The 55,991-nt window shown below is 71.5% G+C and carries 59 protein-coding genes, 2 pseudogenes and 1 riboswitch (1 of these 62 running past the window's edge); of the genes and pseudogenes, 25 read left to right on the top strand and 36 right to left on the bottom strand.

Features of this window, described 5'->3' with window-relative positions; translation table 11 throughout:
- The 3 genes in view from VFZ92_RS38405 to pyrR are tightly spaced (each overlapping or abutting the next) and all read right to left on the bottom strand, a layout consistent with a single transcriptional unit that may run on beyond the window.
- On the bottom strand, nt 1–1,081 hold the 5' portion of the coding sequence (locus VFZ92_RS38405; RefSeq protein WP_330882305.1) for a dihydroorotase. 203 nt of this gene lie to the left of the window's left edge; only the first 1,081 of its 1,284 coding nucleotides appear in the window; the start codon lies at nt 1,079–1,081; its stop codon lies beyond the left edge, outside the window.
- Complete coding sequence (locus tag VFZ92_RS38400) at nt 1,078–2,010, bottom strand: aspartate carbamoyltransferase catalytic subunit (RefSeq protein WP_330882303.1); 933 nt, start codon at nt 2,008–2,010, stop codon at nt 1,078–1,080. Before VFZ92_RS38400 ends, VFZ92_RS38405 begins: the two co-directional genes overlap by 4 nt.
- On the bottom strand, nt 2,007–2,579 hold the full coding sequence (gene pyrR / locus VFZ92_RS38395; RefSeq protein WP_330882301.1) for a bifunctional pyr operon transcriptional regulator/uracil phosphoribosyltransferase PyrR: 573 nt from the start codon (nt 2,577–2,579) through the stop codon (nt 2,007–2,009). Before pyrR ends, VFZ92_RS38400 begins: the two co-directional genes overlap by 4 nt.
- A gap of 258 nt (nt 2,580–2,837) precedes the next feature.
- On the opposite strand from pyrR, the gene VFZ92_RS38390 reads away from it, so the two are divergent.
- On the top strand, nt 2,838–3,326 hold the full coding sequence (locus VFZ92_RS38390; protein WP_015103676.1) for a transcriptional regulator: 489 nt from the start codon (nt 2,838–2,840) through the stop codon (nt 3,324–3,326).
- A gap of 56 nt (nt 3,327–3,382) precedes the next feature.
- Here VFZ92_RS38390 and nusB read toward each other — a convergent pair whose 3' ends face one another.
- The 3 genes from nusB to VFZ92_RS38375 are packed head-to-tail and all read right to left on the bottom strand — an operon-like array spanning nt 3,383 to nt 5,501.
- The gene (gene nusB, locus VFZ92_RS38385; RefSeq protein WP_330882286.1) at nt 3,383–3,802 is read right to left on the bottom strand and encodes a transcription antitermination factor NusB; all 420 of its coding nucleotides are present in this window, start codon (nt 3,800–3,802) and stop codon (nt 3,383–3,385) included.
- A gap of 1 nt (nt 3,803) precedes the next feature.
- Entirely contained in the window at nt 3,804–4,367 is a 564-nt protein-coding gene (gene efp, locus VFZ92_RS38380; protein ID WP_330882284.1) for an elongation factor P, read from the bottom strand.
- 51 nt (nt 4,368–4,418) lie between these two features.
- Complete coding sequence (locus VFZ92_RS38375; protein WP_330882282.1) at nt 4,419–5,501, bottom strand: Xaa-Pro peptidase family protein; 1,083 nt, start codon at nt 5,499–5,501, stop codon at nt 4,419–4,421.
- A gap of 90 nt (nt 5,502–5,591) precedes the next feature.
- On the opposite strand from VFZ92_RS38375, the gene VFZ92_RS38370 reads away from it, so the two are divergent.
- A complete protein-coding gene (locus VFZ92_RS38370) occupies nt 5,592–5,996 on the top strand; it encodes a B-4DMT family transporter (protein WP_330882280.1) in 405 nt (134 codons plus the stop codon).
- Here the strand turns inward: VFZ92_RS38370 and VFZ92_RS38365 are convergent.
- The 9 genes from VFZ92_RS38365 to VFZ92_RS38325 all read right to left on the bottom strand — a co-directional run bounded on the left by VFZ92_RS38365 (nt 5,993) and on the right by VFZ92_RS38325 (nt 14,065).
- Nucleotides 5,993–7,513, bottom strand: a complete 1,521-nt coding sequence (locus tag VFZ92_RS38365; protein WP_330882278.1) for a beta-xylosidase — start codon at nt 7,511–7,513, stop codon at nt 5,993–5,995. The genes VFZ92_RS38370 and VFZ92_RS38365 overlap by 4 nt on opposite strands.
- Before the next feature lie 79 nt (nt 7,514–7,592).
- Nucleotides 7,593–8,162, bottom strand: coding sequence for a VOC family protein (locus VFZ92_RS38360; protein WP_330882276.1), 570 nt, complete (start codon nt 8,160–8,162; stop codon nt 7,593–7,595).
- Nucleotides 8,163–8,416: 254 nt separating this feature from the next.
- A complete protein-coding gene (gene aroQ, locus VFZ92_RS38355; RefSeq protein WP_330882274.1) occupies nt 8,417–8,845 on the bottom strand; it encodes a type II 3-dehydroquinate dehydratase in 429 nt (142 codons plus the stop codon).
- Nucleotides 8,842–9,948: a 3-dehydroquinate synthase gene (gene aroB / locus VFZ92_RS38350; RefSeq protein ID WP_330882272.1), complete on the bottom strand. Its 1,107-nt coding sequence runs from the start codon at nt 9,946–9,948 to the stop codon at nt 8,842–8,844. The genes aroQ and aroB overlap by 4 nt, the downstream gene beginning before the upstream one ends.
- A 630-nt stretch (nt 9,949–10,578) precedes the next feature.
- Nucleotides 10,579–11,082, bottom strand: a complete 504-nt coding sequence (locus VFZ92_RS38345) for a shikimate kinase (protein WP_330882270.1) — start codon at nt 11,080–11,082, stop codon at nt 10,579–10,581.
- Nucleotides 11,079–12,278: a chorismate synthase gene (aroC, locus tag VFZ92_RS38340; protein WP_330882267.1), complete on the bottom strand. Its 1,200-nt coding sequence runs from the start codon at nt 12,276–12,278 to the stop codon at nt 11,079–11,081. Before aroC ends, VFZ92_RS38345 begins: the two co-directional genes overlap by 4 nt.
- Nucleotides 12,279–12,291: 13 nt before the next feature.
- A complete protein-coding gene (locus VFZ92_RS38335) occupies nt 12,292–12,861 on the bottom strand; it encodes a prepilin peptidase (protein ID WP_330882265.1) in 570 nt (189 codons plus the stop codon).
- Nucleotides 12,862–13,376: 515 nt separating this feature from the next.
- Nucleotides 13,377–13,832, bottom strand: coding sequence for a PTS glucose transporter subunit IIA (locus tag VFZ92_RS38330; protein ID WP_330882263.1), 456 nt, complete (start codon nt 13,830–13,832; stop codon nt 13,377–13,379).
- Complete coding sequence (locus tag VFZ92_RS38325; protein ID WP_330882261.1) at nt 13,829–14,065, bottom strand: PTS glucose/sucrose transporter subunit IIB; 237 nt, start codon at nt 14,063–14,065, stop codon at nt 13,829–13,831. Before VFZ92_RS38325 ends, VFZ92_RS38330 begins: the two co-directional genes overlap by 4 nt.
- A gap of 154 nt (nt 14,066–14,219) precedes the next feature.
- On the opposite strand from VFZ92_RS38325, the gene VFZ92_RS38320 reads away from it, so the two are divergent.
- The 4 genes from VFZ92_RS38320 to VFZ92_RS38305 all read left to right on the top strand — a co-directional run bounded on the left by VFZ92_RS38320 (nt 14,220) and on the right by VFZ92_RS38305 (nt 18,024).
- Entirely contained in the window at nt 14,220–14,999 is a 780-nt protein-coding gene (locus VFZ92_RS38320) for a GntR family transcriptional regulator (RefSeq protein WP_330882259.1), read from the top strand.
- On the top strand, nt 14,996–16,279 hold the full coding sequence (locus VFZ92_RS38315; protein WP_330882257.1) for a PTS transporter subunit EIIC: 1,284 nt from the start codon (nt 14,996–14,998) through the stop codon (nt 16,277–16,279). Before VFZ92_RS38320 ends, VFZ92_RS38315 begins: the two co-directional genes overlap by 4 nt.
- 33 nt (nt 16,280–16,312) lie before the next feature.
- The gene (locus tag VFZ92_RS38310) at nt 16,313–16,582 is read left to right on the top strand and encodes an HPr family phosphocarrier protein (RefSeq protein ID WP_259626918.1); all 270 of its coding nucleotides are present in this window, start codon (nt 16,313–16,315) and stop codon (nt 16,580–16,582) included.
- A gap of 152 nt (nt 16,583–16,734) precedes the next feature.
- On the top strand, nt 16,735–18,024 hold the full coding sequence (locus tag VFZ92_RS38305) for a hypothetical protein (protein ID WP_330882253.1): 1,290 nt from the start codon (nt 16,735–16,737) through the stop codon (nt 18,022–18,024).
- A gap of 20 nt (nt 18,025–18,044) precedes the next feature.
- Here VFZ92_RS38305 and VFZ92_RS38300 read toward each other — a convergent pair whose 3' ends face one another.
- From VFZ92_RS38300 to VFZ92_RS38275, 6 genes are all read right to left on the bottom strand, one after another.
- Nucleotides 18,045–18,884 carry a shikimate dehydrogenase gene (locus VFZ92_RS38300; RefSeq protein ID WP_330882251.1) on the bottom strand — a complete coding sequence of 280 codons (840 nt, stop codon included), beginning with the start codon at nt 18,882–18,884 and terminating at the stop codon, nt 18,045–18,047.
- 4 nt (nt 18,885–18,888) lie between these two features.
- Complete coding sequence (mltG, locus tag VFZ92_RS38295; protein ID WP_330882248.1) at nt 18,889–20,121, bottom strand: endolytic transglycosylase MltG; 1,233 nt, start codon at nt 20,119–20,121, stop codon at nt 18,889–18,891.
- Nucleotides 20,118–20,633: a Holliday junction resolvase RuvX gene (gene ruvX / locus VFZ92_RS38290; protein ID WP_330882246.1), complete on the bottom strand. Its 516-nt coding sequence runs from the start codon at nt 20,631–20,633 to the stop codon at nt 20,118–20,120. The genes mltG and ruvX overlap by 4 nt, the downstream gene beginning before the upstream one ends.
- The gene (gene alaS / locus VFZ92_RS38285; protein ID WP_330882244.1) at nt 20,630–23,302 is read right to left on the bottom strand and encodes an alanine--tRNA ligase; all 2,673 of its coding nucleotides are present in this window, start codon (nt 23,300–23,302) and stop codon (nt 20,630–20,632) included. Before alaS ends, ruvX begins: the two co-directional genes overlap by 4 nt.
- Before the next feature lie 61 nt (nt 23,303–23,363).
- A complete protein-coding gene (locus VFZ92_RS38280; RefSeq protein ID WP_330882242.1) occupies nt 23,364–23,663 on the bottom strand; it encodes a hypothetical protein in 300 nt (99 codons plus the stop codon).
- Nucleotides 23,660–24,064, bottom strand: a complete 405-nt coding sequence (locus VFZ92_RS38275; protein WP_330882240.1) for a DUF948 domain-containing protein — start codon at nt 24,062–24,064, stop codon at nt 23,660–23,662. The genes VFZ92_RS38280 and VFZ92_RS38275 overlap by 4 nt, the downstream gene beginning before the upstream one ends.
- A 150-nt stretch (nt 24,065–24,214) precedes the next feature.
- Between VFZ92_RS38275 and VFZ92_RS38270 the strand changes: the two genes are divergently transcribed.
- Both VFZ92_RS38270 and VFZ92_RS38265 read left to right on the top strand, forming a co-directional pair.
- On the top strand, nt 24,215–24,826 hold the full coding sequence (locus tag VFZ92_RS38270; protein WP_330882238.1) for a GNAT family N-acetyltransferase: 612 nt from the start codon (nt 24,215–24,217) through the stop codon (nt 24,824–24,826).
- Between the two features lie 96 nt (nt 24,827–24,922).
- On the top strand, nt 24,923–25,135 hold the full coding sequence (locus VFZ92_RS38265) for an arginase family protein (protein WP_330882236.1): 213 nt from the start codon (nt 24,923–24,925) through the stop codon (nt 25,133–25,135).
- Here the strand turns inward: VFZ92_RS38265 and VFZ92_RS38260 are convergent.
- From VFZ92_RS38260 to VFZ92_RS38250, 3 genes are read right to left on the bottom strand one after another with little or no spacing between them, the layout of a single operon-like run.
- Complete coding sequence (locus tag VFZ92_RS38260) at nt 25,089–25,661, bottom strand: GNAT family N-acetyltransferase (protein WP_330882234.1); 573 nt, start codon at nt 25,659–25,661, stop codon at nt 25,089–25,091. The genes VFZ92_RS38265 and VFZ92_RS38260 overlap by 47 nt on opposite strands.
- Nucleotides 25,658–26,392: an SAM-dependent methyltransferase gene (locus tag VFZ92_RS38255; RefSeq protein WP_330882232.1), complete on the bottom strand. Its 735-nt coding sequence runs from the start codon at nt 26,390–26,392 to the stop codon at nt 25,658–25,660. The genes VFZ92_RS38260 and VFZ92_RS38255 overlap by 4 nt, the downstream gene beginning before the upstream one ends.
- A 42-nt stretch (nt 26,393–26,434) precedes the next feature.
- Complete coding sequence (locus tag VFZ92_RS38250; protein ID WP_330882315.1) at nt 26,435–27,760, bottom strand: replication-associated recombination protein A; 1,326 nt, start codon at nt 27,758–27,760, stop codon at nt 26,435–26,437.
- Nucleotides 27,761–27,944: 184 nt separating this feature from the next.
- On the opposite strand from VFZ92_RS38250, the gene VFZ92_RS38245 reads away from it, so the two are divergent.
- The 6 genes and pseudogenes from VFZ92_RS38245 (at nt 27,945) to VFZ92_RS38220 (ending at nt 32,054) form a co-directional block, all read left to right on the top strand.
- Entirely contained in the window at nt 27,945–28,853 is a 909-nt protein-coding gene (locus tag VFZ92_RS38245) for a hypothetical protein (RefSeq protein WP_330882230.1), read from the top strand.
- 59 nt (nt 28,854–28,912) lie between these two features.
- Nucleotides 28,913–29,536: a uridine kinase gene (locus VFZ92_RS38240; RefSeq protein ID WP_330882225.1), complete on the top strand. Its 624-nt coding sequence runs from the start codon at nt 28,913–28,915 to the stop codon at nt 29,534–29,536.
- Nucleotides 29,537–29,641: 105 nt separating this feature from the next.
- A complete protein-coding gene (locus tag VFZ92_RS38235; RefSeq protein ID WP_330882223.1) occupies nt 29,642–30,331 on the top strand; it encodes an energy-coupling factor ABC transporter permease in 690 nt (229 codons plus the stop codon).
- The gene (locus tag VFZ92_RS38230; RefSeq protein WP_330882221.1) at nt 30,328–30,615 is read left to right on the top strand and encodes a PDGLE domain-containing protein; all 288 of its coding nucleotides are present in this window, start codon (nt 30,328–30,330) and stop codon (nt 30,613–30,615) included. The genes VFZ92_RS38235 and VFZ92_RS38230 overlap by 4 nt, the downstream gene beginning before the upstream one ends.
- A pseudogene (cbiQ, locus tag VFZ92_RS38225) lies at nt 30,615–31,256 on the top strand (cobalt ECF transporter T component CbiQ); the annotation flags it as partial. The gene VFZ92_RS38230 and the pseudogene cbiQ, both read left to right, overlap by 1 nt.
- Before the next feature lie 21 nt (nt 31,257–31,277).
- The gene (locus VFZ92_RS38220) at nt 31,278–32,054 is read left to right on the top strand and encodes an energy-coupling factor ABC transporter ATP-binding protein (RefSeq protein ID WP_330882313.1); all 777 of its coding nucleotides are present in this window, start codon (nt 31,278–31,280) and stop codon (nt 32,052–32,054) included.
- Here VFZ92_RS38220 and VFZ92_RS38215 read toward each other — a convergent pair.
- From VFZ92_RS38215 to VFZ92_RS38200, 4 genes are read right to left on the bottom strand one after another with little or no spacing between them, the layout of a single operon-like run.
- Nucleotides 32,051–32,371 carry a multidrug efflux SMR transporter gene (locus tag VFZ92_RS38215; RefSeq protein ID WP_330882219.1) on the bottom strand — a complete coding sequence of 107 codons (321 nt, stop codon included), beginning with the start codon at nt 32,369–32,371 and terminating at the stop codon, nt 32,051–32,053. The two genes, VFZ92_RS38220 and VFZ92_RS38215, sit on opposite strands and share 4 nt — an antisense overlap.
- Nucleotides 32,368–32,718 carry a DMT family transporter gene (locus VFZ92_RS38210; RefSeq protein ID WP_330882217.1) on the bottom strand — a complete coding sequence of 117 codons (351 nt, stop codon included), beginning with the start codon at nt 32,716–32,718 and terminating at the stop codon, nt 32,368–32,370. Before VFZ92_RS38210 ends, VFZ92_RS38215 begins: the two co-directional genes overlap by 4 nt.
- The gene (locus tag VFZ92_RS38205) at nt 32,715–33,245 is read right to left on the bottom strand and encodes a TetR/AcrR family transcriptional regulator (protein WP_330882215.1); all 531 of its coding nucleotides are present in this window, start codon (nt 33,243–33,245) and stop codon (nt 32,715–32,717) included. Before VFZ92_RS38205 ends, VFZ92_RS38210 begins: the two co-directional genes overlap by 4 nt.
- 10 nt (nt 33,246–33,255) lie before the next feature.
- Nucleotides 33,256–34,992 carry an NACHT domain-containing protein gene (locus VFZ92_RS38200; RefSeq protein WP_330882214.1) on the bottom strand — a complete coding sequence of 579 codons (1,737 nt, stop codon included), beginning with the start codon at nt 34,990–34,992 and terminating at the stop codon, nt 33,256–33,258.
- A gap of 76 nt (nt 34,993–35,068) precedes the next feature.
- Between VFZ92_RS38200 and VFZ92_RS38195 the strand changes: the two genes are divergently transcribed.
- The 6 genes from VFZ92_RS38195 to VFZ92_RS38170 all read left to right on the top strand — a co-directional run bounded on the left by VFZ92_RS38195 (nt 35,069) and on the right by VFZ92_RS38170 (nt 42,837).
- Nucleotides 35,069–37,573, top strand: coding sequence for a DEAD/DEAH box helicase (locus VFZ92_RS38195; protein WP_330882212.1), 2,505 nt, complete (start codon nt 35,069–35,071; stop codon nt 37,571–37,573).
- Between the two features lie 614 nt (nt 37,574–38,187).
- Nucleotides 38,188–38,493, top strand: a complete 306-nt coding sequence (locus tag VFZ92_RS38190; protein ID WP_330882210.1) for a hypothetical protein — start codon at nt 38,188–38,190, stop codon at nt 38,491–38,493.
- A 153-nt stretch (nt 38,494–38,646) separates the two neighbouring features.
- Complete coding sequence (locus VFZ92_RS38185; protein WP_330882207.1) at nt 38,647–39,534, top strand: LytTR family DNA-binding domain-containing protein; 888 nt, start codon at nt 38,647–38,649, stop codon at nt 39,532–39,534.
- Between the two features lie 32 nt (nt 39,535–39,566).
- Nucleotides 39,567–39,914: a hypothetical protein gene (locus tag VFZ92_RS38180; protein WP_330882205.1), complete on the top strand. Its 348-nt coding sequence runs from the start codon at nt 39,567–39,569 to the stop codon at nt 39,912–39,914.
- Complete coding sequence (locus VFZ92_RS38175; protein WP_330882203.1) at nt 39,911–41,668, top strand: cation acetate symporter; 1,758 nt, start codon at nt 39,911–39,913, stop codon at nt 41,666–41,668. Before VFZ92_RS38180 ends, VFZ92_RS38175 begins: the two co-directional genes overlap by 4 nt.
- Nucleotides 41,665–42,837, top strand: a complete 1,173-nt coding sequence (locus VFZ92_RS38170; RefSeq protein WP_330882201.1) for a histidine kinase — start codon at nt 41,665–41,667, stop codon at nt 42,835–42,837. Before VFZ92_RS38175 ends, VFZ92_RS38170 begins: the two co-directional genes overlap by 4 nt.
- 29 nt (nt 42,838–42,866) lie before the next feature.
- On the opposite strand, the gene VFZ92_RS38165 is transcribed toward VFZ92_RS38170, so the two are convergent.
- Nucleotides 42,867–43,139, bottom strand: coding sequence for a hypothetical protein (locus tag VFZ92_RS38165; RefSeq protein WP_330882199.1), 273 nt, complete (start codon nt 43,137–43,139; stop codon nt 42,867–42,869).
- 100 nt (nt 43,140–43,239) lie between these two features.
- Nucleotides 43,240–43,596 (bottom strand): annotated as a pseudogene (locus VFZ92_RS38160) (transposase); the annotation flags it as partial.
- A gap of 668 nt (nt 43,597–44,264) precedes the next feature.
- On the opposite strand from VFZ92_RS38160, the gene VFZ92_RS38155 reads away from it, so the two are divergent.
- From VFZ92_RS38155 to VFZ92_RS38145, 3 genes are read left to right on the top strand one after another with little or no spacing between them, the layout of a single operon-like run.
- A complete protein-coding gene (locus VFZ92_RS38155) occupies nt 44,265–45,110 on the top strand; it encodes a metallophosphoesterase (protein WP_330882197.1) in 846 nt (281 codons plus the stop codon).
- On the top strand, nt 45,107–45,763 hold the full coding sequence (locus tag VFZ92_RS38150; protein WP_330882195.1) for a 4'-phosphopantetheinyl transferase family protein: 657 nt from the start codon (nt 45,107–45,109) through the stop codon (nt 45,761–45,763). The genes VFZ92_RS38155 and VFZ92_RS38150 overlap by 4 nt, the downstream gene beginning before the upstream one ends.
- A gap of 49 nt (nt 45,764–45,812) precedes the next feature.
- Complete coding sequence (locus tag VFZ92_RS38145) at nt 45,813–47,291, top strand: glutamate--cysteine ligase (protein ID WP_330882193.1); 1,479 nt, start codon at nt 45,813–45,815, stop codon at nt 47,289–47,291.
- A gap of 76 nt (nt 47,292–47,367) precedes the next feature.
- Here the strand turns inward: VFZ92_RS38145 and VFZ92_RS38140 are convergent, their stop codons facing one another.
- From VFZ92_RS38140 to VFZ92_RS38115, 6 genes are all read right to left on the bottom strand, one after another.
- On the bottom strand, nt 47,368–48,828 hold the full coding sequence (locus VFZ92_RS38140) for a cellulase family glycosylhydrolase (RefSeq protein WP_330882191.1): 1,461 nt from the start codon (nt 48,826–48,828) through the stop codon (nt 47,368–47,370).
- A gap of 125 nt (nt 48,829–48,953) precedes the next feature.
- Complete coding sequence (locus tag VFZ92_RS38135) at nt 48,954–49,331, bottom strand: hypothetical protein (protein WP_330882189.1); 378 nt, start codon at nt 49,329–49,331, stop codon at nt 48,954–48,956.
- A gap of 54 nt (nt 49,332–49,385) precedes the next feature.
- Nucleotides 49,386–50,033: a DUF4230 domain-containing protein gene (locus tag VFZ92_RS38130; protein ID WP_330882187.1), complete on the bottom strand. Its 648-nt coding sequence runs from the start codon at nt 50,031–50,033 to the stop codon at nt 49,386–49,388.
- A gap of 53 nt (nt 50,034–50,086) precedes the next feature.
- Nucleotides 50,087–50,494 (bottom strand): hypothetical protein, encoded by a 408-nt coding sequence (locus VFZ92_RS38125; RefSeq protein ID WP_330882185.1) that lies wholly within the window; start codon nt 50,492–50,494, stop codon nt 50,087–50,089.
- Entirely contained in the window at nt 50,443–51,177 is a 735-nt protein-coding gene (locus VFZ92_RS38120) for a DUF998 domain-containing protein (protein ID WP_330882183.1), read from the bottom strand. Before VFZ92_RS38120 ends, VFZ92_RS38125 begins: the two co-directional genes overlap by 52 nt.
- A gap of 61 nt (nt 51,178–51,238) precedes the next feature.
- Entirely contained in the window at nt 51,239–51,385 is a 147-nt protein-coding gene (locus VFZ92_RS38115; RefSeq protein WP_330882181.1) for a hypothetical protein, read from the bottom strand.
- 122 nt (nt 51,386–51,507) lie between these two features.
- A riboswitch (cobalamin riboswitch) is annotated at nt 51,508–51,721 on the top strand.
- 240 nt (nt 51,722–51,961) lie between these two features.
- Here VFZ92_RS38115 and VFZ92_RS38110 point away from each other — a divergent pair.
- On the top strand, nt 51,962–54,778 hold the full coding sequence (locus VFZ92_RS38110) for a ribonucleoside-diphosphate reductase subunit alpha (RefSeq protein WP_330882180.1): 2,817 nt from the start codon (nt 51,962–51,964) through the stop codon (nt 54,776–54,778).
- Nucleotides 54,775–55,839 carry a ribonucleotide-diphosphate reductase subunit beta gene (locus VFZ92_RS38105; protein WP_330882179.1) on the top strand — a complete coding sequence of 355 codons (1,065 nt, stop codon included), beginning with the start codon at nt 54,775–54,777 and terminating at the stop codon, nt 55,837–55,839. The genes VFZ92_RS38110 and VFZ92_RS38105 overlap by 4 nt, the downstream gene beginning before the upstream one ends.
- Nucleotides 55,840–55,991: the final 152 nt, after the last annotated feature.

Genomic DNA, 55,991 nt, shown 5'->3' with positions numbered 1-55,991 from the left:
CGGCGATCTCGGCGGGCCGTTCGCTCATCACCCGCGCCACGCCGCGCCAGTCCAGCAGGCCGGTCTTGACCATGGTCTCGACGACCACGGACAGGGCGGTCTGGAGACCCAGCATGCCGGGGCGGGCCGCGGACCACTCGCAGTCCTTGTCCTGCACGGCGTGCGGGGCGTGGTCGGTCGCGACGCAGTCGATGACGCCCTCGGCGAGGGCCCGGCGCAGCGCCTGGACGTCGGTGCCCGTCCGCAGCGGCGGGTTGACCTTGTTGACCGGGTCGTAGGTGCTCAGCCGGTCGTCGGTGAGCAGCAGGTGGTGGGGGGTGACCTCGGCCGACACGGTCGTGCCCCGCGCCTTGGCCCACCTCAGCACGTCCGCCGTGCCCGTCGTGGACACGTGGCAGACGTGCAGCCTGGCCCCCGCGTGCAGCGCCAGCAGGCAGTCACGCGCGACGATCGACTCCTCGGCGGCGGCGGGCCAGCCCTGGAGGCCGAGCCGAGCGGCCTGCTCACCCTCGTGCGCCTGGGCGCCGACGGTCAGCCGCGGCTCCTCGGCGTGCTGGGCGACGACCACGTCGAGCGCCTTGGAGTACTCCAGGGCGCGGCGCATGACCAGCGGGTCGTGCACGCAGTGGCCGTCGTCGGAGAAGAGCCGGACGTTCGCCGCGGACTTCGCCATCGTGCCCAGCTCGGCGAGCTTCTCGCCCTTGAGCCCGACGGTGACGGCGCCGACCGGGTGCACGTCGACCAGCCCGACCTCGCGGCCGCGGCGCCACACGTGCTCCACGATCACCGCGTTGTCGGCCACCGGGTCGGTGTTGGCCATGGCGAACACCGCCGTGTAGCCGCCGAGCGCGGCGGCGCGGGAACCGGTCTCGATCGTCTCGGTGTCCTCGCGGCCCGGTTCGCGCAGGTGGGTGTGCAGGTCGACGAAGCCGGGCAGCAGCACCGCGCCCGCGCCGTCGACGGTCTCCACGTCGTCCGCGCTGACCGAGCCGATCTCGGCGATGACGCCGTCGCGGACCAGCACGTCGACCGGGTCACCCTCGCCGTAGGGGCGAACTCCCCTGATCACCAAGGGACTCACGACGTTTCCTCCTCGTGGGCGAGCAAGTGGTAGAGGACCGCCATGCGCAGGTGGACGCCGTTGCGCACCTGGTCGGTGATGGCCGCGCGCGGGGAGTCCGCGACCGCCGAGGCGATCTCCATCCCGCGGAGCATCGGACCGGGGTGCAGCACGACGGCGTGCTCCGGCATGAGGCGCAGGCGGTTCTCGTTGAGCCCGTAGGCGATCGAGTACTCGCGGGCCGACGGGAAGAACCCGCCGTGCATCCGCTCGGCCTGCACGCGCAGCAGCATGACCGCGTCCAGGCTCGGCAGTTCCGCGTCGAGTTCGTGCGAGACGGTGACGGGCCAGTTGGCCACGCCGACCGGCAGCAGCGTCGGCGGGGCGACCAGCACCACGTCGGCGCCCAGCGCGGCGAGCAGGTGCACGTTCGACCGGACGACCCGGCTGTGCAGGACGTCGCCGACGATGGCGATCCGGCGGCCCTCGACGGAGCCGAGCCGTTCGCGCAGCGTCGCCGCGTCCAGCAGCGCCTGGGTGGGGTGCTCGTGCATCCCGTCGCCCGCGTTGACGACGGACGTGCCCGCCTCGGCCAGCCAGCCCGCGAGCCGGTGCGCCGCACCGGAGGCGGGGTGCCGGACGATCACGCAGTCGGCGCCCGCGGCGGCCAGCGTGAGCGCGGTGTCGCGAAGGGACTCGCCCTTGCTCACGCTCGACCCGCCCGCGGACACGTTGATCACGTCCGCGCTCATCCACTTGCCCGCGATCTCGAAGGAGACCCTGGTGCGCGTGGAGTTCTCGTAGAACAGGGTGATGACCGTGCGGCCGCGCAGCGTCGGGAGCTTGCGGACCTCCCGGCCGAGCAGGGCCCGCTTGAGGTTGTCCGCCGTGTCGAGGATCGACGTGGCGGTCGCGCGGTCGAGGCCTTCGGTGGAGAGGAGGTGCTTCACTTCAGCACCACTCCGTCGCGCCCGTCGAACTCGTCCAGCAGCACCGCCACGTCCTCGCTGCGCGACGTTGGCACATTCTTGCCAACGTAGTCGGCTCGGATCGGCAGTTCCCGGTGCCCGCGGTCGACGAGCACGGCGAGCTGCACGGCGCGGGGGCGGCCGTGGTCGCGCAGGGCGTCGAGCGCGGCGCGGATCGTGCGACCGGAGAACAGGACGTCGTCGACGAGCACCACGAGGCGGTCGTCGATCCCGCCCTCGGGCAGCGACGTGGTCTCCAGCGGCCTGGTGGGGCCTCTCCGCAGGTCATCGCGGTAGAGGGTGACGTCCAGGGTGCCCGTGGGCACCTCGACACCGCTGAACTCCGCGATCTTGAGGGCCAGTCGGCGAGCGAGTGGTGCTCCCCGACTCGGTATGCCCATCAGGACTACTGCGGGTGCGCTCGGTGCATCAAGAGCGGTCTTCTCGATGATCTGATGGGCCATTCGGGCGACAGTGCGTGCGACGTCACCGGCCGAGAGAAGCTCGCGCTCCCCGGCCGGATCCGTCGCACCACGTTGACGTGGCGCCACGGTTGGACCTCCTTCCCCGCCTCACAGGACGGGTCCTTAAAGGACGTCGGACACCCGGCTTCGACCGGGCTGACCTGCACGGTATCACTCACGAGGCGCCCACCTGACGGGTGGTGTCGAGGCTCTCGCACGCACGGACTGACGAGATCAGCTTGACCTGGCGACCACGGAGAGCAATCATTACTCTGCGTATTGAGTCTGACCTCCCCGGCCCAGTCCCCTACCGGCTGACGGGGCGAATGAACGGAGAACCGCCACATGGGCGACTACGCCAAGGCGTTGGGGGCCAAGCTCCGCGCGATCCGGCAGCAGCAGGGCTTGTCCCTGCACGGCGTCGAGCAGAAGTCCGGCGGTCGCTGGAAGGCCGTGGTCGTCGGCTCGTACGAGCGGGGCGACCGAGCCGTGACCGTGCAGAAGCTGGCCGAGCTGGCCGACTTCTACGGGGTGCCGGTGGCCGAACTGCTGCCGGAGGGTCGGGTGCCGTCGGGTGCCGAACCCGCCACGAAGATCGTCATCAACCTCGAACGGCTGCAACAGCTACCGGCCGAGAAGGTGGGGCCGCTCGCGCGGTACGCCGCCACCATCCAGAGCCAGCGCGGCGACTACAACGGCAAGGTGCTCTCCATCCGCACCGAGGACCTGCGTTCGCTCGCGATCATCTACGACATGACCCCCGGTGAGCTCACCGAGCAGCTCATCGACTGGGGCGTGCTTCCCCCCGAGGCCCGTCCGGCCAAGGAGGACTGAGACGACTAAGGCCACCCCGGTTCGACCCGAGGTGGCCTTAGTCCGTCCAGCACGTGCTAGAGGACCGCGCGCAACTGGTCCGCGATGACGGCGATCCGGCCGAGCACGCCGTTGATGAACCGCGGCGAGTCGTCGGTGGACAGCCCCTTCGCCAGCTCGATCGCCTCGTCGATCGCGACCGCGTCCGGCACGTCCGTCGCCCACAGCAGCTCGTAGAGGCCGATGCGCAGGACCGCGCGGTCGACCGCGGGCATCCGCTGGAGCGTCCAGCCCTCGGCGTGCTCCGAGATCAGGTCGTCGATCCGCGCCTGGTGCGCCTTCACGCCCTCGACGAGGGTCACCGTGTAGTCGTTCACCGGCGGCACGTCGGCCGACCCGACCCGGCCCGCGACCAGCGTCACCGGGTCCTCGCCACGCAGGTCCGCCTCGAAGAGGATGTCGACCGCGCGTTTGCGGGCCTTGCTGCGCGCTCCCACGTCAGCTGCTCACACGGCCGAGGTAGCGACCGTCGCGGGTGTCGACCTTGACCTTCTCGCCGGTGGTGACGAACAGCGGCACCTGGATCTCGGCGCCGGTCTCCAGCTTCGCGGGCTTCGTGCCACCCGTCGAGCGGTCGCCCTGGAGGCCGGGGTCGGTGTGCTCGATCAGCAGCTCGACCGAGGTCGGGAGCTCCACGAAGAGCGGCACGCCCTCGTGGGTGGCGACCATGGCCTCCTGGTTCTCCAGCATGTAGCCCGCGGCGTCGGAGACGGTCTCGCCGGGCACGGTGATCTGGTCGAACGTGTCGCTGTCCATGAAGACGAAGTCGTTGCCGTCCTTGTACAGGTACGTCATCGTCCGCTTGTCCACGGTGGCCGTCTCGACCTTGGTGCCCGCGTTGAAGGTCTTGTCCACGACCTTGCCGGACAGGACGTGCTTCAACGTGGTGCGCACGAAGGCGCCACCCTTGCCCGGCTTGACGTGCTGGAACGCGGTGACGGTCCAGAGCTGGCCGTCGAGGTTCAGCACCAGGCCGTTCTTCAGGTCGTTGGTCGTGGCCACGGTGGTGGTCTCTCCTGTTGTCTCAAGGGGCGGGCCCGGCGGAGCGGGCGCTTAGACGACCACGAGTTCCTTCGTGGTCAGGGTGAGGAGCTCCGGCGCGCTCTCGCGCACCACGAGCGTGTCCTCGATGCGGACACCGCCCTTCCCCGACAGGTAGACGCCGGGCTCGACGGTGACCGCCATACCGGCGGAAAGTGTACCTTCACCGGACTTGGACAGCGCCGGAGCCTCGTGGATGCGCAGTCCTACCCCGTGGCCGAGCCCGTGCGGGAACCGCGGCCCGTACCCCGCGTCCACGATCACCTGCCGCGACGCCGCGTCCACCGCCCGCACGTCGGCGTCCGGCAGCAGAGCGGCCCGCCCGGCCGCCTGCGACCGCAGGACCAGGTCGTACAGGTCGCGCTGCCAGTCGGCGGCCTTGCCCAGCACGAGGGTGCGGGTCATGTCGGAGTGGTAGCCGTCGACCAGCGCCCCGAAGTCCAGCTTCACGAGGTCGCCCGCCTTGAGCACCGCGTCGGTCGGCTCGTGGTGCGGGATCGCCGAATGGGGCCCGGCCGCCACGATCGAGTCGAACGACGGCCCCGCGGCCCCGTGGTCGAGCATCCGGCCCTCCAGCTCGCGCGCGACCTCCTTCTCGGTCCGCCCGGCCCGCAGCCCGCCGTGCTCGACCAGGTCGGCCAGCGCCCGGTCGGCCGCCGCGCAGGCCATCCGCAACGCCTCGACCTCGGCGTCGTCCTTGACCAGCCGCAGCCGCTCGACCAGACCGGACGCCCCGACCAGGCCCTCCACCACCTGCTCCAGCGCGGCGAGCCCGTCCACCGTCACGTGCTGGCCCTCGAACCCGACCCTGCCGTGCCCGTCCTTCGCCGCCCGCGCCGCCAGCGCGAGGTCGCACGGCCGGTCGATCACCCGTTCGAGGTCGGGAACCTGCGCCTCGGCCTGCGCCAGGTAGCGGCCGTCGGTGCAGAACACCGTGCTCCGCTGCGGGTCGGCGGCCACGAGCAGCGCCGCGTTCGACCCGGTGAACCCCGTGAGGTAGCGGACGTTCACCAGGTCGGTGACGAGCAGGGCGTCGAGGTCCTGCTCCACGAGCATGGCGCGCAGTGCGGCGCGACGCGGGGCGTGCGGCGGCATACCAGCAGAGTAGGGGTATCGGGCGGGTTCCACAGGGGTGTGTTCACCGGTCTTCCCTCGGTCCCGCGTCCCGGCACTACCCTGTTCGCCATGGGCGCGTGGCTGGTCAGGGGATTCTGGATGGGCTTGCTGCACGGCGCCGTCCAAGCGGGCGTGGTGGCGGTCGCCGTGCGCAGCCCCGAAGCCGGTTCGGCGGTGCGGCTGATCGCCTTCGGGCTCGTCGTGGTGATCGCGGTGCTGTGGGGCGCGTTGGACGCGTGGCGGCGGTTCGAGGGGCGCGGGATGTGCTGGTTCTTCGCGTCACTGGTGGCGGGGCCGCTGGCCGGGGTGGCGGGTGTGGTCGGCAGCGGGTTGCTGGTGGACCAGACCGGCGTCGAGGCGCTGTGGCCCGCACTGACCGGCGGGGCCGCGTTCACCGCGCTGGTGGTGCTGGCGTCGGCCGCGATCGGGATGGGGTTGGGGAACGCGGCGCCGCAGCCCAAGGGCTCGCACTAGCGCCGGAACCTGGTCAGGTCTCCCGCGGGGGTGAACCTGCGCCACTCGGCCTCGGTGGTCTGCTGGACGGTCGAGGAGTTGAGGGCGGCCAGCTCGGCGGAGCCGATGAGCCACAGCTCGTCGTCCTCCACGACCACGCCGGTCCGGCCGTCGGGTGAGCGCACGGCCTTCGCGCCCGCCGGGATGCTGGCGGCAACCGGGAGCTGGTCGACGATCGCCGGGCGGTGGGCGAGGACGGTCCTGGCGAGCCGGTCGGTGACCGAGCGGCGTTCCAGGCGGACGACCTTGCCGCCGACGACCAGGTCCGTCGTGCGCTCGGGCGACGGGACGGCGATGCCGTCGAGCACGACGGCCGCTTCCTTGGTGGCGCAGCCGGGCACGCCCGCGAGGTCCATGCCGAAGTGGGTCAGGTCGGTCGGGGCGCCCGCCGCGCCGTCGACGGTGGCGCGGACGACGTCGATCGGCACGCGCCCGCACGGGTCGTCGGACGCGATCGGGGCGTGGCCCTCGGACGTGCGGACGAGGCCGGGGCCCTCGCGCCACGGGCCGGGGACGGTGATCCGCGCGTAGGGCTGGACGGTGAAGTCGGCGTTCCAGAACGTGATGCTGGTGCCGGTCTCGGTCTCGTGGGCGATGGCGAACGCGTCCAGCGCCTCCACCCACATCCAGTCCGCGCTGAACGCGTCGACCACCGAGCGGGCGCGCGGCGAGTTGGTGCCGGAGACGGCGGAGAAGCCTCGCACGCCCAGCGCCTGCACCCCGGCCAGGAACAGCGGGTCCTTCGACCGGAGCACGAACTGGCCCGCGCCGTTCCACCCCGCCGCCGAGCCGGTGGTGTCGGTGAACATCAGGTAGAACCAGCCGTTCACGTGCAGCGCGGCGGGCTGGCCCGCGCCGTAGGTGTTGTCGCGGGTGGTGTCGTAGGCCGGGCCGATGATCGGCTGACCGCCGTTGGCGCGCTGCCAGGAGATGCCGTCGGTGCTGGTGGCGACGCCGATCGCGTTGCCGTGCGCGTGGTCGCCGGACGCGCCGGTGTAGTAGAGGTAGTAGGTCTGGCCGACGTGGATGACCGACGGGTCGCAGGTGTGCACGCCGTCGAAGCCGGTGACGCTGCCGCTGAGCACCGGCTGGGCCACGCTGCCGTCGCGCCCGGCGAACGGTCCGGTCAGCGACGCGCTCTCGGCGTAGAGCAGGTCGTCGCCCGCGGGGACCGCGACGCCGAGCTGGCTGCACCACCACATCCGGTTGCGGCCGTCCTCCACGAGCACCGTGGGCCCGTAGTTGTACGGCGAGTCGCCGCCGCCGACCGCGATGACGCCCGCGCTGCCGCGGGACCGGTCGGCCGCGAGCGTCAGCGGTTCCTTCGGAGGGGCCGCGCGCTGCGGCTTCTTCACCTCCGCGGGCGGTGCGACGCCGCCGGTGCCCTCGGCCTGGTTCATCGTCACGCCCGCGTCGCAGGACGACAGCAGCACGACGGATGCCGACAGGGTCGCCACGAGCCGGAGAAGCCTCGACATGCGGGCGCTGTCCTCCACTTGGTTGACCCCTCGGCGAATCACCACCCAGTGTAGAAGATCAACTCACCCAACCGGATGACTACTCGCTAGTAGTAGCCACGAGTTCGATCTCGAACCCGTCCTCGTTGTCGAGGTACGCGGCGTAGTGGTCAGGCCCACCCGCGTGCGGGTGGCGGTCGGCGAACAGCAGCGTCCACCCGTGCTCCAGCGCCGCCGAGGTCAGCGCGTCCACGGCGTCCGGGCCTCCGACGTGCAGCGCGAGGTGGTTGAGGCCCGGCCGGGTCCGCTCGTGGGGTCCGACCGCCATCGCGGGCGACCGCTCGACGACCACGTAGGTCTCGCCGAGCCGCCAGCTGACCCCGGCGGGCCAACGCTGGAACTCGGTCCAACCGAGTTCCAGCAGCAGCCACCCGATCGTGGCTTCCGCACGGGTGACGTCGGGCACCCAGAGTTCGACGTGGTGCAGGGCTCCGCGGGTCACGAGGGCCTCCGGGTGGTGGGACGCCCGCGGGTCGGCCGGTCCGATGACGGTGCTCGATCGACCGGTGTCCGGGCGGAGGTCCTGGTGGGCGTGGGCGGCTGTCCGGGCGGGCGCGGGCAGGTCTCCTGTCCGGTTGTCCGGGCAGGGGTCTGGGTAGGGCCTGGGCACGGCGGTGTCCGAGACGGGGTCCGGGTAACTCTTCGAGGTGGTGTCCGGGCGGTCACGGGCAGGTCTTCGGGCCGTTGTCCGGGCGGGCCGGTGCCGGTGTCCGGGCCAGGTGTTCGGGCGGGTCCGGACCGGCGGGGTCCGAGCCGGGGTCCGGGCGGGGCGTCTGGGGCGGGCTTCGGCGGGCGGGTGTCAGGCGGGTGCGGGCCGCGGCCTCGGGGAGGGTGCTCGTCTCCGGGGCCGCGACCGCCCGACTGTCACGCCTTGGTGGCCAGCCAGCGCAGGGCGAGGGCGTAGCCCTGGACGCCGAGACCGAGGATGGTGCCCTCGGCGACGGCGGAGATGTAGCTGTGCTGCCGGAAGTCCTCGCGCTTGTGCACGTTCGAGATGTGCACCTCGACGAGCGGGGCCGTCAGCTGCGAGCAGGCGTCGCGGACGGCCACCGAGTAGTGCGTCCACGCCGCCGGGTTGAGGACCACGGGGTAGCCGTGGTCGGCGGCCTCGTGCAGCCAGCCGAGCATCTCGCCCTCGAAGTCGGTCTGGCGGACGTCGACCTCCACGCCCAGTTCGCGGCCGGTGCTCTCGCACAGGGCGACCAGGTCGGCGTAGGTCGTGCTGCCGTACACGTCGGGTTCGCGGGTGCCGAGCCTGCCCAGGTTCGGGCCGTTGAGGACGAGGACCTTCACAGCAGGATCCCCCCGCCCGTGGTCGGCTCGGCGGCGACGGCCGAGTAGGCGGCGGCGATCAGGGCCGGGTCGGGGCCTTCGAGCCTGCCGGGCTTGGCCAGGCCGTCGAGCACGACGAAGCGCAGGACGCCTGCGCGGTTCTTCTTGTCCACCCTCATGCCCTCCATGAGCTGCGGAAGCGCGGTCGGGTCGTAGCTGGTCGGCAGGCCGAGCGCGGTCAGCACGGCCCTGTGGCGGTCGGCGGTCGCGTCGTCCAGCCTGCCCGCGAGGCGGGCGAGTTCGGCGGCGAACACCAGGCCGACGCTGATCGCCGCGCCGTGGCGCCACTTGTACCGCTCGCGGCGCTCGATGGCGTGGCCGAGGGTGTGGCCGTAGTTCAGGATCTCGCGGAGGTCGGACTCGCGCAGGTCCGCGGACACGACGTCGGCCTTGATCTGGATCTTGCGGCGGACCAGTTCCTCCAGCACCGAGCCGGACGGGTCCAGCGCGGCCTCCGGGTCGGCCTCGATCAGGTCGAGGATGACCGGGTCGGCGATGAAGCCGCCCTTGACGACCTCGGCCATGCCCGCGACGAGCTCGTTGCGCGGCAGCGTGTCCAGCGTCGCGAGGTCGGCGAAGACCGCGGTCGGCTCGTAGAACGTGCCGACCAGGTTCTTGCCCGCCGACGTGTTGACGCCGGTCTTGCCGCCGACGGACGCGTCGACCATGCCGAGCAGCGTCGTGGGGACGTTGAACAGCTTCACGCCGCGCATCCACGTCGAGGCGACGAACCCCGCGAGGTCGGTCACCGCTCCCCCGCCCAGCCCGATCACGGCGTCCGACCGGCTCAGGCCGATCTTGCCGAGCACGTCCCAGCAGAAGCCCGCCACGGGGAGGTCCTTGCCGTCCTCCGCGTCCGGGATCTCGACGCGGTGCGCGTCGGCCCCGCCCGCGGCCAGCGTCTCCCGCAGCGCCTCGGCGGTCTCGACGAGCGTCGGCGGGTGGATGATCGCGATCTTGGCGATGCCCTTGACGGCCTCCGCCATGTCGCCGAGCAGGCCGCGGCCCACCACCACGTCGTACGGTCGTTCCGCGGCCACGCGGATCCGCACCGGCTCGCCCATCAGTGTTCTCCCTCGTTCGTGGTGATGCTCCCGTGGACACCCCCGGAGACATCGGGATCGCTCCCCACCGCTCCGGCTGGGGGCGCGGTCGTGGTGGCCCCCATTCGACCACGTCCGGCAGGAGCGCCGACCGACCCCACACCGGGGGGAGCGGTTCGACCCGAGTGCCGCGCGTTCCAGACGTGGAGCGACCGCTGAACGCGCACCGCCGCTCCCGCCGTGCACCAAGAGCGCTTGCTCGGCCACACCGAAGGCAGCCCCGAGCCACGTCGGCCCACCCTCCGGCGGAGGCACGGCGTGCCTCCGGCCCCGCTTCGATCCGCAACCCGGTGCGGAGCGCCGCGCGGGCTGAGCGCACGAGCCGGCCGCCCGTCCTCTGGCCTGCCCAGCGCGGGCGCGCCGAACGGAGGTCCAGCACGGCCGACCTCGGCTCGCCCACCCCGGACCCAGCCGACCTCAGCTCGTCCGACCCCGGCCCCGGCTTTCGCCCAAACCGCCCGGCACCGCTGAATCCCGGAACCGGACCCGGCCCTCCCGACGCCGGCCTGCCCGGCTCTGGCTCTGACCGACCCGGCCCGGACCCGCCGGACCCAGCCCACCCGGTCCGATCCGCCGGACCGCGTCAACCGGTCAGCCGGCGTCCAGCACGGCGTCGACCACCTGGTTCGGTTCCAGGTGGTCGGTGGCGACCTCGATCGTCGCCACCTCGCGGTAGAGCGGGAGCCTCGCGTCGAGCAGGGCCTTGAAGGTCGCCCTCGGGTTGATGCCCGTGAGCAGCGGTCTGGCGCTGGACAGGCCGGTGCGTCGGACTCCCTCGGCCATGCCGACGTTGAGGAACACGACCCGGTGGCCCGCCAGGAGTTCCCTGGTCGCCGCGGACAGGACCGCGCCGCCACCGAGGGCCAGGACGCCCTCGTGGGTCTTCAGGCCGTCGGCGACGGCCTGCTCCTCCATCGCGCGGAACACCGGCTCGCCGTCGCTGGTGAAGATGTCCGAGATGGGCTTGCCCGCGCTCGCGACGATGTCGGCGTCCACGTCGCGGAACGGCACGCCGAGCCGTTCGGCCAGCAGTTGGCCGATGGTCGTCTTGCCCGCGCCGGGAGGGCCGAGGACGACGTACGCGGGGGCGTTCACAGCCCCTCCCACCGGGCTTCGAGCGCTTCGAGGTAGGACGCGACGTTGCGCTTGGTCTCCGCGATGGAGTCGCCGCCGAACTTCTCCAACGCCGCCTCGGCGAGGACCAGCGCGACCACGGACTCCAGCACGACGCCCGCGCGCGGCACCGCGCACACGTCCGAGCGCTGGTGGATGGCGACGGCGGCCTCACCGGTGCGGACATCCACAGTGGACAGTGCTTTCGGGACGGTGGAGATCGGCTTCATCGCCACCCTGGCGCGCAGCGGCTCGCCGTTGGTGATGCCGCCCTCCAGGCCGCCCGCGCGGTTGCTGCGGCGCGTGACGCCGGACGGGCCCTTGCCGCGGTCGATCTCGTCGTGCGCCTGGCTGCCCCAGCGGGTGGCGGTCGTGAAGCCGTCGCCGATCTCCACGCCCTTCATCGCCTGCACCCCCATGAGGGCCGCGGCGAGCCGGGAGTCGAGCCTGCGGTCCCAGTGCACGTGCGAGCCGAGGCCCGGCGGCAGGCCGTAGGCGATGACCTCGATCACGCCGCCCACGGTGTCGCCCGCGCTCTTGACGGCCTCGACCTCGGCGACCATCGCCTCGGTGCCCGCCGGGTCGAACGCGCGGACCGGGCTCGCGTCGACCGCGGCCAGGTCGCCGGGGCCGGGCACGGGCGCGTCGTCCGGCGTCTTCGCGCCGCCGATGGAGACGACGTGGCTGACGATGTCGACGTCGAAGACCTGCTTGAGGAAGTTCCGGGCCACCGTGCCCAGCGCCGTGCGGGCGGCGGTCTCGCGGGCGCTGGCGCGCTCCAGCACCGGCCTGGCCTCGTCGAAGCCGAACTTCTGCATCCCCGGCAGGTCGGCGTGACCGGGCCTCGGCCTGGTCAGCGCCTCGTTGCGGCCCGTCGGCTTGAGCTGGCTCGGGTCGACCGGGTCGGCCGACATGACCTTCTCCCACTTCGGCCACTCGCTGTTGCCGATGGTGACGGCGATGGGCCCGCCCTGGGTGAGGCCGTGGCGCACGCCCCCGAGGATGCTCACCTCGTCCGCCTCGAAGCCCATGCGGGGGCTGCGGCCGAAGCCCAGCCTCCGGCGTTCCAGTTGGACCGTCAGGTCCGAGGTGGTGACCTCCACCCCCGAGACCATGCCTTCCAGCACGGCGACGAGAGCGGGTCCGTGTGATTCCCCAGCGGTGATCCAGCGCAGCACGGTACGAATCCTTTCACAGTGAGAACACCGCTAACAGCCAGGTCGAGGCCAGCAGGCCCGGCCCGTGCGGAATACCGCCACCCGGACGCGTGAGCCCGACCAGCAGGGACAGGACGGAAGCCAGGACGGCACCCAGTGCCAGGGCCCCGTACGAGACCGCCCCGAGCACCGCTCCCAGCGGCACGGCGAGCTTCACGTCGCCACCGCCGAGCGCGCCGGGCGACAGGAGCCGGACGACGAGGTGCCCGAGCCCGAAGAGCAGGCCGCACGCGAGCGCCCGCACTCCCGTGTCGAGCCCCGCGGGCACGAGGAGCACCGCCAGGACCGGGTACGCGGGCAGCGTGAGCGCGTCGGGCAATCGGCGGTGGAGCACGTCGGTCGCGGTCAGCACGACGGCGAGCCAGCCGAGCGCGAGCGTCACCGCGAGCCAGTGCGGCGGGGGGTGGCGGAGCCCGGCGACGGTCCACAGGACCGAGTTCGGGACCGCGCACCACAGCCAGGGCACGACCGCCCCGCGGCGCAGGCGGCGGAGCAGCCACGCGCCTGCGGCTCCTGCCAGGAATCCCAAGACCGTCCAGTGCACGGGTCAACGATCCGGCGGGTGGTCCCCTGGGCACAAGGACGAGCACCGCCGAACGGACCTTTCACACGGACCCGGACGGGTGAACCGGCCGGGGGGTGGGTGCACGTGCTGGACCGAGTCGCGGCACAGCACCGCGACCACGTCGCGCGGGACACCTGCGGACCGGTGCGGATCCGCTAGACCGACGTGGATCCGGCAGACCGATGCCGGCCCGGAGGATCAACGCCGACCCGGAGGATCGACGCCGGGCACGGTGGACCGATGCGGGCCTGGTGGACAGACGCAGGTCCGACAGACCTGCGCGGGCCCGGAGACCGATGCTGGCTGGCGGACCGGTGCGGGTCCGGCAGACCGGCGCAGGTCCGACGCAACGACGCAGGTCCGGCACACCGACGCGAGTCCGGCAGACCGGCGGGCTCGGGCCGTGCGTTCGGCGCGACCCACGACCCGTGACCGGACGACGTCGCGCGGGTGCCCATTCGACGCTCACCGCGTCGGAGGACACCCGCGCGAGGTCAGCGCTGCCAGGAGAAGAGCTGGTCGCCCACGGCGACCGTGGACCCCTCCGAGAGGTCACCGAGCGAGTCCGCCGGGGCGTCCAGCGCGACGACGGGGCAGATGGGCGCGAACCCGGCCGCCTCGACCTCGGCCGGGTCCCAGCTCACGATGGGCTGGCCCGCGCGCACGGTCTCACCCTTCACGACGTGCAGGGTGAAGCCCTCGCCCTTGCGCTTCACGGTGTCGATGCCGAGGTGCACGAGCACGCCCGCGCCGCCCTCGGTGGCCACGACGAACGCGTGCGGGTGCAGCGTCACGACCGTGCCGTCCACCGGGGACACGACGTCCGCGGCGACCCTGTCCGGCTCCACCGCGATGCCGGGCCCTACCATCGCCTGCGCGAAGACCGGGTCGGGCACCTCGGCGAGGGAGACGACCCGGCCCGCGACCGGGCTGCCCACGCTGAGCGTCACAGGAGGTCCTCGATGTCGCTGGCGATCGTGTCCGCCTCCGGCCCGACGATGACCTGCACGACGTTGCCCGAACGCATGACCCCGTGCGCCCCCAAGGCCTTGAGCGCCTTCTCGTCGACGACCGAACCGTCCTCCAGCTCGCACCGCAGCCGGGTGATGCACGGTTCGATCTCGATGATGTTCGACGCCCCGCCGAGCGCAGCGAGGATCTTCTCCGCCTTCTCGTCAGCCACTTCGTGTCCTCTCTCGACTGGTGACACCGCTTGGCCACGGTCACGTAACGGCGGTTGACACCCGCTCCGCACGGAGAGCATTCTCCCCGCACAAACTGGTCTAGACCGGAAAGTACCAATGAGGTCGACCACAGGCGAGAGCGGGGAGGTGCACATGGGTGAGCGGGAGACACCGACGAGGATCGTCGACGGTCCGAAGCCCAAGCACGCCCAGCTGCGCGACATCCTGCGCCGCCTCGCCGAGCAGGAACTCCCGCCCGGTTCGCCGATCCCGTCCGAACGGGACCTGGCCGACCGCTACCAGGTGTCGCGCATCACCGTGCGCGCCGCGGTGGGCCAACTGGTGGCCGAGGGCCTGCTCACCAGGGCGAAGGGCCGCGGCACGTTCACCGCCCGCCGCAGGCTGGACGTGCAGCTCTACCTGGAGTCCTTCACCGACGACATGCGCAAGCGCGGCATGACCCCCGCCACCGAGGTGCTGGGCCTCGACGAGGCGGTCCCGCCGGAGGCCGCGGCGACCGCGCTCGACCTGCCCGTGCGGGAGCGCGCGTACCGACTGGTCCGTCTGCGCCGCGCGGACGGCGTCCCGCTCGCCGTCGAGCGCGGTTGGTACAACCCGAGGATGGTGCCGGACCTCCGCCGCCACGACCTGTCGACGTCGCTCTACACGTTGATCGCGAACAACTACGGCGTGCAGCTCGACCACGCCAAGCAGACGGTGTGGGCCGAGAGCGCCGACACCGAGACCGCGAAGCTGCTCGGCGTCCGCAAGGGCAGCTCGCTCCTCGTCTTCCGCCGCGTCGCCAGCTCGCTGGGCAGACCGGTCGAGGACATGACTTCCTGGTACCGGGGCGATCTCTACCAGGTAACTATGCAGTTGGACCGGACCGTCCCGGATTCCGGCCCGCACTCCGCCAAGGGAGGTACCCGATGAGCGCCAGCGCCCCACAGGCGACCGGCGGTCGCGAGATCAAGGGACTTGCCGCTCTCCAGCGCTTCGGTCGCAGCCTCATGCTGCCGATCGCCGCGCTGCCAGCGGCAGGTCTGTTGTTGCGACTCGGCCAAGACGACTTGCTCGGCAAGGACGGTCTGGGCTGGAACAAGGTGGCCGCGGTCATCGGCGCAGCCGGTGACGCCGTGTTCGCCAACCTGCCGCTGCTGTTCGCGGTCGGTGTGGCGATCGGTTTCGCGCGACGTGGTGACGGTTCGACCGCTCTCGCGGCCGTCGTCGGCTTCGTCGTCGTGCAGGGCGTGTTCAAGGCGATGTCGCCGTTCGTGCTCCCGCTCGCGGCGGACGCACCCGCCACGGCGAAGCAGGAACTGATCGACTACCGGGTGTTGACCGGCATCATCGTCGGTCTCGTGACAGCGGCCCTGTGGCAGCGGTACTACCGCATCAAGCTGCCCCCGTACCTCGCCTTCTTCGGTGGCCGCCGCTTCGTGCCGATCCTGGTCGCGGGCGTCATGATCCTCATCGGCGTCGTGCTCGGCCTGCTGTACCCGCTGTTCGACAAGGGTCTGACCGCCTTCGGCGACGCCGTGGCGGGCAGCACGATCATCGGCGCGGGCATCTACGGCACGGTCAACCGCCTGCTCATCCCGCTCGGCCTGCACCACATCCCGAACACCTTCGTGTGGCAGGTCTTCGGCGAGTACGAGGGCAAGACCGGTGACATCCCCCGCTTCCTCGCGGGCGACCCCACCGCGGGCACCTTCCAGACCGGCTTCTTCCCGATCTTCATGTTCGCCCTGCCCGCCGCGGCGTTCGCCATCTGGCAGACCGCCAAGCCGTCGCAGAAGAAGATCATCGCGGGCATCATGGGCTCCGCGGCCCTGACCTCGTTCATCACGGGTGTCACCGAGCCGCTCGAGTTCGCGTTCATGTTCGTGGCGTGGCCGCTGTACCTGATCCACGCGGTCCTGACCGGCACCTCGCTGGCCATCGCCAACGCGCTGGGCATCCACGACGGCTTCTCGTTCTCGGCCGGTGCGATCGACTTCATCCTGAACTGGAACATCGCCACCAAGCCGTACCTGCTCATCGTCATGGGCCTGGTCTACGCGGCGATCTACTACTTCCTGTTCCGCTTCGTCATCACCAAGTGGAACCTGAAGACCCCCGGCCGCGAGGACGACGAGGACCCGGAGGCCGACCCCAGCGTCGTCACCTCCTCCGAGACCTCCACGACCTCCGGCAAGCCGCTGAGGGACTGACTCCCCCTGGGAGCACCAAGGAAAGGACGGATCATGCCTGAGCGACGGGTCACCGTGGCGAGCAAGGTCGGACTCCACGCCCGGCCTGCGGCACTGCTGGCGAAAGCTGCCGCCGGTCAGCCGGTCAAGGTCACCATCCGCAAGGACGACGGCCAGCCCGTGGAGGCCGCGAGCGTGCTCGGCCTGATGACACTCGGCGCGATGCACGGCGACGAAGTGGTGCTGTCCGCGGACGGCGAAGGCGCGGACGCCGCGCTGGAGGCCATCGCGGAGATCATCGCCACGGATCTCGACGAGGGCTGATTCGCCCGAGCCGCACCACCGAGGAGCCCGTGCGTCCACTTCGGACGCACGGGCTCCTCGTGGTTCCGGCCACAGCGCGCGCCGCGCGCCGGCGGGCCTCACTAGGGTGCGGGGAGGTCGGGCGACCTCCGACCCCTATTCGAGGAGAACGATTGAGGAACAGGAACGCGCTGTCCCTGCTCGCCGCGTCCGCGGCGCTGGCGGCGTCCACGTTGGCCGTGGTCACGCCCGGCACCGCGGTGGCGGCGGTCACCGCGCCCTCCGTGGCGGACTTCCGCCTGGTGCCGTCCAACCTCGCCCAGGGCCTCGTCGTCAACGACCTGGACCAGGAGCTGCCCAAGCTGGGCGTGCAGAACATCCTGGCCCAGGCGAACCGCGACGACGCGCCCAAGGGCGACGCCTGCACCTCCCCCGCGCTGAACACGCTGTCCCTCCCCCTGCTGGGCAAGTTCTGCTTCACCGCGGGCGACGTCAACACCACGCTCTGGGTGCCGCAGGGCGTGACGACGGTCGCCGACGCGCAGGCCGACCAGCTCTGGGGTGACAAGCGGCCCATGCTGGTCAGCTGGTACAACAAGGAATCCTCGCCCGCCAAGGGTGTGCGGGTCTCCTTCCTGGACCGCGACACGGGCAACTACCAGCACGTGCTGCTCGCCTACCCGTACGTCAACGGCTCCGGCAACCCCTCCTACGAGGCGGTGACCGCGCCCCAGGCGGGCAACGGCGGCAGCGTGCACGCGGGCGGCATCGTCTGGTACGGCAACTACCTGTACCTGGCCGACACCAACCGCGGCGTCCGGGTGTTCGACATGCGCTACATCTTCGACATCAAGTCCGCCGCGAACGGCAACGTCACCGACTCCGACAAGGTCGGCAGGCAGGACGGCACGTACTACAGCTACGGCTACCGCTACGTGATGCCGCAGATCTCCGGCTGGACGAACCCCGGTGGCCTCGCGTCGTTCCCCGCGGACTACAAGTGCCTCGCGTCCGGCCCGCAGAAGTTCTCCTACATCTCGCTGGACCGCAGCACCAGCCCGCACTCCATCACCACCGGCGAGTACTGCGCGGACCAGAACGACCCGAACCTCAACGGGCGGGTCGCGCGGTGGCCGATGAACCAGGACACCGGCGAACCGCTCACCAACTCGGGCGGCCACTGGCAGGCCAGTGAGGCGCTCCGGCTGATCAAGCCGAGGGTGCAGGGCGCGGTGTCGACGTCAGGTCTCTGGTACCTCAACAGCACCGGCGGCGGCACGACCGGCCCCGGTCACCTCCAGACCGCCAGCAAGGCGAGCGCCGGGGTGCTGGAAGCGGGCAGTCCGGAACGCGACGTGGCCATCGGCGTCGAGGACCTGTCGTACTGGCCCGGCCGCGGCGAGCTGTGGACGGTCACCGAGCACGACACGAAGCGGATCATCTACGCCACGCCCCTGCCGTGAGGCGGGCCCCTGCCGGTCGCTCAGGCGATCGGCAGGGGCAGCACGTCGCCGGTGGCGGTGCTCAGCGCCTCGCGCATGGCCTCGCGGGGGGCGGCCAGGCCGGTGAACTGCTCGACCTGCCCGAAGGCCTGGTGCAGCAGCATGTCCAGGCCCGTGGCCATCGTGCGGCCCTGCTCCAGGACCGCGACGCCCAGCGGGGTGGGCCACGGGTGGTAGATGACGTCCAGCAGGCACGGCGCCTTCGCCAGCGACGCGGCCACGGGCCCGGTCGCCGACGGCGGCACGGTGCTCACCAGCACGTCCGCCGACGAGGCCAGCGCGGCGAAGTCGGCGGCGGACCACGCGACCAGCGACAGGCCCAGACCGAGGCGGGACGCGCAGGCGACGGCTTCGACCGTGCGGGCGGGATCGCGGACCACGAGGTCCACTTCGGACAGTCCCAGTGCGGCGAACGCGGCGAGCGCCGCGGTGGCCGTGCCACCCGCGCCGAGCAGCAACCCCCTGGTGCCACCGGAAAAACCGCCCGCGTGCCGGAGCGCTCCGATGACACCGTCCACATCGGTGCAGTCAGCCCGCCACCCGTCCGGCACGCGCACCAGCGTGTTGGCCGCGCCGACCACGGCCGCCCGCTCGGTCACCGAGGTGGCCACGGCCAGCGCGGCGCGCTTGCCCGGCATCGTGACGGACAGACCGGTCCACGAGTCGTCGAGACCCGCGACCAGCGCGGGCACACCGGCTTCGTCGCACTCGATCCGCGAGTACGTCCAGTCGAGGCCCAGCGCCGCGTAGGCGGCGGCGTGCAGGACGGGCGACAGCGAGTGCGACACCGGCGAACCGATGACGGCGGCGCGGGACGGCATGGGCTTAGAAGACGCCTTCCTGGATCGCCTTGGCGACGGTCTTCTCGTGCTCCGGGAAGGTTTCGTTGAAGCAGGACGTGCCGTCCTTCTGGCACTTCACGAAGAACAACCACTTGCCCGGCTCGGGGTTGATGGCGGCCTCGACGGCTTCCCGACTGGGCGAGCCGATGGGCGTCGGCGTCAGCCCCTCCGACTCGGAGGAGTAGGTGTTGTACGGGCCCGCGGCTTCGCGGTCCGAGTCGCTGGTCCTGATGTTCGGCTTGTCCAACTTGTAGTTGACCGTCGAGTCGAACTCCAGGATCTTGTTGATGGCCAGGCGGTTGTAGATGACCCGCGACACCTTGCCGAAGTCCTTGGTGAGGCCCTCCTTCTCCACCAGGGAGGCGATCTTCAGGATGTCGTACGGCCGGTAGCCGGTCTCCTTGCCGCCCGCGACGACGCCGTAGCTCTGGAGCCGCGTCACGGACGTCGTGATGACGCTGTTCAGCAGCTCCACGGCGGTGGCACCGGGTTTGAGCTGGTAGAGGCCGGGAGCGATGAGGCCTTCGAGGCGGTGCGCCTTCTCGGCGCTGTTCACGTCGGGCAGCGCCCAGTCCGGCACGCCGAGGGCGACCGGGTCGGCGGTCTCCGCGGCCGTGCGCAGCTCCTCGGGGGTGACGCACTTCTTCACGCCGTCCAGTTCGAGGCAGCTCGCCTCGGAGAGCATCGAGAGGATGCCCTTGGTGACCTTGCCGTCACCACCGGCGATGTCGTGCAGCACGTTGCCGCCCTTGACCTCCAGCGGCGTGATCTTCGTGCTCTTGTCGAGCATGCGGGCGACCGCGGCCGAGCCGGACATCTTGGTCTTCATCAGGTAGAAGCCCGGTTGGATGCCGGTCAGGCGGGCATCGGTCTTGCCCGCCTCGGTGAAGGCGCGGGAACTCGCCGTGACGCCCTGGTCCTTCAGCGTCGCCGCGATGGCGGTGACCGGGTCGCCGTCCTTGACCTCGATCACGACGTCGGTCTCGCCCGTGCCCTCGAAGTCCTCGTACGAGCCGATGCCCATCAGCGTCTGGTAGCCGTAGTAGGCGCCCACACCGCCGAGGGCGAGCACCAGTGCCACGACGGTCCACAGGACCGTGCGCTTGCGCCTGACCTTGGCGCGCCGGGCGGCCGCCGCCGCCTTGCCTCTCGGGCGGCGCTGCTGGTCTTCCGAGTGCACGTCAGGTTCGGTGAACAACCCGAGGTCGTCGCTCACGTGCTGTCCTTCGCTCCGGGGGCTCGATCCTCCTGGGCGGACCGGGCCACGAATCGCGCGCGTGCGTCGAGCCAGGACTGCAGGATCTCCACCGCAGCCGCCTGGTCCACAACGGCACGTTGCTTCTTGCCCCGCACACCGCTCTGCGCCAGTACACGACTCGCGACGACCGTCGTCAACCGTTCGTCGGTGAGCCGCACCGGGACCGGTGCGATCCGTTCGGCCAGAGCCGCAGCGTACGCGGACGCCGTCTCGGCCGCCGGTCCGTGCCGTCCGGCCAGCGTCCTTGGCAGGCCGACCACGACCTCGACCACGTCGTGCTCGACGACGAGGCCGGCGAGTTCCGTCAGGTCCCCGCCGCCCTTTTCGTCACGCACCAGCGTAGCGAGTGGGGTGGCGAGGAAGGGAGTGGGATCGCTGATCGCGACCCCCACCCGAACGGACCCGACGTCGACGGCGAGCCGCCTGCCACGGCCGGGGTCGTCGACGCCGGGTCGATCGGGGCTGGTCAACGGGATTCGACCGCGCGATCGAGTTCGGCGCGCAGCGCCGTGATGGCGGCCGGGATGCCGGACGGGTCGGTGCCGCCGCCCTGCGCCAGGTCGGGCTTGCCGCCGCCGCGGCCACCGAGGGCGGGCGCGAACGAGGGCACGAGCTTGCCTGCGGCCAGGCCCAGGTCACGGGCCGCGGCGGTGGTCGCCACGACGAAGCTGGCCTTGGGACCGTCCGGCGCGAACAGCGCCACGACGCCCGCCCTGGAGCCGAGGCGGTTGCGCACCTCGGAGCCCAGCGTGCGCAGGTCGGCCCCTGAGGTGCCCTCAGGCAGCGCGAGAGCGACCAGGGCCACGCCCCGGACGTCCAGGGCGCTGTCGGCGAGCTGACCGGCGGAGGAGAGCAGCTGGGCGCCGCGCAGGCGCTCCAGCTCCTTCTCGGCCGCGCGCAGGCGCTCCACCAGCGCCTCGACGCGGCCGGGGACCTCGGCGTTCGGCACCTTGAGCAGGCCGGCGACGTTCTGCACCAGCGCCCGCTCCTGGGCCAGGTAGCGGAACGCCTCGATGCCCACGTAGGCCTCGATGCGGCGCACGCCGGAGCCGACGGACGACTCGCCGAGCAGCGTGATCGGGCCGATCTGGGACGAGTGCTCGACGTGCGTGCCACCGCAGAGCTCGCGCGACCACGGGCCGCCGATCTCCACGACCCGGACGGTCTCGTCGTAGGTCTCGCCGAACAGGGCGACCGCGCCGAGCTCCTGGGCGCCGTTCATGTCGGTGTAGACCACCTGGACCGGGAGGTCCTTGCGGACCGCGAGGTTCGAGACCTCCTCGATCTCGCTGCGGGTCTCCTCGGACAGACCGCCGGTCCACGCGAAGTCGAGCCGCAGGTAGCCGGGCTTGTTGTACGAGCCGCTCTGCAACGCGGACGGGCCGAGCACCTGCCGCAGGGCGGCGTGCACGACGTGCGTGCCCGAGTGGCCCTGCCGGGCCCCCGTGCGCCACTCGGGGTCCACGCGCGCCTCGACGTGCTGGCCCTCGGCGATCTCGCCGCTGACCACGCGCACCTGGTGCACCCACAGCTTGCGGGCGACCTTCTGGACGTCGACGACCTCCAGCTCGGCGCCGTCGGACACGATCACGCCCGCGTCGCTCTCCTGGCCGCCGGACTCGGCGTACAGGGGCGTGCGGTCGAGCACGACCTCGACGATGTCGCCCTCGCGGGCGGACCCGACCCGAGCGCCCTCGCGGACGATGCCGCGCACGGTCGCCTCGGCGGCGAGGTCGGTGTAGCCGACGAACTCGGTCGCGCCGAGGTCGAGCAGCTCGCGGTAGACCGTCTGGTCGCCGTGGCCGGTCTTCTTGCCCGCCGCGTCGGCCTTGGCGCGGGCGCGCTGCTCGGCCATCAGCTTGCGGAAGCCGTCCTCGTCGACCGTGAGGCCCGCCTCGGACGCCATCTCCAGGGTCAGGTCGATCGGGAAGCCGTACGTGTCGTGCAGCTGGAACGCCTTGTCGCCCGGCAGCGTCGCGCGGCCGTCGGCCTTGATCGCGTCGGCGGCGTTCTCGAAGATCCGCGACCCGGCGGCGAGCGTCTGGAGGAAGGTGTCCTCCTCGGCGCGCATGATCTGCTGGATGCGGACGAAGTTCTCGACCAGCTCGGGGTAGGCCTGGCCCATGGTGTCGCGGACGACCTCGGCGAAGACCGGCAGCACCGGCTCGGTCACGCCCAGCAGGCGCGAGGAGCGGACGATGCGGCGCAGCAGGCGGCGCAGGACGTAGCCGCGGGCCTCGTTGCCGGGGGTGACGCCGTCGCCGACCAGCAGGACGCTGCTGCGGGCGTGGTCCGCGATGACGCGGAAGCGGACGTCGTCGACCTTGTCGGCGCCGTACTCGCGACCGGACAGCTCCTCGGCCTTGCTGATGACCGCGCGCACCAGGTCGGTCTCGTAGACGTTGTCCACGCCCTGGAGCAGGAACGCGACCCGCTCGACGCCCATGCCGGTGTCGATGTTCTTCGCAGGCAGCTCACCGAGGATCGGGTAGTCCTTCTTCGCGCCACCCGGTCCGCGCTCGTTCTGCATGAAGACCAGGTTCCAGATCTCCAGGTAGCGGTCCTCGTCAACGACGGGGCCACCCTCCTGGCCGAACTCGGGACCGCGGTCGTAGTAGATCTCCGAGCACGGGCCGCACGGGCCGGGAACGCCCATCGACCAGTAGTTGTCCTCGATGCCGCGGCGCTGGATGCGCTCCGGCGGCAGGCCCGCGACCTTCTGCCAGAGGTCGAACGCCTCGTCGTCGTCGTGGTAGACCGTCGCCCACAGGCGCTCGGGGTCGAAGCCGTAGCCGCCGTCGGACTGGGACTTGGTGATCAGCTCCCAGGCCAGCCGGATGGCGTCTTCCTTGAAGTAGTCGCCGAACGAGAAGTTGCCCGCCATCTGGAAGAACGTCAGGTGCCGGGTCGTCTTGCCGACCTCTTCGATGTCACCGGTGCGCACGCACTTCTGGACGCTGGTGGCCCGCTTGTACGGCGCGGGGGCCTCGCCGAGGAAGTACGGCTTGAACGGCACCATGCCCGCGTTGACGAACAGCAGGTTGGGGTCGTCCAGCAGCAGCGAGGCGCTGGGCACGACGGTGTGGCCCGCGCGCTCGAAGTGGTCGCGGAAGCGCTTGATGATCTCGTGGGTCTGCACGGCGGTGTCCTTCAGGGGTGGTGCGGTCGGAGGGCGCGAGGAAGGCGGACGGCGGGGTGGCTCAGCCGTCCGCCCGACGCGCTCGCGCGCCGGAGCCGCGACGGGCGGGCTCGGTCGAGTACCGGCCGGGGGTGTACCCGGTCTGGCGCTCGACGCTCTCCTTCAGCTCGTCCTCGCGCTCGGCCATGCCCGCGCGCACCTCGGCCCCGAAGGAGCCCAGCGCACCGGCCAGTTCGCGGAGCCCGTTGCCGACGTTCTCGCCGATGCCCTGCGGGGTGACCTGGTGGGTCACCTGGCCGACCTTGCGGACGGCGAACACGCCTGCCGCGGCGCCCGCGGCGAACCAGAAGAGGCGGCTCATCGCTTGCCTCCACGCGGCCTGCGGCGGGCGTGCTTGTTGGGGGTCTCGGCGGCCTTGCGGCGCGCGCGGACCGCCTTGCTGACGCCGTACGACAGCGCTGCTGCCTTGACCAGCGGTCCGCCGAGGGTGGCGGTGAAGAGCGAGGTGAGCGCGGAGACGTTCCCGGTGACCGCTCGGGCGTTCGCGGTGATGCCGTCGACGCGCTCCAACTGCGTGTTCACGTGGGTCAACGTCTGGTTGGCCTCGGTGAACAGCGGGTCGGTGTTCTCGTGCGCCTTGCGGATCGCGATCGTCGCCTCGTCCAACGTCCTACCGAGCTTGATCAACGGAATCGCCAGCAGCAGCACGAGCAGCACGAAAGCGCCTGCTGCTACCAGCGCGGCGATCTGCCCTGGCGACACGGATCCTCCTGGGGGAATTCACGGTGTGGAAGGGCCCCAAGGTTAGCGTGCGTCCCCCGAATGGACCCGATTGGATCGCCGTTGCTCCGACTAGCGTGGTCACCGGCAGTGAAGTGATCGTTACAGCGGACTGGAGGACCGGTGCGGCCGGTGACCAACCTGGACGACTACCGGGCCGTGTCGAGGCCCGGTGCGAACCGTCCGCCGGAGGACGCCGACCTGGTCGGCGTGCCCGCTCCCCCGCTGCCCGACCTGACCGCTGGGTGGACCGCCCGCGCCGTCGACCCGGACACGTTCGACCTCGAACTGGTGCACCGGTGGATGCAGTCGCCGCACGTCGCGGCGTTCTGGCAGCAGGCGTGGTCGCGGGAGCTGTGGGAGCGGGAGCTGCGGGCGCAGCTGGCGGGCGTGCACTCGCTGCCGTGCCTGGTCGGGCGCGACGGGACGCCGATGATGTACCTGGAGATCTACCGGGCGGCCCGCGACCAGGTGGCCCGCTGCTACCGCGCGGCGCCGCACGACATCGGCGTGCACGTCGCCGTCGGCGACCTGGCGCTGACCGACCGCGGCCTGGTCCGGTCCGTGCTGCCGGTCCTGACCGAGGCGCTGTTCGAGGCCGACCCCCGCTGCACCCGCGTGCTGATGGAGCCGGACGTGCGCAACAAGCGCGCCATCGCGTCGTTCCACGCGGGCGGGTTCGAGCCGGTCGGCGAGGTCCTGCTGCCGGGCAAGGTGGCCCTGTTGATGATCCACTCCCGTTAGGGGGAGAGCACGGCGCTCCGCGGTCCGGACGCCACGTTCCTCGGCGTCGACCGGTGCGACCTCGACGACCCGGCGAGCCACGCCTACGCGGACGTCGTGGGGGCGCCGTTCGACGGCGGCACCTCGCACCGGCCGGGCACCCGCGTCGGGCCGCGGGCGATCCGGTCGAGGCACCACCGCCGCGCAGGCCGACCGGGTGGTGCCGGAAGCGTTGTCCGCCACCGCCCGCGGGCGTCGCGACCGGGACGGCGTGGGACCCGCGTCAGCCGCTGCCCGCCGACCGCTGGGCCTCCCAGCGCGCCCTGGTGATCGCGTACTCGACGTCGCCGTGCTCGCCGCCCTCGATCACGTCCGGCCAGTCCTGGTGGAAGATCCGGACCCGTTCGAGCCCGCACTTCTCCATCACCCGGCGCGACCCGGTGTTGACCACCATGGTCTCGGCGTACACCCGTTGCACGCCCAACTCGGCGAACCCCTTGTCCACCAACGCCTTCGAGGCCTCGGTGGCGTACCCGCGCCCCCACGCGGACCTCACCAGCCGGTAGCCCAGCTCGACCTGGCCTGGCGGGTCGTCCGGCCGCCCCCGGAAGTGGACCCAGCCGAGGAAGCCGCCGGTCCCGTCCTCGACGGCGAAGAAGCCGAACCCCTCGAACCGCTCGTGGTGGTCCAGGTACGCGGGCAGGTGGTCCCGCTCCACGTCGGCGCGCGAGGTCGGCCGCCCGCCGGTGATGAAGCGCATCACCTCGGGGTCGCCGTCGAGCCGGACCAGGTTGTCCACATCGGACTCGGTGAACCGCCGCAGCACCAGGCGGTCGGTCTCCAGGAGGACGGTCACCGACGTGCCAGCGTGAGGTAGGCGAAGCCGAGGTGGCCGCGGTAGCCGTGCAGCCAGTTGTCGCGGTGCGCGTCGACGACCGAGCGGACCTCGGCGGCCTCGGGGTGGTCGGGGTTCTCCAGCAGCCAGCGCTCGCGACCGGCGCACCAGCGCGACTCGAAGCTGTCCCACTCGTCGAGGTTGGCGGTGGCGAGCGACAGGAGGCGGTACCCGGTGGCCATGGCGAGGTCGACCAGCTCCGCGAGCGAGCCGTAGTCCTCCGGCGTCGCGTCGAGGCGGGCCAGGACGTCGGCGGTGGGCGGCCTCTCCCAGAAGGCGTCGCCCAGCAGCAGCGTCCCACCGGGCCTGATCCGCTCCCGCATGGCTTCGAGGGTCTTGCGCGTGTCGCCCCAGGCGTGGCTGGCCCCGATGGAGATGGCGACGTCCGCGGGCGGCGCCTCCCAGGTGGTCACGTTCGCCAGGTCGAGCCGCACGTGCTCCTGGAGGCCGCGCTTCTCCGCGTTGGCCCTGCCCCGGCGCACCCCCGAGTCGTCCTCGTCCACGCCGAGCCCGCGCGCGGTCGGCTCGGTCTCCAGGACGCGCAGCAGCAGCTCGGCCCAGCCGCAGCCGAAGTCGACGACCGTCCTGCCCGCCAGCGGTTGCAGGGTGGTGATCAGGCCGTAGGCGCGCGCGTCCGACATCGGGGAGTTGAAGTCGAGGTAGGCGTGGCCGTTGCGGGGTGCGGGGTTCACGGCGCCACGGTGCCGGCTCCCGCCACCGCGGTCACCCGATTTTCACTCCTCGCCGCGCACGACCCTGCGCAGCTTCGGCAGGCGCTCGGCCAGCACGCGCTCGGCACCGCGCTGGGTCGGCTCGTAGTAGTCGCGGCCCACCAGGTCGTCCGGCGGGTACTGCTGGGTGAGCACGCCCCCGGCCACGTCGTGCGGGTACCGGTAGCCCTGAGCGTTGCCGAGCTTCGCCGCTCCCGCGTAGTGGCCGTCCCGCAGGTGGGCAGGGACCGCGCCCGTCGCGCCCGCGCGCACGTCGGCCACCGCCGCGCCGATCGCGGTGGTCACGGCGTTCGACTTCGGGGCCGTGGCGAGGTGGATGGCGGCCTGCGCGAGGTTCAGCGCGCACTCCGGCAGGCCGATCGTCTGCACCGCCGACTGGGCGGCCGTCGCGACCAGGAGCGCCATCGGGTCGGCCATGCCGATGTCCTCGCTGGCGTGGATCACCAGCCGCCGCGCGATGAACCTCGGGTCCTCGCCCGCCTCGATCATCCGCGCCAGGTAGTGCAGCGTCGCGTCCACGTCCGACCCGCGCAGCGACTTGATGAACGCGCTCGTCACGTCGTAGTGCTGGTCGCCGTCGCGGTCGTAGCGCACCGCCGCGCGGTCGACCGTCGCCTCCAGCAGCGGCAGGTCGAGCACGCCGTCCTGCTCCTGGAGGGCGGAGTCCGCCGCGGCCTCCAGCGCCGTGAGCGCCCGCCGCGCGTCGCCGCCCGCGAGCCGCACCAGGTGGTCCTCGGCGTCCGGCGCGACCGACACCCGGCCCCCGAGGCCGCGCTCGTCGGCGACGGCCCGGCGCACCAGTTCGCGCACGGCGTCGTCGGTGAGGGGCTTCAGCTGGAGCACCAGCGACCGCGACAGCAGCGGGGAGACGACGGAGAAGTACGGGTTCTCCGTGGTGGCGGCCACCAGCAGCACGATCCGGTCCTCCACGGCTCCCAGCAGCGCGTCCTGCTGGGTCTTGGAGAACCGGTGCACCTCGTCGATGAACAGGACGGTCTGCTCCCCCGACCGCACGAGCCGCTTGCGCGCCTCGTCGATCACCGTCCGCACCTCCTTGACGCCCGCGGACAGGGCGGACAGCGCGGAGAACCGCCGCCCGGTGGCCCGCGACACGAGGGTGGCGAGCGTCGTCTTGCCGGTGCCGGGGGGCCCGTAGAGCATCACCGACGCGGGCGCGGCACCCTCGACCAGCCGCCGCAGCGGAGCGCCGGGCCCGAGCAGGTGGTCCTGCCCGACGACCTCGTCCAGCGACGCGGGCCTCATCCGCACCGCCAGCGGGGCGTTCGCCGCGATCCGCGCCTCCCGCTCCTCGGGGGTGGCGCCGAACAAGCCCTCGTCGAACAGCCCTTCGTTCACGTGTTCGAACCTACCGGGGAGGTCCGGCAGGACGCGAAGTCGCACGGTGGGTGTTCGCCCGGACGCGGATAGTATTGGGTCCCGGCCGGTGCCGGAGACGGCTCGGGCGCGGGGCGTTGGCTCCCACGCCCCGGCGGGGCCGTTGGAGGGCTGACTGGTGGCGAGCGAGCGGGAGCGGTACCTGGCGGGCCGGGAGATGACCGCGGTGGGCAAGACCGCCGACGTCGTGAACCGCGTGGCCGAACTGCGGTCCATCCTCGCGACGGGCGTCGCCAGGCCCGCCCGCGTCGACCTCCGCCTGCTGCGCAAGCGGGCGTGGATCCCCCCGCTCGACCTGGGTGACCTCGCCGAACCGCGCCGCGCGCCGACCTGGCGGGAGTTCGAACCGGCGGGTCAGGGGGCGCTGGGCAGGCTGTTCGGCCGCGCGCGGCACCACCGGGGGCTGGCGGCGGCGAGGGCCGCGTTCGACGAGGCGGTCCGGCGCCACGACGAGGAGGAGGCCGAGCGGGTGCGTCGGGTCGCGGAGCTCCGCGAGCGGCACGAGGAGGAGAGGAAGCGGGTCGAGAAGGCCGCCGCCGACCACAACCGGGGCCTCGACGAGTTCGGCCGGAAGCTGGCCCGCCGCGATCCGGAGGCCGTCGAGCGGCACCTCGGGCTGGTGCTGGCGGCCGTCCCGCTGCCGTCGGGGTTCCCCAGGCGGGCGGAAGCGGTGTTCACCCCGGAGGCCGAGACGGCGGCCGTTCGGGTGGAACTGCCGCCGCGCGACGTCGTCCCGACCGCGCGGTCCTTCACCTACGATCCCGCGTCCGACCGGGAGGTGCGGGTGGCCAGGTCCGAGCGGGAGGTGGCCGAGCTGTACCGGTCGCTGGTCGGCCAGGTGGTCCTGCTGGTCGCGCGGGACCTGTTCGACGCCGACGAGCACCTGGCGGCCGTGCGCGTCGAGGGTCGCGCGGGGGGCGCGTCCCTGCTCACCCTGGAGGTCGAGCGGGCGGCCTTCGCGAGGGTCGACCTGCGCAGGTTCCCGGCGGAGGTCTGCCTCCGCAGGCTCGACGCCTCCGAGGCGTAGGGCCGTCCGCCGAGGTCACCGCACCCGGACCGCCCCTCGTTGTGCCAGAATGGTGCCCCGTGCCGTCATCCCCCGTTCACGCGCGCGCCGTGCTGCTCGCGGGCCCCTCGGGCTCGGGCAAGTCCCACCTCGCCGCACACCTCGGTTGGCCGGTGTTGCGGTTGGACGACTTCTACCGCGACGACGACGATCCGCTGCTCCCCCGTGACGCCACGGGGCTGGCGGACTGGGACGCGCCCGACTCGTGGGACACCGCCGCCGCAGTCGCCGCGGTGGTCGAACTGGCGCGGACCGGCCGGGTGGAGGCGCCGACGTACTCGCTCAGCGAGAGCCGCCGGACCGGGTGCCACGCCGTGGTGCTGGGGGACGCGCCCGCGTTCATCGCCGAGGGCCTGTTCGCCGACCGGCTCGTCGAGGAGTGCCGGGCCGCCGGGGTGCTCGTGGACGCGATCGTGTTGTCCCCCAACGCGTTGGTGACGTTCGCGCGGCGGTTCGTGCGGGACGTGGCCGAGGCCCGCAAACCCGTCCCGGTGCTCGCGCGACGAGGACTGCGACTGCTGCGGGAGCAGCCGGACGTCGTGCGCCGCTGCGCGCGGGCGGGCATGCGGGTGGTCGGCCCGAAGCGCGCGCGGGCGGAGCTGGAGGCGCTGGAGGCGCCCGCGGCGGTCCAGGCCGCGCTGTGACCGCCTGACAGGCGGAAAGGGCGTCGCAGGCGGTGTGGTGAACGTCCGACACCGGTTGTTGCACTGCTATGGCCACAACCGGTATGTGGCAACTACCGTGACCTGGTGTCCGAAACCATCGCAATGCACATGAGCGACGGCCTGCTGAACGCGCCGACCTCGCTCCTGTTCGTCGTGGTCGCGGTCGTCGGCGTCGGGGTGGCGCTGGCGAAGGCGCGCGGCGACCTGGACGACCGGACCGCGCCCATGGCGGGTCTGGTGGCGGCGTTCGTGTTCGCCACGCAGATGCTGAACTTCCCGGTGCTGCCGGGTGTCAGCGGCCACCTCCTCGGTGGCGCGCTGGCGGCGATCCTGGTCGGACCGTGGGTCGGCGCGCTGTGCGTGACGATCGTGCTGGTGCTGCAAGCCCTCCTGTTCGCCGACGGCGGCGTGACCGCGCTCGGCGCGAACGTCACCAACATGGCGCTGATCGGCACCGCCGTCGGGTACCTCGTCGCCGTGTCGCTGCGCCGGTTCGCCCGACGGGGCAGGGCGGGGATCGCCGCGGTGGCGTTCGTGTCCGCGCTGGTGAACACCGTGGTCGCGTCCGGCGGGTTCGTGCTGGAGTACGCGATCGGCGGCCAGGGCGGCGTGGCGTTCGGCACGGTCGCGGGCGCGGTCCTCGGCGTGCACGTGCTGATCGGCATCGGCGAGGGCCTGATCACCGCGGCGACCGTGTCGGCCGTGACCGCGGTGCGGCCGGACCTGGTGTACCTGCTGCGCGGGACAGAGCAGAAGTTGGAGCTGAGGGCGTGAAGCGGTTCTTCGTCGGGTTCGCGGTCGTCTCGCTCCTGCTGGCCGGGGTGGTGTCGTACTTCGCGAACTCCAACCCCGACGGGCTCGACCACGTGACCGAGGTGCACGGCATCGCGGAGCACGCGGAGGAGAGCCCGCTGAGCGGTTCACTGTTCGCGGACTACGCGGTGGGTGGTGACGACCGTTTCACCGGTGTGGCGGGCATCCTCGGCGTGGTCGTGACGCTCGTGCTCGCGGGCGGGCTGTTCTGGTTGCTGCGCAAGCGCACCCCGCAAGAGAAGTAGTGGGCGCCGGGCACGGGGTCCTGCACCGGGCGGGCGATTCGCCGGTGCACCGGCTGGCGCCGCAGCTCAAGATCGTCGGCGCTTTCGTGGCCGTGCTGTGCGTGGTGGCGACGCCGCGCGAGGCGTTCTGGGCGTTCGGCGTCTACCTGCTCGCGATCGTGGCGGTGTGGCAGGTCGCGCGGGTCCCGGTGAGCTGGTTCGCCTCGCGCGCGCTGATCGAGCTGCCGTTCGTGGTGCTCGCGGTGCTGCTGCCGCTGGTGGGCCACGGCAGGCGCGTGGACCTCCTCGGGGTGGCGGTGTCGGTGGAGGGCGCGCTGGCCGGGTGGAACATCCTGGCGAAGGGCACGCTCGGCGTGCTGGTGTCGCTGACGCTGGCCGCGACGACCGCGCCGCACGACCTGCTGCTGGGCTTGCAGCGGCTGCGCACGCCGTCGGTGCTGATCACCATCGCGACGCTGATGCTGCGCTACGGCGAGGTGATCGTCGGGGAGGCCCAGCGGATGCGGATCGCGCGCATCTCCCGCGGCCACGACCCGAGGTTCCTCTGGCAGGTCGGCGCGACCGCGCGCGGCATCGGCAGCCTGTTCATCCGCTCCTACGAGCGCGGCGAGCGCGTGCACCTGGCGATGGTGTCGCGCGGCTGGACTGGCACGATGCCGGAGATGAGCGGGTCGAGCAGTCCCCAGCCCGTCCGAGTGGTCGAGTCCACGACGCCCGCGCTGCTGGTGGAGCACCTGGCGTACGCGTACCCGGACGGCCACCAGGCGCTGTTCGGCGTCAACCTGCGGGTGCGGCGGGGTGAGCGGGTCGCGCTGCTCGGGCCGAACGGCGCGGGCAAGACCACGCTCGTCATGCACCTCAACGGCGTGATCAGCGGCGGGTCGGGCCGGATCGAGGTCGCGGGCCTGCCGGTGGACAGGGCGAACCTCAAGGAGATCCGCCGCCGCGTGGGCGTGGTGTTCCAGGACCCCGACGACCAGCTGTTCATGCCGACGGCCCGCCAGGACGTGGCGTTCGGCCCGGCGAACTTCGGGCTGCGCGGGGCCGAGCTGGACGAGCGGGTGCGCCGGGCGCTGGACGCGGTCGGCATGGGCGACTTCGCCGACCGGTCGCCGCTGCACCTGTCCGGCGGCCAGCGCCGCCGCGTCGCGCTCGCGACCGTGCTCGCGTGCGACCCGGAGATCCTGGTGCTCGACGAGCCGTCGGCGAACCTCGAACCGGTGGCCCGCCGCGAGCTGGCGGAGGTGCTGCTCGGGCTGGACCGCACGATGCTGATGGTCACGCACGACCTGCCGTACGCGCTCCAGCTCTGCACCCGCAGCGTCGTGATCGACGAGGGCGTGGTCGTGGCCGACGGCCCGACCCGCGAGATCCTCGCCGACACCGCGCTGCTGGCGGCGCACCGGCTGGAGCTGCCCTACGGCTTCCGCCTGGACTAGTGGGCGCCGCCCAGTTCGATGAGCAGCACGCCCGCGATGATCAGCACGATGCCCAGCCCCATCACCCTCGTCAGCGGCTCCTTGAACAGCACCCGCGACGCGACGGCGGTCAGCGCCACGCCGACCGCGGCCCAGATGCCGTAGGCGACACCGACCGGGATGCCCTCGGCGAGGGCGAGGGCGAGCATGGTGAACGCGACGAGGTAACCGCCGCCCACCGGGACGTACCAGAGGGAGCGGCCCTGCGACGCCATGCGCAGCGACAGGGTGGCCGCGACCTCGGTGACGATCGCGAGCGCCAGGTACACCCAGCTCACGACCCGTTCACCCCGGCGCGGGCGTGCGCGGCCTGGGAGCCCAGCTCGACGCAGAGCACACCGCCGATGACCAGCGCGATGCCCAGTCCCATCGTCGCGGTCAGCGGGTCGCCGAACAGGGCCGACGCGAGCACGGCGGTCAGCGCGACCCCCGACGCGGCCCAGATGCCGTAGGCGACGCCGAGACCGAGGCCTGCGCGCAGCACGAACGTGAGCGCGCCGAACGCGCCCGCGTACCCGACCGCCACCACGGCGTACCAGGCCGCGTGGTCGAGGGCGGCCCGCAGCGCCAGGGTGCCGCTGACCTCCAGCAGGATCGCCGACACCAGGAGCAGCCACTTCCTCACGGGGTCACCAGCCCGTCCACGACGGCCAGCAGGGCGGCCCGGTCGCGGTCCGGCACGGGCAGGACGCCCGTGGCGGCGGCCATCCAGTACCCGTCGGCCAGCAGGCGCGCGCCGTTCAGCCTGCCCCGCTCGGCTTCGGGCAGGTCCTCCGGCAGGGTCACCCAGGGTTCGAAGCGGCTGCTCCAGACCTGGCCGAGGGTGTCCTGGTAGAACGCCTCGGCGCAGATGGCGAAGTCGGCGCGGTCCAGCTCGCCGGTCACCGCGACCTCGACGTAGGCGCGGATGCGCTGCCGCGGCGTGGCGTCCGCCCTCGGCAGGCCCAGCGCGTGCTGGAGCATCCGCTCCCACCGGTCGGCCACGTGGTGGACCACGGCGACCATCAGCGCTTCCTTGGTCGGGAAGTGGTACATCAGCCCCGGCTTGGTCAGCCCCACCTGCTTCGCCGCCGCGTCCAGGGTGAGGTTCCCGCCGCCCTCGGCGCGCAGCAGGTCGAGAGCACCGTCCAGGATCCGTTGTCGCGCGTTCACCGGCCCAACTTTACCATCCGGAAGGTAAAGTACCGAGGTGCGTGCGCAGCGTGCGGTGGGCGAACGCGTAGCCGTCCGGCACCTCCCGCAGCACGCCCGACGCCACGAACGCGTCCAGGTCGGCGGGCAGGAGACCCGCGCGGGTCACGGTCTTCACCGCGACGCGGTGGCTCCACCAGCCGTGCAGGGACACGGCGAACGCCGCGAGCCACGCGCCCGCCGTCGCGGCGAGCATCAGGTGGTGCACCAGCGGCGCGAACAGCCGGTCGAACGGCAGCACGGCGAACGAGAGCGCCACCGCGGGCGCGAGGCCGAGCACCCCCGCGACCAGCCGGACGGCGAGGGTCCAGCGCGCCGCGGTGGGGCGCGGCCGGGCGGCGGTCCGGTTCGGCAGGCTCAGCACACCGACCGCGAGACCGGCGGCCACGCCCGGCAGCAGACCGAGCGCGAGACCGGCGGCACCGCCGAACATGCCGACCGACGCGCCGAGGACCAGGCCCGTCAGCGCGCACGTGGTCAGGGCCGTGAGGCCCGCGCGCCAGTCCAGCGTCCACCGCGTGGCCACGAAGTCGCCGAGGTCGAGCCGGGACGCGCGGCGGTCGGTGGCGTTGCGGGCGGTGTGGACCTGCGCCGTGGCCGAGCCCGCCAGGACGACGGCGCACAGCGCCGCGAAGCCGAGGTCCGTGGCACGGGCGGTGAACGCGACGAGCCCGGCCGACGCGACCAGCGCCAGCGCGGCGCAGACCCACGCGGCGGGGGAACGGACGGGCCGCAGACCGGCGCGCCGCACCCACGCGAGGCTCAGCGACTCGACGGTGAACACGTCCCGGTCGCCCCGCTCCATCAGCCCGGCCAGCCCGCGCAGCGCCTCGGCCCCCGGCGCGAGGCCCACCTCCCACAGCCGGTCGAGCCCACCGGCCTTCAGCAGCTCGACCTCGGTGCCGGTGACGGGCCGGTCGCGGTAGCCGTCCACGGCCAGGGTCAGCGCCAGCGGCGTGGCCAGCAGCCCCACCAGCTCCTCGTCGCGCAGGCACGCCTCCCGCAGCGCGGTCAGACCGGCGGCGGCGAGGTGGGTGTCGACGGTCTCGGCGCTCAGCGGCGGGATCTCCACCACCGCGCCCAGCCCGCCGGGGTCCTCGCGGGCGCAGACGACGATGCCGGTGGCGAGCCGCCTCGTGAGCAGGGTCAGCGCCTCGACGCAGCGGCGGCGGTCGTCGGCGTGGCGGATCTCGTCGAGCCCGTCGAGCAGCAGCAAGACCGGGCTCGTCCTCCGGCGCAGCCACTCCGCCACCCGCCGCGCGGGCACCTCGTACAGCCGGGCCACGTCGGTGGCCAGCCAGTCGACGGCGGTGTCCACGGCGTGGTCGACCTGTTCCAGCTTCGCCACGGACAGGCGCTGCGCGCGTTCCAGGGCCTCGGTGTCCCACTGGTCGGCGGGCACGACGTCCTGCGCGCTCGCCCAGCGCAGGCCGCTGAGCCGGTGCGGCTCGACCTGCCAGCTCCCCGCGGACAGCGACAGCACGATCGGGACCGGCCCCCCTGGGTCGTCGAGCAGGTCCGCGGCGAGGCGGTGCAGCGCCGTGGTCTTCCCCGCGCCGGGCTCCCCCACCAGCACGAGCCCGCGCCCGGCCGCCAGCAGCTCGACGAGGTCGACCTTCGGCCCGCCCAGCTCATCCCGGTACCCCGCCGGATCGGGCAGGGCCGCTCGCGCCGTCCGACGCAGGTCGTCCAGGTGGCGATCGGTCACACCCGAGAATCCCACACGTTTCCGGCGGCGGTGGCCGCCACCGGGTGACGGCCTCTCACCTATGATCCGACCTGCGATGACTCTCACCGATCGGCTTCCGGCCACCCCCGACCCCGACCTGCTCTTCGACACGTTCGCCTCCTGGGCGGCGGAACGGGGGCTCCAGCTCTACCCGGCGCAGCAGGAGGCGCTGATCGAGCTGGTCTCCGGCTCGAACGTCATCCTCAGCACCCCCACGGGGTCCGGGAAGAGCCTGGTCGCGATCGGCGCGCACTTCGCCGCGCTCGCGGAGGGCAAGCGCACCTTCTACACCGCGCCGATCAAGGCGCTGGTGTCGGAGAAGTTCTTCGCGCTGTGCGACACGTTCGGCCCGGAGAACGTCGGGATGCTGACCGGTGACGCGAGCGTCAACGACACCGCGCCGATCATCTGCTGCACGGCCGAGATCCTGGCGAACATCGCCCTGCGCGACGGCGCGGAGGCCGAGGTCGGCCAGGTCGTCATGGACGAGTTCCACTTCTACTCCGAGCCCGAGCGCGGCTGGGCGTGGCAGGTGCCGCTGATCGAGCTGCCCAAGGCGCAGTTCCTGCTGATGTCCGCGACGCTCGGCGACGTCTCGTTCTTCGAGAAGGACCTGAGCAGGCGCACCGAGCGGGCCACGGCGGTCGTGCGGTCGGCCGACCGGCCCGTGCCGCTGAACTTCCAGTACGTGACGACGCCGCTGCACGAGACGATCGAGGAGCTGCTGCACGGCCGGGAGGCGCCGATCTACGTCGTGCACTTCACCCAGGCGTCCGCGCTGGAGCGCGCGCAGGCGCTGATGAGCGTGAACGTGTCGACGCGCGCCGAGAAGGACGCGATCGCCGCGATGATCGGCGGCTTCCGGTTCACCTCGGGCTTCGGCAAGACGCTGTCGCGGATCGTGCGGCACGGCATCGGCGTGCACCACGCGGGGATGCTGCCGAAGTACCGCAGGCTCGTGGAGCAGCTCGCGCAGGCCGGTCTGCTGAAGGTCATCTGCGGCACGGACACCCTCGGCGTCGGCATCAACGTCCCGATCCGCACGGTGCTGTTCACCGCGCTGAGCAAGTACGACGGCACGCGCACCCGCATCCTCAAGGCCCGCGAGTTCCACCAGATCGCGGGCCGCGCGGGCCGGGCGGGCTACGACGTGGTGGGGACCGTGGTCGTGCAGGCGCCCGACCACGAGGTGGAGAACGCGAAGCGGGTCGCGAAGGCCGGTGACGACCCGAAGAAGCTCAAGCGGGTCGTGCGCACGAAGGCCCCGGAGGGCTTCGTGTCGTGGAGCGACAAGACGTTCGACCGGCTGGTCGCGGCCGAGCCCGAGCAGCTGACGTCGACGTTCGCCGTCAGCCACGCCATGATCCTCAACGTGATCAACCGCCCCGGCGACGCCTTCGCCGGGATGCGGCACCTCCTGGAGGACAACCACGAGTCGCGCAAGGCGCAGCTCAGGCACATCCTGCGCGCGCTCTCCATCTTCCGCGGGCTGCTCCAGTCCGGCGTGGTGGAGAAGCTGGACGAGCCGGACGCCGAGGGCCGCCGCTACCGGCTGACGGTCGACCTCCAGGAGAACTTCGCGCTGAACCAGGCGCTGTCGCCGTTCGCGCTGGCCGCCATCGAGCTGCTGAACCGCGACGAGCCGAGCTACCCGCTGGACGCGCTGTCCATCATCGAGTCCACGTTGGACGACCCGCGCCAGATCCTGTCCGCGCAGCAGTTCAAGGCGCGCGGCGAGGCCGTGGCGGCGATGAAGGCCGACGGCATCGAGTACGACCAGCGGATGGAGCTGCTGGACCAGGTCACGTACCCGAAGCCGCTGGAGGAGCTGCTGGAGGGCGCGTTCACCACCTACCGCGGCGGCCACCCGTGGGTCGCCGACCACCACCTGTCGCCGAAGTCCGTGGTCCGCGACATGTACGAGCGGGCCATGACGTTCACCGAGTACGTCAGCTTCTACCAGCTGGCGCGCTCGGAGGGCATCGTGCTGCGGTACCTGGCCGACGCCTACAAGGCGCTGCGCCACACCGTGCCCGAGGAGGCCAAGACCGAGGAGCTGAACGACCTCATCGAGTGGCTGGGCGAACTCGTCCGCCAGGTCGACTCCAGCCTCCTGGAGGAGTGGGAGAAGCTCACCAACCCGCTCGACGACGCGAAGCCCGAGGTCAGGGTCGACGACCGGCCGCCTGCCGTCACGCGCAACGTCCGCGCGTTCCGGGTGCTGGTGCGCAACGCGCTGTTCCGCCGCGTGGAGCTGGCCGCGCGCCGCAACTACTACGAGCTGGGCCTGCTCGACGGCGAGTCCGGCTGGGACCAGGACGCGTGGGAGGACGCGATCGAGCCGTACTTCGAGGCGTTCGACTCGATCGGCACCGGGTCCGACGCGCGCGGGCCCGCACTGCTGATCATCACCGAGGAACCGGGGCGCTGGGACGTGCGTCAGATCTTCGACGACCCCGCGGGCGACCACGACTGGGGCATTTCGGCGGAGGTGGACCTGGAGGAGTCCGACGAGACCGGGACCGCCTCCATCCGCATCACCGAGGTGGGCGCGCTGTAACGTTTCGCCCCTCCCGTCTGACACGTCGTACGTGGCACGTCCGACTGGAGCAACCGCACCCGTCTCCGCCGCCGCACCGTTCCACGGGGGAGGTGGCGCTCGGCCGATCGGGTGATCACCGGCGCACCGCGGCGCCTGCCCCGCTGGGGTGTGGACACGGGGCTGAGCGGCACCGACGGCGTCGAGACCGAGGTCGACCGGCCGCGCCGACCGGGGCCGCGGCACGGGGACCGCCGCGCCGCGAGGAGGGGCCCCACCGGCCGGCGACGGCGAGTGAGCGCCGCCACGGGTCCGTTCGAGCGCATCCCGGTTCCGCGGGGTGCACTTCCGTGCGCGCACGAATACGCAGAGGCACTAGACCACTGCTGGGACGGCCTTGGACATGACGGGTCCGGCCTGCTCCGGATTATTCGAGGTCCACACCTGTGAAATGGTTGCCGGATTGCCGGTGACACAGCTCACTGGATCGAAGGAATGGTTGAGAATAGAACTTCCCGGTACCATTCCTTCTACGTGTTGACCTGTGAAAACGCGGACCAATTGAGACCTTGTTGACCGTTTCGCCAGCCTGGAGCAATATCTCCGGGTACACGACACGCGCATTGGGGGTGACGATGAACGCCGACCTGGAAGCACTGGGTGACCGCCTCGCCCGGATAGCCGCAAAACCACCTACGACAACGGGCGAACTGGTGGCGGCGCTGGAGGGTTTGGCGAAGTTGTCGAACCAGTGGTCCGACGTGCTCGAGTCGTTGCAGGACCCCACGCGCCGCCTCGTCGGTCCGGCCGCCGCGTCGTCGGTGATCGTCGCCGCCCGCCGCGCCGAGGAGTCGTTCGTCGAGCTGGAGATCACGCTCGGGGACGCGCTGGCCGCCCACCCGAGGGTCGCCGACCACCGGGCCCGCCGCATCGCGGGCTGAGGACCACCGGCGAACCGATCGGTCCGTCCGCGCGTGGACCGAGGTGGGGGTGCCCTTGCTCCCGACCCCTCGACGGGCGACGATGACCTACTGATGGTCTAATCCCCCGTCGCCGTGGAGATCGGCCGTTCACAGCATTGGACTCGATCGGACATGACCGCAGGCCTGCCCTGTCCCCTCTGCGAGGGGCCCGAGCGCCGAGGCGCTCTCGAACGGACGTTGCGCGTGCTCGCGGTCGACGACGAACCGCCCGCGCTCGAAGACCTGGTGTACCTCCTGCGTTCGGACCCGCGCATCGCGCACGTCGAGGGCGTCACCGACGCGACGACGGCGCTGCGCGGGCTGCACCGCGCGATGGACGCCGGACAACCCGTGGACGCGGTGTTCCTGGACATCCGGATGCCGGGCCTGGACGGGCTCGACCTGGCGCGGGTGCTGTCGCGGTTCGCGCAGCCGCCGCCCATCGTGTTCGTCACCGCCCACCAGGAACCGGCCGTCGAGGCGTTCGAGCTGAAGGCGCTGGACTACCTGCTCAAGCCGGTGCGCGCGGAGCGGCTGGCGGAGTCGGTTCACCGGATCGTGCACGAGGTGCTGGACGTGAAGTCCGTCGCCGAACCGCAGCCGCAGCCGCCCCCGCCGCCGCAGCCCGAGGTGGGCGAGGAGGTGATCCCGGTCGAGCTGGGCGGGATCACCCGGTTCATCCGGCTCGCCGACATCCGCTACGTCGAGGCGCACGGCGACTACGCGCGCCTGCACACGGCCACCGGCAGCGGTCTGGTCAGGGCCGCGCTGAACGGGCTGGAGGAGCGCTGGCGGTCGGCCGGGTTCGTGCGGATCCACCGCAGCCACCTGGTGTCGCTGGGCCACGTCGACGAGCTGCGGCTGGAGGAGGGGCACCTGAGCGTCAACATCGGCGGCGCGGTGCTGCCGGTGAGCCGCAGGCACGCCAGGCACCTGCGGCAGCTCCTGGTGCGGCGCGCGCGACCGGTCGTGCAGAACCCGGCCGCGGACGACAACCCGCGCAACCGGCAGGGCACGTGACGCCCGAGCGCCCGCCCGCGGAGCGCGTGGTGGTGACGAGTCCCCGGACCGGCGCTCCCCGCCCCCGGAGGCCGTACCCTGCGTCGCGCGAGATCACCGAGCAGAGCCAGCTCGGCGCGCTGTACATGCGGTCGCTGATCCGCACCCAGCGCACGCTGGGGCTGCTGGTCGTCGGCCTGGTGGCGGGCGGGCTGGCGGCGCTGCCGCTGGTGTTCACGTTCGCGCCGTCGGTGTCGCGGTTCCAGGTGCTCGGCATCGGGCTGCCGTGGGTGCTGCTCGGGGTCGTGGTGTTCCCGGTGTTCGTGCTGGCGGGCTGGTTCTACGTGCGGCAGGCGGAGCGGAGCGAGCGCCAGTTCGCCGAGCTGGTCGAACGGTCGTGAACAACACCTACGGTGTCGTCGCCGTGCTGGTGGTCGCGCTGGGCACGATGCTGGTCGGCGCGTACGGGCTGCGGATCTCGCGCACCACGTCGGACTTCTACGTCGCCTCGCGCACGGTGTCGCCGTGGTGGAACGCGTCCGCGATCGGCGGCGAGTACCTGTCGGCGGCGTCGTTCGTGGGCATCGCGGGCCTGATCTTCGCCCACGGCCCGGACATGCTGTGGTTCCCGGTCGGCTACACCGCGGGCTACCTCGTGCTGCTGGCGCTGGTCGCGGCGCCGCTGCGGCGGTCGGGCGCGTACACGCTGCCGGACTTCGCCGAGGCCAGGTTCTCCTCGCCCGCCGTGCGGAGGGTCGCCAGCGGCATCGCCATCGCCATCGCGTGGCTGTACCTGCTGCCGCAGTTCAAGGGCGCGGGCCTGACCCTGCACACGGTCACCGGCGCGCCGGACTGGCTGGGCGGGCTGATCGTCGCGCTCGTGGTGACGGTGAACGTGATCTCCGGCGGGATGCGCAGCATCACGTTCGTGCAGGCGTTCCAGTACTGGCTGAAGCTGACGGCCATCGCCGTGCCGGTGGTGTTCCTGCTCCTGGCCTGGCAGGCGCACGGCGGCCAGCGGCTCAACGCGCCCGAGTACCCGGTGTTCCGCCAGGAGACCACGGTCGACTTCGACACCACGACGGTGGTCCACGCCGACAGCGACGTGGCGTTCGCGGGCCGGGGGCTGGTCGACGGGCAGCGGATCGAGGGCGACGGCCTGACGCTGACGGCGGGCGACCACACGATCTCGGCGGGCAGCTCGTTCGTGTTCCCGGCGGGCGCGACCGTGCCGCACCTGGAGTCGCTGCCGCACACCACGAACGCGAACTGGGCGCTGCCGATGTCCGAGGGCGGCGAGTTCCCGCTGTACGCGGTGTACTCGCTGATCCTGGCGACGTTCCTGGGCACCATGGGCCTGCCGCACGTGATCGTCCGCTTCTACACCAACCCGAACGGCAGGGCCGCGCGCCGCACGACGCTGATCGTGCTGGGGCTGCTGGGGATCTTCTACCTGATGCCGCCGCTGTACGGCGTGCTCGGCAGGCTCTACACGCCCGAGCTGCTGCTGACCGGCGACACCGACGCGGTGGTGCTGGTGCTGCCCAGCCGGATGATCGAGGGTCTCGGCGGGCAGCTGCTGGGGGCGCTGGTCGCCGGGGGCGCGTTCGCCGCGTTCCTGTCCACGTCGTCCGGGCTGATGGTGTCGCTCGCGGGCGTGCTGAGCCAGGACGTGCTGAAGATGCGCGGGGTGCGGGGGTTCCGGATCTCCGCCGGACTGGCCGCGCTGGTGCCGCTGGCGATGACCTTGCTGGTGAGCGGGATCCCGGTCGCCGACATGGTGGGTCTCGCGTTCGCCGTGGCCGCGTCGTCGCTGTGCCCGCTGCTGCTGCTGGGGATCTGGAGCACGCGCATCACCACGGTCGGCGCGGTCGCCGGGATGCTGGCGGGCGGGCTGCCCGCGCTGGCCGCGGGGATAGTCACGATCAGCGCCCGCACCAGCGACCAGTGGTTCCACGTGTTCCTGTCGCGGCCCGCCGCGTGGACCGTGCCGCTGGGGTTCGTGGTGATGTACGCGGTGTCGCTGATGACGCCCGGCAAGGTGCCCCCGAACGTCAACCGGGTCATGGTCCGCCTGCACGCGCCCGAGAACCTCGGGCTGGAGACGAACGAGGAACCGTCCATGAGCGAACTCCGCAGACGAGGCGAGACGTGACCGGTTTGCTGGCGGTGGGAGCGATACTCCTGGTCGGGGCCTCGATCGTGTTCGTGCTGTGGCGGGGGTCTGGTCCTCGGCAGGACTTCCTCACCGAGGCTCAGCGGATCACGTTCGAGACGCTGCACACCGCGTGGTCGGCGGCTCCCCCGCTGCGCGCCGGGCTGGTGCCCGAGGCGGCGAAGAAGTCGGCCCGCCACCTGCGCACGCTGCTCGACACCCCCGCGCTCGCGCTGACCGACGAGGTCGAGGTGGTCGCGTGGGAGGGCATGGGGGGCCACCACTCCGTGGACACCATGCGGCTCGCGCAGGAGGTGTTCAGCACCGGCCGCACGCGCGCGTTCGACATCGGCTGCACGCTGCCCGACTGCCCGGTGCAGATCGCCGTCGTGGCGCCGCTGACCGTCGAGGGCCACGTGGTCGGCGTGCTCGCCGCCTACAGCCGGGAGGCGTCGGCGGGGCTGGTCCGCGCGACGAACGAGGTCGCGCGCTGGGCGTCGGGCCAGCTGGAACTGGCCGAGCTGGACCGCTCGCGCACCCGGCTCGTCGAGGCCGAGGTGCGGGCGCTGCGGGCGCAGATCTCGCCGCACTTCATCTACAACTCGCTCAGCGCCATCGCGTCGTACGTGCGGACGAACCCCGAGCGCGCCCGCACGCTGCTGCTGGACTTCGCGGACTTCACCCGGTACTCGTTCCGGCGGCACGGCGACTTCACCACGCTGGCGGAGGAGCTGAAGTCGATCGACCAGTACCTCGCGCTGGAACGGGCCCGGTTCGGCGAGCGGCTGACCGTGACGCTCCAGATCGCGCCCGAGGTGCTGTCGGTGACCGTGCCGTTCCTGTGCCTGCAACCGCTGGTGGAGAACGCCGTGCGGCACGGCATGGAGGGCAAGGTCGAGCCGGGCCACATCCAGATCCTCGCCGCGGACGCGGGGGCCGAGGCGCACATCACCATCGAGGACGACGGGATCGGCATGGACCCCGACGCGCTGCGGCGCACGTTGGCGGGGCAGGTCGACGAGACGGCCGGGATAGGGCTGGGGAACATAGACGAGCGGCTGAGGCGCTTCTACGGCGACGACTACGGCCTCGTCGTGGAGACCGCCCAGGGGCTCGGCACGAAGATCAGCGTCCGCTTCCCGAAGTACCAGCACGGCCTGCACGCGTAGGACCGGCGGCGGCCGTGGTCGGGCACGGGTCAGGCGGCGGCCGTGGGGACGTCGAGCGCGAGGAGTTCGGCGCCCGCGGCGCTGAGGTGCGCGGGGACCCACTGGCCGAACGGCGCGGCGGTGGCGGGCTGGATGAAGCCCGCGTGGACGAGCAGGCGGGCCGCGGGCTGGTCGCAGCAGGAGAGCTTGTCGACGCGGAAGTCCGGCTCGCTGCTGGACGTGAGCTCGACGCGTCCGGCGGCGGTGGCGCGGAGCAGGGCCAGTGCGCGGTGTGACAGAGGACTGTCGGGGTCGGTGAACATCGGGTTCCTCCTGGGGGTCTCGCTGGATGAACGTGGTGGGGCTCGGTCCGGTTCAGTCCTCGGCGGAGCCGGACCGGCCACCACGTTCATCCGACGGTCAGGAGCCCGTCTTCGTTCCGCGGCGCTCGGCCGCCTCCAGGACCGCGTGGACCCACTCGTTCTCGTCGCCCGCGGCCTGCCGGTCCATGGCGGCGCGGCGCAGGCGCAGCCAGAGGCCCGCGTCGGTCCATTCCTGGAAGCGGCGGTGCACGGTCGGGACCGTGACGCCGAAGCTGGACGGCAGGTGCCGCCACGCGCAGCCGCTGGTCAGGACGAACACGATCGCGGTGAAGATGGCGCGGTCGGACACGCGGCTGCGGCCACCGCCCTGGCGCCGGATCTTGACCGGCGGGATGAGCGGTTCGACCAGGTTCCACAGCGCCGCGGGCACGAGCCGGGCGGCGAGCAGTTCGGTCACGTCGCCGCGCGGGGCGGCGGCCGGGGCCTGCTCGGGGGTCTGGCGCAGCCAGGGCTCGGGCCGGGCCGCCTGGGCGCGCTGGCGGGTGCGCAGCAGCGTGGACAACGCGGCTTCCTCGGCCGGGGTGCGGCGTCGAGGTGGCGGATAGCCGTACTGCTGCTGCTGCGCGGTGCGGGTGATCTCGGCGCTGACCGTCCGGCTGAACGGCGTGGCGGCGCCGCGGATGGCGGGCGGCGCCTGACGGGCCAGCCGGGGGTCGGGGGTTCGTGCGAATTGGGACTCGGACATCTGGTCCTCCGCCGGGGTGGTTGCGATGTGATCACCGTAGGAAGCCGGATGACTACCGGATAGGTGGTTTAGGGACCCGTAAGGCTGAGCGGACCCGCCTAGCGTTACGCGGTGTAGGGGTATGAGTTCAACGGGCTATGATCTGCGACGAACGGATGAACGGTCATTTTCACAGGCTGAAAACGCTCCTGGCGCCGCGATCGACGGTCTTCACCCGCGTTCGACGGTCAGACGGGTGCGCCGCGGCGCCGATCCCGCGCCCTCGTCCTGGTCGGCCGGTGCCGTGGACCGCGGTGATGCGCGTCGGAGGTCGCCGGTCACCGCACTAGGGGTCTACGGGGTATCGGAGTTGGACGTCGGGAACGGTTAAGGTCGGAGTCGTGACCCGCACGCCGAGACTGCTCGCCACCAGCGATCTGCACGTGACGTACCAGGAGAACCGGGACTTCGTCGCGGCTATCGAGGCACCGTCCCCCGACGACTGGCTGATCGTCGCGGGCGATGTCGGGGAGAAGTTCCACGACATCGAATGGGCCCTCGACCTGCTGCGGAAGCGGTTCGCCAAGGTGATCTGGTCGCCGGGCAACCACGAGCTGTGGACGACGAAGGACGACGCGGTGCAGGCCCGCGGCGAGGTCCGCTACAAGCAGATCGTCGAGATGTGCCGGAGCATCGACGTCGCGACCCCCGAGGACCCCTACCCGGTCTTCGAGGCCTCCGCCGAACCGCTGGTCGTCGCCCCCCTGTTCACGCTGTACGACTACACGTTCCGCCCCGAGGGCACGTTCGACCAGGTCTCGGCGCTGGCGAAGGCCCACGAGGCCGGTGTGGTCTGCACGGACGAGTACTTCCTCTTCCCCGACCCGCACCCCAGCCGCGAGGCGTGGTGCGAGTCCAGGATCGTGGAGACCGAGCGCAGGCTGTCCGAGGTCGACCCGGCGCTGAAGACCGTGCTGATCAACCACTACCCGCTCGTCCGCGAGCCGACGAGGGTGCTGCGCTACCCCGAGTTCGCGCTGTGGTGCGGCACCGAGCGCACCGCCGACTGGCACCTGCGGTTCAACTGCGCCGAGATGGTCTACGGCCACCTGCACATCCCCCGCACCACGCGCCACGACGGCATCCGCTTCGACGAGGTGTCGCTCGGCTACCCGCGCGAGTGGAAGCCGAGGGGCTACACCGGCGCCCGGCTGGTGGACGTGCTCCGCGAAGGGGACGCCCGGTGATCACCGACCTGCTGCCGAGCCCGATCGCGGCCGTGAACCGCTTCGACGACCCCGAGGGCGTCGAGCTGTTCCCCGAGGAGCTGGCGCTGCTGGAGAAGTCGGTCGAGAAGCGCCGCAAGGAGTTCACGACCGGCCGCTTCTGCGCCCGCACCGCGCTCGCCCAACTCGGCTTCCCCCCCGTCCCCGTGCTGCCCGGACCGAAGCGCGAACCGGTCTGGCCGGACGGCGTGGTGGGCAGCATCACCCACTGCACCGGCTACCGCGCCGCCGCCGTGGCGAGGGTGGGCGACTTCCGCTCCATCGGCATCGACGCCGAGCCGAACGCCCCGACGCCGAAGGGCGTGCTGGAGGCCATCGCCGTCCCGGCCGAACTGGCCAGGATGGACGGTCTGCGCGCCTCGGGCGACAAGGTCAGCTGGGACCGCCTGCTGTTCAGCGCCAAGGAGTCCGTCTACAAGGCGTGGTTCCCGCTGACCCGCCTGTGGCTGGGGTTCGAGGACGCCGACGTGACCATCGACCCGGACGCGGGCACGTTCAGCGCCCGCATCCTCATCGAGCCCCCGGTCGTGGACGGCGAGCCCCTGACCGGGTTCACCGGGCGCTGGCTGGCCAGGGACGGGTTTGTGATCACCTCGATCGCGGTACCCGCCTGACCGACTCCTGGTGCACAGTGTCCGGGTGCCGCGAACTTGAGGAGCCAGCATGGGTGACGACGTAGCCCGCCACGAGTTCACCCGCGAGGACCGCACCCGGTACCGCACGAAGGTCAGGCGCTGCCTGGACGTGTTCGCCAGGATGCTCCGCGAGTCCCGGTTCGAGTTCGAGCGGCCCATGACGGGCCTGGAGATCGAGCTGAACCTCGTCGACGAGCAGGGCGACCCCGCCATGCGCAACGCCGAGGCGCTGGAGGCCATCGCCGACCCGGACTTCGTGACCGAACTGGGCCAGTGGAACCTGGAGATCAACGTCGCCCCGCGCCAGCTCGCGGGCGGCGGGATCACCGCGTTCGAGGAGACCGTCCGCTCCAGCCTGAACGAGGCGGAGCACAAGGCGCGCGAGGTCGGCGCGCACATGACCATGATCGGCATCCTGCCGACCCTGCGCGCCGAGCACATGGCCATCGACGCCCTGTCGGTCAACCCCCGGTACGCCCTGCTGAACGAACAGGTGCTGGCCGCGCGCGGCGAGGACCTCCAGATCGGCATCGACGGCATCGAGCGCCTCAACATGACGGCGGACTCCATCGTCCCCGAGGCGGCCTGCACGAGCACCCAGCTCCACCTCCAGGTCAGCCCGGACCAGTTCGCGGACTACTGGAACGCCGCCCAGACCATCGCGGGCGTCCAGGTGGCGGTGGGCGCGAACTCCCCGTTCCTGCTGGGCAAGGAGCTGTGGCGGGAAACCAGGATCGCGCTCTTCCAGCAGTCCACCGACACCAGGGGCGACGAGCTCAAGGAACAGGGCGTGCGCCCGAGGGTCTGGTTCGGCGAACGCTGGATCACCTCGATCTTCGACCTGTTCGAGGAGAACGTCCGCTACTTCCCGGCCCTCCTCCCGATCGTGGACCCGGAAGACCCGTTGCAGGTCATCGACCGCGGCGACACCCCGTCGCTGTCGGAACTGAGGCTCCACAACGGGACCGTCTACCGCTGGAACCGCCCCGTCTACGACGTCGTCAAGGACAAACCACACCTGCGCGTGGAGAACCGCACCCTCCCAGCGGGCCCGACGGTGGTGGACACCCTGGCCAACGCGGCCTTCTACTACGGCCTGGTGAGGGTGCTGGCCGAGAGCGAACGTCCACTGTGGTCCCAGATGTCGTTCAGCGCGGCCGAGGAGAACTTCCTGGCGGGGGCCAAGAACGGCATGGACGCCCAGGTCTACTGGCCAGGCCTGGGAACGGTGCCCGTGGCGGAACTGGTGCTGCGCCGCCTGCTCCCCATGGCCTACGAAGGTCTGGACCGCTGGGGCGTGGACCCGCGGGAACGGGACCGCCTGCTGGGCGTCGTGGAACAGCGCTGCCTGACAGGGGTCAACGGCGCGACCTGGCAATCACGAGCCTTCCACCGCCACTACGACAACACCAGCCTGGACCGGGTGGAAGCACTGCGCCTCATGCTCCGCACCTACCGAGACCTCATGCACAGCAACGAACCGGTCCACTCCTGGCCCATCACCTGACGAACCAGCGGACCCGGCCCCACCACGAGCCGAAGGCCCGCCAGGGTCACCCCTGGCGGGCCCCCAACCCCTCTACCTAAGCGGTCGGAAAGTCGTCAGCGGTGCGCATCCGATCCCGGACCCACACACCGGCGGGCTTCAGCGGCCCGGTCCCCGTGAACGAGTTCCCAGCACAGGTACCGGTCTTGAACACCGCCCCGGACCTGAAGTCGTCCGAGAAGTTCCAGTTGGTCCACCCGATCTTCTTGGACGCCAGGAAGTCCAGGTACTTCTGCGACTGCGTGAAGTTGTTCGTCCCGTCACCGGACGCGGTCTGCGTCCCGAACTCCGTGATGAAGATCGGGATCCGGTCCGCCGCACGGGACAGCGCGTTGAAGTACTCGTCCCCGTGAGACGCGGCGTAGAAGTGGAACGTGTACATGAAGTTCGTGGCGTTGATCGGGTTGTTGATGATGTCGGCCTCGGTGCGCCCGTCGGAGATGCCGAACGACCCCCACCCGTGCGTCCCCACGAACACCACGCCATCGGGATCCTGAGCCCGGATCACCGGGATCATCGTCTCCGCGTACGACTTGATCCGCGCCCACGAAACCCCGTTCGGCTCGTTCGCGATGTCGTAGATGATGTTCGTCTTGTCCTTGTGCCGCGAGGCGATCTCCGTGAAGAACGTCCGCGCGAGCGCCGTGTTGGCGTTCGGGTCACCGGGGGTCAGCTGGTGCCAGTCCACCAGCGCGTACATCCCGCGCTTGGTGGCCTCCTCGATGTACCCGTGCACGAGGTCCGTGTACTTGCGCGGGTCCGACTCGTAGCCGCCCTCCTGCACGTACATCGCGATCCGCAGGATGTCGGCGCCCCAGTCGGTGGCCAACGCGTCCAGCGACGCTGGCTTGACGCAGCTCGCGTACCACTGGATGCCGTGCGTGCTCATGCCGCGCAACTGGATCGGCTTGCCGTACTGGTTGCACAGCTTCACGCCGCACACCTTGAGCTGGCCGTTGACGTCGGCGGGCCTGCCGGAGGGCGCGACGGCACCGGAATCCACGTCCAGCCGGTCGAGGTTCGGCCCGCCCGCGGCGGTGGTGGACACGGCCTTGATCTTGTTGACGCCCGCGGCCAGCCGCACCGAGGCGGTCTTCGTGGACCACGTGGTCCACGCGCCGGTGCCGCCGAAGGCGAGTTCGTCCACGGCGAGGGAGCCGTTGACGGTGACGTCGACGGGCCTGCCGGTCGCGGTGCCGTTGGCGTACCGGAAGCTCAGCGTCGCGGCGCCCGCGGTGGGGGCGTTGACGGTGAACTCCACGGCGCTGCCGACGGCGTTGTCGACGTTGACGAAGCCGCTGCCGGTGAACCCGGCGTGGTTGGACTCGACGAGCCCCAACGTGACGGTCGCGCTTTCCGCCTGGTACTCGGTGACCGCGAGAGCGCCGACGCCGCTCGCCACGGCGGGGGCGGCGGGTGCCGCAAGTGTCGGCGCGGCCGGTATCACCAGCGACGCGGTGATGACCGCGGCGCCGAGCCAACGGGGACGGATAGCCACAGGGAGCCTCCCACTCGGGAACGGGTGATCAGGTGGCGGCAGCCTGATTGGTTAAGAAACTTTCCTATCAGTGTGTTCAGCATCTCACCATCACCCGTGGGCTCCCGTCAACGCCCAATTCGGACTTAGCGGTCGAGCGCGCAGGCCAGATCCGCGTCGACGGCTCCCCTGTTCCACGCCGAGACCAGCTCGGACAGCAGGACGGGCCACGGCACCGCGGCCATCACGCGGCGGTGCACGAGGAGCACGAGCTTCCCGGACCGGTCCGGGCCCGCGTCGAACCACAGCACCCGGAACAGCGCGGAACCCGGCTCGCGGGAGACCGCGGCGACCTCCGCCTCCGCGCGGCGGACGAGAGCCCCGCCCGTCAGCTCCGGGGCGGGGATCCGCCGCACCTCGCACGTCGCACCGCGCTCGCGGAGTTCGTCGTGGCGGTCGAACACGTCGCGGACGGCGGCCGTCAGCCGTCGTTCGCCCAGTCCCGCGCGGACCTGCACTGTCATGGACTCGAACACCGGGGCACCCTTGGACGAAGAGTTAGGTTAGGACAGCCTAACTCACGGCTGCGGGGCGTCCACGAAGTGGACCTCGTAGCCGAGGGCGCGGAACATGCCGTCGAGCATCTTCCTGGTGTTCTCGTCCGCCTTGGCCTGCAAGCCGGACTCCTTGGCGGCGTCGGAGATCTTCTGCTCCGCGGCCACGTAGAACGGCTGCTGGTCCGCCGCCTGCACGACGCTGGTCAGCCGGTCGAGCAGCCCCCGCTCCTGGGCGAACACGTAGCTGCGCTCGTGGTTGATGTTCGGCTTGTCGAGCTGGGGCTTCGGCAGCGCGATGTCCACCGTCTTCTTCTCCTGCGACACCGTCATCGAGTCCTCCGCGAGACCGCCGAAGTCGACGTAGGCGTTGACCGTGCCCGCGGAGACGAACAGGGTCCGCTGCCCCGCCAGCACGTCCGGCACGAACCGCACGTCCTTCTCGATGTCGATCACGACCTGGTAGTCGCCCGAGGCGGCGTGGTACTGGCTCAGGTCCTTGATCGACCGCAGCAGCGCGGGCTGGCTGCGGTCGACCGTGTCGGTGCCGAAGGGGTTGAGCTTGGGCAGCACGCCGACGAGCTGGAGCGCCGCGGCGGCCACCACCACCAGGCACACCGCCACGACACCGCGGAACGCCCACCGCGACCCGGACCGCCAAGGAAGCTTCATGCCAGCGGGGGTACCCCTCCCGAACCGGGGTTAGGCGGGGCCGAACGGGGGTATCAGTAGTTGTCGCCGCCGAAGAAGACCTCTTCGAGCCGGTCGGCGGTACCCGCCAGCAGCGACAGCGGGTCGACGAACTCGTGGATGTCCAACGTCTCCAGCGGCAGCGAGTGGCGCAGCACCACGTGGTCCCCCATGATCGCCGCGCCGGAGGCGATGGAGGACTTGCCGACCTCCTCCAGGAACCCGCGGAGGTCGCACCGCGCGGCCAGGCCGACGGGGGAGGCGATCTGCACCCACTCGTGCTTCTCGTCCAGCACCTCGCGCACCAGGATGACGACCTGCGTCCGCTCGTCCTCCTCGTCCAGGTGCTGGAAGTCGAACAGGATGCGGATCTCGTCGGTCTCCTCGGAGATCACGTCGTACTGGTCGCGGACGTACGCCGCGAGGTCTCCCCACGTTGCCATGCCGCCAGTTTAGGGCGGTTCGCCGCGGCCAGGGCCCACAATCCGGCCGTCACGACGGCGATCACCTCCGTGAACACCAGGAGCCGTTCGACGTACCCGATCGGGAACACCCGCCACCACGCCGCGCCACCGGAAGCGTGCACCAGCACGGCGTACAGCAGCGGTGAGAACGCCGCCACCGACAGGACCCCGAGGCCCAGCGTCCACCGGGCGTGGCCGCCCCAGGTCGAATCCCGCACCCACGGCCGGGCCAGCGCGATGGCGGCGATCGGCAGGCTGACGAACGCCAGGAGGCTGGCGGCGCGGTGGATGCTGCCGCTGGAGGACGTCGTCGGCAGCGACCAGTCCTGCTTGGGGAACGCCACGACGAGCGCGAGTCCCAGCGACCACAGGGACAGCGCGACGGCGCCGGTGGAGCACCAGCGGGTGATGCCGCGGTGCACCAGCACCGCCACGATGACCAGGGACCCGGCCGCCAGCAGCGACACGGCGACCTCGAAGATCCACGCGTTGGCGCCGAGCCCGTACTGGCTGATGGTGCGGCGCAGTTCGCCGGGCCGCTGGAGCGCGTTGCGCACGTCCAGCGAGCCGATCATGGCGATGGTGGTCAGGACGGCGGCCAGCCCGCCCACGGCGACCACACGGGAGAGGGCGCTCGTTCTCGTCAGCTCTGCGGTCGTCACGACCGGCAGAACGCCCGGACCGGACACGGGGTTCCGCGCTTCAGCAAACCATCAGGATCCCCTAGCCGCGCGACCTGGCCAGCCTCAGCGCCACGACGGCCGCCACCGCGAGCCCTCCCGTCAGCCACGGCAGGGACGCGCCGACGACCAGCGACCCCGCGGCGAGCGCGCCCGCGACCCCGGCCGCGACGGCGACCCGCGGTCCCACCCGATCACCGTCACCCATCCGCCACGCCCCCGCTTGCTGATCACCCTGCCTCGTCACCGTATCGCATGACATGTGCAACAAAGACCATGTTGGGCCGTGCGACGAGCCCTACCCCCACATGTAGTATCCAACGCGCTGATGGTTCACCCGCGGTCCGACCGCGGGTGAGGCAAGAGGGAATCCGGTGCGAATCCGGAGCTGCCCCGCAGCGGTGAGCGGGAACGACCGCCGTCATGAAGCACTGGACGCGAGTCCGGGAAGCGACGGCCAGTAGGTCCGCCGGCGAGAGCCGGAGTGCCCGCGAGTCCGAAGACCTGCCACCAGCGTGCGCGCGGCCTGCGCGCACCACCCCGGTGCCCCGAGGGAGGGCGCGCGCGGACGGCTGTCGGCACCCCGGTGCCGCGCTGCCTCGCGCCGCTCCCACCCCCGGTCGCCGGGTGTCCACCGAGCTCGCGAGGAGAGAGCCGTGAAGTCGCACCCCAGCCCCGACGGCTGACCCTCCGCGCACCCTCGTCCCCGACCGTCGAGCACCGCTCGCCGGGCGCTCCCGCACGCCCTCGACCCCCGTGGAGAGTCATGCCCCTGACAGGTTCACCCGTTCAAGTCCCGGTGATCGGCCGCGACGGAACGGTGTCGCAGTTCGACCCGACGAAGATCGCCACGGCCGTGGCGAAGGCCTTCCACGCCGTCGAAGGAGCGGAGAAGGCCGGTTCGCAGCGGGTGCGCGAACTGGTCGCCGAGATCACCCGCCAGGTCGGGGAGAAGCTCCTCGGGCAGGCCGGACCGGACCGCGGCGTGCACGTCGAGCAGATCCAGGACCAGGTCGAACTCGTGCTCATGCGCGACGGGCACCACGGGGTCGCCCGCGCCTACGTGCTGTACCGCGAGGAGCGCGCGAAGGCCCGCTCGGCCCAGCCCGCCACCACCCCCGTGCGGCCGTCGCTGACCGTGCGGCACCCGGACGGCCGGGTCGAGCCGCTGGACGACGACCGGCTCGAGCTGGTCGTCTCCGAGGCGTGCGCCGGACTGCCCGCGACGTCGGCCGAAGCCGTGCTGGCGGAGACCCGCCGCAACCTCTACGACGGCATCACCCGCGCCGAGCTGGCCGTCGCGCCCGTCCTGTCCGCGCGCACGATGGTCGAGATCGATCCGGACTACTCGCTGGTCAGCGCCCGGCTGCTGCTGGACGGGCTGCGCGGGGAGGCCCTGACGTTCCTCGCGGGCGAGGACGACGAGGCCAACCACGCCGAGATGTCGGTGCGCTACCCGGACTACTTCGCCGCCTTCGTGCGGCGCGGGGTCGAACTGGGGCAGCTCGACCCGCTGCTGGAGGAGTTCGACCTGGCCCGGCTCGGCGCGGCCCTGCTGCCCGACCGCGACCTGGCGTTCCAGTTCCTCGGGTTGCAGGTGCTCTACGACCGGTACTTCCTGCACAGCGACGAGAACCGCTACGAGCTGCCGCAGGCGTTCTTCATGCGCGTGGCGATGGGTCTCGCGCTGCGCGAGGACGACCGCGAGGCGCGGGCGGTCGAGTTCTACGAACTGCTGTCGTCGTTCGACTTCATGTGCTCCACGCCCACGCTGTTCAACGCGGGCACCACCCGGCCCCAGCTGTCGTCGTGCTTCCTGACGACGGTGGACGACGACCTCCAGGGCATCTTCCACGGGATCAGCAACAACGCGCTGCTGTCGAAGTTCGCCGGCGGGCTGGGCAACGACTGGACCCCGGTCCGCGGGATCGGCGCCCACATCAAGGGCACGAACGGCAAGTCGCAGGGCGTGGTGCCGTTCCTGAAGATCGTTAACGACACCGCCGTCGCGGTGAACCAGGGCGGCAAGCGCAAGGGCGCGGTGTGCGCGTACCTGGAGACGTGGCACATCGACGTCGAGGAGTTCCTCGACCTGCGCAAGAACACCGGTGACGAGCGCCGCCGCACGCACGACATGAACACCGCGAACTGGGTGCCGGACGAGTTCGTGCGCCGCGTCCGGTCCGGTGGCGACTGGACCCTGTTCTCCCCCGACGAGGTCCCGGACCTGCACGACCTGTTCGGCGACGCGTTCGCCGCGCGGTACCGGGAGTACGAGGCCGCGGCGGACCGCGGCGAGGTGAAGGTGTTCCGGCGGCTCAGGGCCGCCGACCTGTGGCGGCGGATGCTGACCATGCTGTTCGAGACCGGGCACCCGTGGATCACGTTCAAGGACCCGTGCAACCTGCGGTCGCCGCAGCAGCACTCCGGTGTCGTGCACTCGTCCAACCTGTGCACCGAGATCACGCTGAACACCGACCTCGACGAGGTCGCGGTCTGCAACCTCGGGTCGGTGAACCTGGCCCGGCACACCGGCCCCGACGGGATCGACAGCGCGCGGCTGGAGAAGACCGTGCGGACCGCCGTGCGGATGCTCGACAACGTGATCGACGTGAACCACTACACGATCCCCGAGGCCCGGCGGGCGAACATGCGGCACCGGCCGGTCGGGCTGGGGCTCATGGGGTTCCAGGACGCGCTGTTCGCGCTGCGGATCGCGATGGGGTCGGACGCGGCCGTGGAGTTCGCGGACCGGAGCACGGAGGAGATCAGCTACTACGCGATCTCGGCGTCGGCGGACCTGGCGGCCGAGCGCGGGGCGTACGAGTCCTACGAGGGTTCGCTGTGGTCGCGGGGGATCCTGCCGTTCGACTCGATCTCGCTGCTGGCCGCCACCCGCGGCGCCGACCTGGAGCTGGACCGGTCGTCCGCCCTGGACTGGGCGCCGGTGCGGGAGCGGGTGCTCGCGGTGGGGATGCGGAACTCGAACGTGATGGCCATCGCGCCCACGGCGACGATCGCGAACATCTGCGGCGTGAACCAGTCGATCGAGCCGCTCTACCGCAACCTGTACGTGAAGTCGAACATGTCGGGCGACTTCACCGTCGTGAACCCGGACCTGATCCGCGACCTGAAGGCGCGCGGCCTGTGGGACGAGGTGATGGTGAGCGACCTCAAGTACTACGACGGCAGCCTGTCCCCGATCGAGCGGATCCCGGACGAGCTGAAGGCGCTGTACGCCACGGCGTTCGAGCTGGACTCGAAGTGGCTGGTCGAGGCTGGGGCCCGGCGGCAGAAGTGGATCGACCAGGCCCAGTCGCTGAACCTCTACATCGACCGGCCCAGCGGGCGGAAGCTCGACGAGCTGTACCAGCTCGCGTGGCTGCGCGGGTTGAAGACCACCTACTACCTGCGCTCGCAGAGCGCGACCCACGTGGAGAAGTCGACGCTGCGGGGCACGGACGGGAAGCTCAACGCCGTCTCCCCCGCCGGCGTGCCCGTGGCCACCGCACCGGCGATCGTCGCCGACGCGGGTGCGGCCGTCTGCTCCATCATCGATCCCGATTGCGAGGCCTGCCAGTGAGTTCGGACGTGTTCGCCAGCGCCGGTCCCATCGAGGTGGGCGCCGCCCGCGTCAGCGTCGACGACAAGGCGATGATCAACTGTCGGGCGGACGTGAACCAGCTGCTGCCGTTGAAGTACCACTGGGCCTGGGAGAAGTACCTGGCCGGGTGCAACAACGCGTGGATGCCCACCGAGGTGTCGATGCAGGCGGACATCTCGCTGTGGAAGTCGGCCGACGGTCTGACCGAGGACGAGCGGCGGGCGATCAAGCGGAACCTCGGGTTCTTCGCCACCTCGGAGTCGTTGGTGGCCAACAACATCGTGCTCGCGGTGTACCGGCACCTGACCAACCCGGAGTGCAGGCAGTACCTGCTGCGGCAGGCGTTCGAGGAAGCCGTCCACACGCACACGTTCCAGTACGTCTGCGAGTCGCTCGGCCTGGACGACGGCGAGCTGTTCAACATGTACCGGGAGATCCCGTCGATCACGGACAAGGCCGCGTGGGCGCTGAAGTACACGCGGCACCTGGAGGACCCGTCGTTCTCGACCGGGACGCCGGACCGCGACCAGGCGTTCCTGCGGGACCTGGTGGCGTTCTACGTGGTGTTCGAGGGCATGTGGTTCTACACCGGGTTCGCCCAGATCCTGTCGCTCGGGCGGCGGAACAAGATGGTGGGGATCGCGGAGCAGTACCAGTACATCCTGCGGGACGAGTCGATCCACCTGAACTTCGGCATCGACGCCATCAACCAGATCAAGATCGAGAATCCCCACCTGTGGACGGCCGAGTTCCAGGAGGAGATCCGGACGATGCTGGTGGAGGGGTGCGAGCTGGAGATCGCCTACGGGCGGGACACGATGCCCCGCGGGCTGTTGGGGTTGAACGCCGAGCTGTGCGAGCGGTACATGCACTTCATCACTAATCGGCGGTGCGCGCAGTTGGGGCTGGAGGCGGTGTTCCCGGTGACGGAGAACCCGTTCCCGTGGATGTCGGAGATGATGGACCTGAAGAAGGAGAAGAACTTCTTCGAGACCCGCGTGACCGAGTACCAGACCTCGGCCGCCCTGAGCTGGGACTGAACGTCGGCTCCGTCCGCGTCACTGTCACCTGAACCGAGAGGCCGCTTAACCGCGGCCTCTTTTCGTTGACCCCCGCACCCCTTGTCACGGGAGGCCGCAGGATGTGACACGACACATTTGCCGACCGTCCGGACGGACGCCGATCATTCGCC

Origin of the sequence: Umezawaea sp. (genome assembly GCF_036375055.1) — a bacterium.
Lineage (GTDB): Bacteria > Actinomycetota > Actinomycetes > Mycobacteriales > Pseudonocardiaceae > Umezawaea.
This window is presented reverse-complemented; position numbering and strand designations above follow the sequence as displayed.

Coding starts and splice junctions, on each gene's coding strand:
- VFZ92_RS38195 (WP_330882212.1), top strand. CDS start 35,069: ATGACTCTCACCGATCGGCTTCCGGCCACCCCCGACCCCGACCTGCTC.
- VFZ92_RS38370 (WP_330882280.1), top strand. CDS start 5,592: ATGGGCGCGTGGCTGGTCAGGGGATTCTGGATGGGCTTGCTGCACGGC.
- VFZ92_RS38365 (WP_330882278.1), bottom strand. CDS start 7,513: ATGTCGAGGCTTCTCCGGCTCGTGGCGACCCTGTCGGCATCCGTCGTG.
- VFZ92_RS38220 (WP_330882313.1), top strand. CDS start 31,278: ATGAGCGGGTCGAGCAGTCCCCAGCCCGTCCGAGTGGTCGAGTCCACG.
- VFZ92_RS38375 (WP_330882282.1), bottom strand. CDS start 5,501: ATGCCGCCGCACGCCCCGCGTCGCGCCGCACTGCGCGCCATGCTCGTG.
- VFZ92_RS38320 (WP_330882259.1), top strand. CDS start 14,220: ATGGGTGAGCGGGAGACACCGACGAGGATCGTCGACGGTCCGAAGCCC.
- aroB (WP_330882272.1), bottom strand. CDS start 9,948: ATGGGCGAGCCGGTGCGGATCCGCGTGGCCGCGGAACGACCGTACGAC.
- VFZ92_RS38390 (WP_015103676.1), top strand. CDS start 2,838: ATGGGCGACTACGCCAAGGCGTTGGGGGCCAAGCTCCGCGCGATCCGG.
- VFZ92_RS38280 (WP_330882242.1), bottom strand. CDS start 23,663: ATGAGCCGCCTCTTCTGGTTCGCCGCGGGCGCCGCGGCAGGCGTGTTC.
- VFZ92_RS38185 (WP_330882207.1), top strand. CDS start 38,647: ATGACCGCAGGCCTGCCCTGTCCCCTCTGCGAGGGGCCCGAGCGCCGA.
- VFZ92_RS38125 (WP_330882185.1), bottom strand. CDS start 50,494: ATGGCAACGTGGGGAGACCTCGCGGCGTACGTCCGCGACCAGTACGAC.
- VFZ92_RS38165 (WP_330882199.1), bottom strand. CDS start 43,139: ATGTTCACCGACCCCGACAGTCCTCTGTCACACCGCGCACTGGCCCTG.
- VFZ92_RS38130 (WP_330882187.1), bottom strand. CDS start 50,033: ATGAAGCTTCCTTGGCGGTCCGGGTCGCGGTGGGCGTTCCGCGGTGTC.
- VFZ92_RS38310 (WP_259626918.1), top strand. CDS start 16,313: ATGCCTGAGCGACGGGTCACCGTGGCGAGCAAGGTCGGACTCCACGCC.
- VFZ92_RS38145 (WP_330882193.1), top strand. CDS start 45,813: ATGGGTGACGACGTAGCCCGCCACGAGTTCACCCGCGAGGACCGCACC.
- VFZ92_RS38110 (WP_330882180.1), top strand. CDS start 51,962: ATGCCCCTGACAGGTTCACCCGTTCAAGTCCCGGTGATCGGCCGCGAC.
- VFZ92_RS38135 (WP_330882189.1), bottom strand. CDS start 49,331: ATGACAGTGCAGGTCCGCGCGGGACTGGGCGAACGACGGCTGACGGCC.
- VFZ92_RS38190 (WP_330882210.1), top strand. CDS start 38,188: ATGAACGCCGACCTGGAAGCACTGGGTGACCGCCTCGCCCGGATAGCC.
- VFZ92_RS38315 (WP_330882257.1), top strand. CDS start 14,996: ATGAGCGCCAGCGCCCCACAGGCGACCGGCGGTCGCGAGATCAAGGGA.
- VFZ92_RS38300 (WP_330882251.1), bottom strand. CDS start 18,884: ATGCCGTCCCGCGCCGCCGTCATCGGTTCGCCGGTGTCGCACTCGCTG.